Annotated in this window: 57 protein-coding genes, 6 tRNA genes and 1 rRNA gene; 53 read left to right on the forward strand and 11 right to left on the reverse strand. The window is 38.2% G+C overall.

Features of this window, described 5'->3' with window-relative positions; all coding sequences use genetic code 11:
- From NV377_RS16415 to pdaA, 8 genes are all read left to right on the forward strand, one after another.
- Positions 1 to 108 (forward strand): 23S ribosomal RNA (locus NV377_RS16415); the annotation flags it as partial.
- A gap of 192 nt (positions 109 to 300) precedes the next feature.
- Positions 301 to 376: transfer RNA gene (locus NV377_RS16420), tRNA-Asn, on the forward strand.
- A gap of 4 nt (positions 377 to 380) precedes the next feature.
- A tRNA-Ser gene (locus NV377_RS16425) sits at positions 381 to 471 on the forward strand.
- Between the two features lie 125 nt (positions 472 to 596).
- Positions 597 to 671: transfer RNA gene (locus tag NV377_RS16430), tRNA-Glu, on the forward strand.
- Between the two features lie 3 nt (positions 672 to 674).
- Positions 675 to 750: transfer RNA gene (locus tag NV377_RS16435), tRNA-Thr, on the forward strand.
- Positions 751 to 757: 7 nt separating this feature from the next.
- Positions 758 to 832: transfer RNA gene (locus tag NV377_RS16440), tRNA-Gly, on the forward strand.
- Positions 833 to 838: 6 nt separating this feature from the next.
- Positions 839 to 915, forward strand: a tRNA-Pro gene (locus NV377_RS16445).
- Between the two features lie 217 nt (positions 916 to 1,132).
- On the forward strand, positions 1,133 to 1,915 hold the full coding sequence (gene pdaA, locus NV377_RS16450; protein WP_373425831.1) for a delta-lactam-biosynthetic de-N-acetylase: 783 nt from the start codon (positions 1,133 to 1,135) through the stop codon (positions 1,913 to 1,915).
- A 148-nt stretch (positions 1,916 to 2,063) separates the two neighbouring features.
- Here the strand turns inward: pdaA and yhbH are convergent, their stop codons facing one another.
- Positions 2,064 to 3,215: a sporulation protein YhbH gene (gene yhbH, locus NV377_RS16455; protein WP_258201887.1), complete on the reverse strand. Its 1,152-nt coding sequence runs from the start codon at positions 3,213 to 3,215 to the stop codon at positions 2,064 to 2,066.
- A 211-nt stretch (positions 3,216 to 3,426) separates the two neighbouring features.
- Here yhbH and NV377_RS16460 point away from each other — a divergent pair, with 211 nt between their 5' ends.
- From NV377_RS16460 to NV377_RS16485, 6 genes are all read left to right on the forward strand, one after another.
- Positions 3,427 to 4,539, forward strand: coding sequence for an amidohydrolase/deacetylase family metallohydrolase (locus NV377_RS16460; protein WP_258201888.1), 1,113 nt, complete (start codon positions 3,427 to 3,429; stop codon positions 4,537 to 4,539).
- Entirely contained in the window at positions 4,505 to 5,608 is a 1,104-nt protein-coding gene (locus NV377_RS16465; RefSeq protein WP_258201889.1) for a DgaE family pyridoxal phosphate-dependent ammonia lyase, read from the forward strand. The genes NV377_RS16460 and NV377_RS16465 overlap by 35 nt, the downstream gene beginning before the upstream one ends.
- A 1-nt stretch (position 5,609) precedes the next feature.
- The gene (dagF, locus tag NV377_RS16470) at positions 5,610 to 6,365 is read left to right on the forward strand and encodes a 2-dehydro-3-deoxy-phosphogluconate aldolase (protein ID WP_258201890.1); all 756 of its coding nucleotides are present in this window, start codon (positions 5,610 to 5,612) and stop codon (positions 6,363 to 6,365) included.
- Positions 6,358 to 7,374, forward strand: coding sequence for a sugar kinase (locus NV377_RS16475; RefSeq protein WP_258201891.1), 1,017 nt, complete (start codon positions 6,358 to 6,360; stop codon positions 7,372 to 7,374). Before dagF ends, NV377_RS16475 begins: the two co-directional genes overlap by 8 nt.
- Before the next feature lie 10 nt (positions 7,375 to 7,384).
- Positions 7,385 to 8,098: a GntR family transcriptional regulator gene (locus NV377_RS16480; protein WP_258201892.1), complete on the forward strand. Its 714-nt coding sequence runs from the start codon at positions 7,385 to 7,387 to the stop codon at positions 8,096 to 8,098.
- Between the two features lie 146 nt (positions 8,099 to 8,244).
- Positions 8,245 to 9,030, forward strand: coding sequence for a CPBP family intramembrane glutamic endopeptidase (locus NV377_RS16485; protein ID WP_258201893.1), 786 nt, complete (start codon positions 8,245 to 8,247; stop codon positions 9,028 to 9,030).
- Between the two features lie 118 nt (positions 9,031 to 9,148).
- Here NV377_RS16485 and NV377_RS16490 read toward each other — a convergent pair whose 3' ends face one another.
- A complete protein-coding gene (locus NV377_RS16490; RefSeq protein ID WP_258201894.1) occupies positions 9,149 to 12,616 on the reverse strand; it encodes a glycoside hydrolase family 2 TIM barrel-domain containing protein in 3,468 nt (1,155 codons plus the stop codon).
- A 387-nt stretch (positions 12,617 to 13,003) separates the two neighbouring features.
- Here NV377_RS16490 and NV377_RS16495 point away from each other — a divergent pair, with 387 nt between their 5' ends.
- A complete protein-coding gene (locus NV377_RS16495) occupies positions 13,004 to 14,161 on the forward strand; it encodes an exonuclease SbcCD subunit D (protein WP_258201895.1) in 1,158 nt (385 codons plus the stop codon).
- Positions 14,162 to 14,164: 3 nt separating this feature from the next.
- A complete protein-coding gene (locus NV377_RS16500) occupies positions 14,165 to 17,305 on the forward strand; it encodes an AAA family ATPase (RefSeq protein ID WP_258201896.1) in 3,141 nt (1,046 codons plus the stop codon).
- Positions 17,306 to 17,572: 267 nt separating this feature from the next.
- Here the strand turns inward: NV377_RS16500 and NV377_RS16505 are convergent, their stop codons facing one another.
- A complete protein-coding gene (locus NV377_RS16505) occupies positions 17,573 to 18,259 on the reverse strand; it encodes a tetraspanin family protein (RefSeq protein WP_258201897.1) in 687 nt (228 codons plus the stop codon).
- A 60-nt stretch (positions 18,260 to 18,319) separates the two neighbouring features.
- Between NV377_RS16505 and NV377_RS16510 the strand changes: the two genes are divergently transcribed.
- Both NV377_RS16510 and NV377_RS16515 read left to right on the forward strand, forming a co-directional pair.
- Positions 18,320 to 18,700: a DUF423 domain-containing protein gene (locus NV377_RS16510; RefSeq protein ID WP_258201898.1), complete on the forward strand. Its 381-nt coding sequence runs from the start codon at positions 18,320 to 18,322 to the stop codon at positions 18,698 to 18,700.
- A 98-nt stretch (positions 18,701 to 18,798) separates the two neighbouring features.
- Positions 18,799 to 20,664, forward strand: a complete 1,866-nt coding sequence (locus NV377_RS16515; protein WP_258201899.1) for a putative bifunctional diguanylate cyclase/phosphodiesterase — start codon at positions 18,799 to 18,801, stop codon at positions 20,662 to 20,664.
- Positions 20,665 to 20,730: 66 nt separating this feature from the next.
- On the opposite strand, the gene NV377_RS16520 is transcribed toward NV377_RS16515, so the two are convergent.
- On the reverse strand, positions 20,731 to 21,213 hold the full coding sequence (locus NV377_RS16520) for a hypothetical protein (protein WP_258201900.1): 483 nt from the start codon (positions 21,211 to 21,213) through the stop codon (positions 20,731 to 20,733).
- A gap of 450 nt (positions 21,214 to 21,663) precedes the next feature.
- Here NV377_RS16520 and NV377_RS16525 point away from each other — a divergent pair, with 450 nt between their 5' ends.
- Positions 21,664 to 21,969 carry a YunC family protein gene (locus tag NV377_RS16525; RefSeq protein ID WP_258201901.1) on the forward strand — a complete coding sequence of 102 codons (306 nt, stop codon included), beginning with the start codon at positions 21,664 to 21,666 and terminating at the stop codon, positions 21,967 to 21,969.
- A gap of 67 nt (positions 21,970 to 22,036) precedes the next feature.
- Here the strand turns inward: NV377_RS16525 and mtnA are convergent, their stop codons facing one another.
- Both mtnA and mtnK read right to left on the reverse strand, forming a co-directional pair.
- Entirely contained in the window at positions 22,037 to 23,092 is a 1,056-nt protein-coding gene (gene mtnA, locus NV377_RS16530) for an S-methyl-5-thioribose-1-phosphate isomerase (RefSeq protein ID WP_258201902.1), read from the reverse strand.
- Positions 23,093 to 23,193: 101 nt separating this feature from the next.
- Positions 23,194 to 24,414, reverse strand: a complete 1,221-nt coding sequence (gene mtnK, locus NV377_RS16535) for an S-methyl-5-thioribose kinase (RefSeq protein ID WP_258201903.1) — start codon at positions 24,412 to 24,414, stop codon at positions 23,194 to 23,196.
- Between the two features lie 157 nt (positions 24,415 to 24,571).
- Here mtnK and NV377_RS16540 point away from each other — a divergent pair, with 157 nt between their 5' ends.
- The 7 genes from NV377_RS16540 to NV377_RS16570 all read left to right on the forward strand — a co-directional run bounded on the left by NV377_RS16540 (position 24,572) and on the right by NV377_RS16570 (position 32,165).
- Entirely contained in the window at positions 24,572 to 25,171 is a 600-nt protein-coding gene (locus NV377_RS16540; protein ID WP_258201904.1) for a DUF1802 family protein, read from the forward strand.
- A gap of 284 nt (positions 25,172 to 25,455) precedes the next feature.
- Positions 25,456 to 26,235, forward strand: coding sequence for a Fe-S cluster assembly ATPase SufC (gene sufC, locus NV377_RS16545; RefSeq protein WP_258201905.1), 780 nt, complete (start codon positions 25,456 to 25,458; stop codon positions 26,233 to 26,235).
- Positions 26,236 to 26,256: 21 nt separating this feature from the next.
- Positions 26,257 to 27,564 (forward strand): Fe-S cluster assembly protein SufD, encoded by a 1,308-nt coding sequence (sufD, locus tag NV377_RS16550; RefSeq protein ID WP_258201906.1) that lies wholly within the window; start codon positions 26,257 to 26,259, stop codon positions 27,562 to 27,564.
- Positions 27,561 to 28,787 carry a cysteine desulfurase gene (locus NV377_RS16555; RefSeq protein WP_258201907.1) on the forward strand — a complete coding sequence of 409 codons (1,227 nt, stop codon included), beginning with the start codon at positions 27,561 to 27,563 and terminating at the stop codon, positions 28,785 to 28,787. The genes sufD and NV377_RS16555 overlap by 4 nt, the downstream gene beginning before the upstream one ends.
- Entirely contained in the window at positions 28,774 to 29,196 is a 423-nt protein-coding gene (gene sufU / locus NV377_RS16560; protein WP_258201908.1) for a Fe-S cluster assembly sulfur transfer protein SufU, read from the forward strand. Before NV377_RS16555 ends, sufU begins: the two co-directional genes overlap by 14 nt.
- A gap of 128 nt (positions 29,197 to 29,324) precedes the next feature.
- The gene (gene sufB, locus NV377_RS16565; protein ID WP_258201909.1) at positions 29,325 to 30,722 is read left to right on the forward strand and encodes a Fe-S cluster assembly protein SufB; all 1,398 of its coding nucleotides are present in this window, start codon (positions 29,325 to 29,327) and stop codon (positions 30,720 to 30,722) included.
- Between the two features lie 210 nt (positions 30,723 to 30,932).
- Positions 30,933 to 32,165: a stalk domain-containing protein gene (locus tag NV377_RS16570; protein ID WP_258201910.1), complete on the forward strand. Its 1,233-nt coding sequence runs from the start codon at positions 30,933 to 30,935 to the stop codon at positions 32,163 to 32,165.
- Between the two features lie 204 nt (positions 32,166 to 32,369).
- Here the strand turns inward: NV377_RS16570 and NV377_RS16575 are convergent, their stop codons facing one another.
- Both NV377_RS16575 and NV377_RS16580 read right to left on the reverse strand, forming a co-directional pair.
- Positions 32,370 to 32,825, reverse strand: coding sequence for an ImmA/IrrE family metallo-endopeptidase (locus NV377_RS16575; protein ID WP_258201911.1), 456 nt, complete (start codon positions 32,823 to 32,825; stop codon positions 32,370 to 32,372).
- Positions 32,826 to 32,847: 22 nt separating this feature from the next.
- A complete protein-coding gene (locus NV377_RS16580) occupies positions 32,848 to 33,171 on the reverse strand; it encodes a helix-turn-helix domain-containing protein (protein ID WP_258201912.1) in 324 nt (107 codons plus the stop codon).
- A 178-nt stretch (positions 33,172 to 33,349) separates the two neighbouring features.
- Here NV377_RS16580 and NV377_RS16585 point away from each other — a divergent pair, with 178 nt between their 5' ends.
- The 3 genes from NV377_RS16585 to NV377_RS16595 all read left to right on the forward strand — a co-directional run bounded on the left by NV377_RS16585 (position 33,350) and on the right by NV377_RS16595 (position 34,211).
- Positions 33,350 to 33,583, forward strand: a complete 234-nt coding sequence (locus NV377_RS16585; protein ID WP_258201913.1) for an XRE family transcriptional regulator — start codon at positions 33,350 to 33,352, stop codon at positions 33,581 to 33,583.
- A gap of 88 nt (positions 33,584 to 33,671) precedes the next feature.
- Positions 33,672 to 33,923: an AbrB/MazE/SpoVT family DNA-binding domain-containing protein gene (locus tag NV377_RS16590; protein ID WP_258201914.1), complete on the forward strand. Its 252-nt coding sequence runs from the start codon at positions 33,672 to 33,674 to the stop codon at positions 33,921 to 33,923.
- Positions 33,924 to 34,010: 87 nt separating this feature from the next.
- A complete protein-coding gene (locus NV377_RS16595) occupies positions 34,011 to 34,211 on the forward strand; it encodes a hypothetical protein (protein WP_258201915.1) in 201 nt (66 codons plus the stop codon).
- Positions 34,212 to 34,220: 9 nt separating this feature from the next.
- On the opposite strand, the gene NV377_RS16600 is transcribed toward NV377_RS16595, so the two are convergent.
- Positions 34,221 to 35,015, reverse strand: coding sequence for a hypothetical protein (locus NV377_RS16600; RefSeq protein WP_258201916.1), 795 nt, complete (start codon positions 35,013 to 35,015; stop codon positions 34,221 to 34,223).
- Between the two features lie 240 nt (positions 35,016 to 35,255).
- On the opposite strand from NV377_RS16600, the gene NV377_RS16605 reads away from it, so the two are divergent.
- From NV377_RS16605 to NV377_RS16715, 23 genes are all read left to right on the forward strand, one after another.
- Positions 35,256 to 35,861 carry a DUF1492 domain-containing protein gene (locus NV377_RS16605; protein ID WP_258201917.1) on the forward strand — a complete coding sequence of 202 codons (606 nt, stop codon included), beginning with the start codon at positions 35,256 to 35,258 and terminating at the stop codon, positions 35,859 to 35,861.
- A 399-nt stretch (positions 35,862 to 36,260) separates the two neighbouring features.
- Positions 36,261 to 36,443, forward strand: coding sequence for a hypothetical protein (locus tag NV377_RS16610; protein WP_258201918.1), 183 nt, complete (start codon positions 36,261 to 36,263; stop codon positions 36,441 to 36,443).
- A gap of 28 nt (positions 36,444 to 36,471) precedes the next feature.
- Complete coding sequence (locus NV377_RS16615) at positions 36,472 to 36,873, forward strand: HK97 gp10 family phage protein (RefSeq protein ID WP_258201919.1); 402 nt, start codon at positions 36,472 to 36,474, stop codon at positions 36,871 to 36,873.
- Between the two features lie 4 nt (positions 36,874 to 36,877).
- Positions 36,878 to 37,303, forward strand: a complete 426-nt coding sequence (locus tag NV377_RS16620) for a phage tail terminator family protein (protein ID WP_258201920.1) — start codon at positions 36,878 to 36,880, stop codon at positions 37,301 to 37,303.
- Positions 37,300 to 37,473, forward strand: a complete 174-nt coding sequence (locus NV377_RS16625; protein ID WP_258201921.1) for a hypothetical protein — start codon at positions 37,300 to 37,302, stop codon at positions 37,471 to 37,473. Before NV377_RS16620 ends, NV377_RS16625 begins: the two co-directional genes overlap by 4 nt.
- Positions 37,474 to 38,805 carry a phage tail sheath family protein gene (locus NV377_RS16630; RefSeq protein WP_258201922.1) on the forward strand — a complete coding sequence of 444 codons (1,332 nt, stop codon included), beginning with the start codon at positions 37,474 to 37,476 and terminating at the stop codon, positions 38,803 to 38,805.
- A gap of 1 nt (position 38,806) precedes the next feature.
- A complete protein-coding gene (locus tag NV377_RS16635) occupies positions 38,807 to 39,274 on the forward strand; it encodes a phage tail tube protein (protein ID WP_258201923.1) in 468 nt (155 codons plus the stop codon).
- A gap of 48 nt (positions 39,275 to 39,322) precedes the next feature.
- Positions 39,323 to 39,742, forward strand: a complete 420-nt coding sequence (locus tag NV377_RS16640; protein WP_258201924.1) for a phage tail assembly chaperone — start codon at positions 39,323 to 39,325, stop codon at positions 39,740 to 39,742.
- A 328-nt stretch (positions 39,743 to 40,070) separates the two neighbouring features.
- Positions 40,071 to 42,653 (forward strand): phage tail protein, encoded by a 2,583-nt coding sequence (locus NV377_RS16645; RefSeq protein ID WP_258201925.1) that lies wholly within the window; start codon positions 40,071 to 40,073, stop codon positions 42,651 to 42,653.
- A gap of 7 nt (positions 42,654 to 42,660) precedes the next feature.
- Positions 42,661 to 43,482: a LysM peptidoglycan-binding domain-containing protein gene (locus tag NV377_RS16650; protein WP_308860156.1), complete on the forward strand. Its 822-nt coding sequence runs from the start codon at positions 42,661 to 42,663 to the stop codon at positions 43,480 to 43,482.
- Positions 43,479 to 44,450: an XkdQ/YqbQ family protein gene (locus NV377_RS16655; RefSeq protein WP_258201926.1), complete on the forward strand. Its 972-nt coding sequence runs from the start codon at positions 43,479 to 43,481 to the stop codon at positions 44,448 to 44,450. Before NV377_RS16650 ends, NV377_RS16655 begins: the two co-directional genes overlap by 4 nt.
- Positions 44,451 to 44,753 (forward strand): DUF2577 domain-containing protein, encoded by a 303-nt coding sequence (locus NV377_RS16660; RefSeq protein WP_258201927.1) that lies wholly within the window; start codon positions 44,451 to 44,453, stop codon positions 44,751 to 44,753.
- Positions 44,750 to 45,154, forward strand: coding sequence for a DUF2634 domain-containing protein (locus NV377_RS16665; RefSeq protein ID WP_258201928.1), 405 nt, complete (start codon positions 44,750 to 44,752; stop codon positions 45,152 to 45,154). Before NV377_RS16660 ends, NV377_RS16665 begins: the two co-directional genes overlap by 4 nt.
- Positions 45,147 to 46,184, forward strand: coding sequence for a baseplate J/gp47 family protein (locus NV377_RS16670; protein WP_258201929.1), 1,038 nt, complete (start codon positions 45,147 to 45,149; stop codon positions 46,182 to 46,184). Before NV377_RS16665 ends, NV377_RS16670 begins: the two co-directional genes overlap by 8 nt.
- A 3-nt stretch (positions 46,185 to 46,187) precedes the next feature.
- On the forward strand, positions 46,188 to 47,810 hold the full coding sequence (locus NV377_RS16675) for a hypothetical protein (protein ID WP_258201930.1): 1,623 nt from the start codon (positions 46,188 to 46,190) through the stop codon (positions 47,808 to 47,810).
- Positions 47,810 to 48,427, forward strand: coding sequence for a putative phage tail protein (locus tag NV377_RS16680; protein ID WP_258201931.1), 618 nt, complete (start codon positions 47,810 to 47,812; stop codon positions 48,425 to 48,427). The genes NV377_RS16675 and NV377_RS16680 overlap by 1 nt, the downstream gene beginning before the upstream one ends.
- Positions 48,428 to 48,430: 3 nt before the next feature.
- On the forward strand, positions 48,431 to 50,920 hold the full coding sequence (locus NV377_RS16685; RefSeq protein ID WP_258201932.1) for a pyocin knob domain-containing protein: 2,490 nt from the start codon (positions 48,431 to 48,433) through the stop codon (positions 50,918 to 50,920).
- 13 nt (positions 50,921 to 50,933) lie between these two features.
- Complete coding sequence (locus NV377_RS16690) at positions 50,934 to 51,200, forward strand: hypothetical protein (protein ID WP_258201933.1); 267 nt, start codon at positions 50,934 to 50,936, stop codon at positions 51,198 to 51,200.
- On the forward strand, positions 51,200 to 51,325 hold the full coding sequence (locus NV377_RS16695; protein WP_258201934.1) for a hypothetical protein: 126 nt from the start codon (positions 51,200 to 51,202) through the stop codon (positions 51,323 to 51,325). Before NV377_RS16690 ends, NV377_RS16695 begins: the two co-directional genes overlap by 1 nt.
- A 62-nt stretch (positions 51,326 to 51,387) precedes the next feature.
- Positions 51,388 to 51,879: a phage holin family protein gene (locus NV377_RS16700; protein ID WP_258201935.1), complete on the forward strand. Its 492-nt coding sequence runs from the start codon at positions 51,388 to 51,390 to the stop codon at positions 51,877 to 51,879.
- Positions 51,866 to 52,570, forward strand: coding sequence for a peptidoglycan recognition protein family protein (locus tag NV377_RS16705; RefSeq protein WP_258201936.1), 705 nt, complete (start codon positions 51,866 to 51,868; stop codon positions 52,568 to 52,570). Before NV377_RS16700 ends, NV377_RS16705 begins: the two co-directional genes overlap by 14 nt.
- Positions 52,571 to 52,870: 300 nt before the next feature.
- Positions 52,871 to 53,917, forward strand: a complete 1,047-nt coding sequence (locus NV377_RS16710; RefSeq protein WP_258201937.1) for a matrixin family metalloprotease — start codon at positions 52,871 to 52,873, stop codon at positions 53,915 to 53,917.
- Between the two features lie 157 nt (positions 53,918 to 54,074).
- Positions 54,075 to 54,539 (forward strand): hypothetical protein, encoded by a 465-nt coding sequence (locus NV377_RS16715; RefSeq protein WP_258201938.1) that lies wholly within the window; start codon positions 54,075 to 54,077, stop codon positions 54,537 to 54,539.
- A 55-nt stretch (positions 54,540 to 54,594) separates the two neighbouring features.
- Here the strand turns inward: NV377_RS16715 and NV377_RS16720 are convergent, their stop codons facing one another.
- Both NV377_RS16720 and NV377_RS16725 read right to left on the reverse strand, forming a co-directional pair.
- A complete protein-coding gene (locus tag NV377_RS16720; protein ID WP_258201939.1) occupies positions 54,595 to 54,933 on the reverse strand; it encodes a L,D-transpeptidase in 339 nt (112 codons plus the stop codon).
- A gap of 132 nt (positions 54,934 to 55,065) precedes the next feature.
- Positions 55,066 to 56,445: a stalk domain-containing protein gene (locus tag NV377_RS16725; protein ID WP_258201940.1), complete on the reverse strand. Its 1,380-nt coding sequence runs from the start codon at positions 56,443 to 56,445 to the stop codon at positions 55,066 to 55,068.
- 591 nt (positions 56,446 to 57,036) lie between these two features.
- Between NV377_RS16725 and NV377_RS16730 the strand changes: the two genes are divergently transcribed.
- Entirely contained in the window at positions 57,037 to 57,561 is a 525-nt protein-coding gene (locus NV377_RS16730; protein ID WP_258201941.1) for a hypothetical protein, read from the forward strand.
- The last annotated feature ends 110 nt before the right edge of the window (positions 57,562 to 57,671 follow it).

Below are 57,671 nucleotides of genomic sequence, written 5' to 3' on the forward strand. Positions count from 1 at the left end.
TTTCCCAATTAGTAAGACCCCTTGAAGACGACGAGGTTGATAGGTTCGGGGTGTAAGTGTAGCAATACATGTAGCTGACGAATACTAATCGGTCGAGGGCTTATCCTAAAAATCTTTTCTTTGCGCAAGCAAGAAGAGTACATCGCAAGAGATTCACTTTGGAGTTTTACCTTTCACATCCAGTTTTCAAGGTGCAAGCCTTGAAGATTGAAGTTTGGTTCTTATCGACAGTCATGAAGAGAAGAATCATCTCATATCTAACACATGTTCTGTATACATAAGTATTAGAACCTTTAATGTTCCCTGATAGCTCAGTTGGTAGAGCACTCGACTGTTAATCGAGTTGTCACAGGTTCGAGTCCTGTTCGGGGAGCCATTATGGAGAAGTACCCAAGTGGTTCAAGGGGACCCTCTGCTAAGGGGTTAGGCTGCGAAAGTGGTGCGTGGGTTCGAATCCCACCTTCTCCGCCATTTTTATTCTTCGGAATGTATTGAAAAATATTAAATAATGATATTGCAGTTGCTATAATATTGTGATAATATGATTCTTGTTTCCGAAAAGATAGCAGAAATGCTAGATTAGCATCACATAGTGAGGCCCGTTGGTCAAGTGGTTAAGACACCTCCCTTTCACGGAGGTAACAGGGGTTCGAGTCCCCTACGGGTCACCATTAGCCGTTGTAGCTCAACTGGTAGAGCAACTGACTTGTAATCAGTAGGTTGGGGGTTCAAGTCCTCTCGACGGCACCATTTTTTTGCGGAAGTGGCTCAGCGGTAGAGCATCGCCTTGCCAAGGCGAGGGTCGCGGGTTCGATTCCCGTCTTCCGCTCCATATTTACGGGATGTAGCTCAGCTTGGTAGAGCACCTGGTTTGGGTCCAGGGGGTCGCATGTTCAAATCGTGTCATCCCGACCAGTTTATTACATTTAACTCTTTAGCCTTTGGCTAGAGAGTTTTTTTGCGTTATTTTTATGATGCTTGTATGAATGGCGCACTAAATGGGCAACTTAACTCAACATAGATAAATACACCTGAGGTGACTTTTTATAGGAAAGAAAGCATATCAAGTAATCATAAAAAGCTTTAGGAGGAATGGTTTGTGAAATCGAGTATGAAGGTACTAATTATTCTTATGGTACTCTTATTATGCACAACGACTCAGTTTTCGTATGAAAAGGTGTCTGCAGCTGGGCAAGATAAAACACAGCATTTTGGATTTAAGAGAAGTATAAATGAGAAGTTACCTTCGATTCAAGAGGAAGGTTTCGCGGACATTATTGAGAAGAATGAAGCTTTATTTCTTGGTAATACATCGAAAAAGGCACTCTATCTTACCTTTGATAACGGATATGAGAATGGCTTTACAGCACCGATACTCGATGTATTGAGGGAAAAGCAAGTACCTGCCGCGTTTTTTGTTACAGGTCATTATATTCAAGATCAACCAGAACTAATTAAACGTATGGCTAAAGAAGGTCATATTATAGGAAATCACTCTTGGAGTCATCCGGATATGACAACAATGAGTAATGATCAGATTAGACAAGAACTTGCGAAAGTCAAAGAAGGAGTAGCACAGTTAACTGGCCAATCGATTATGAATTACTTACGACCACCGAGAGGTATTTTTAACGATCGAGTACTAGCAATTAGTCATGAGGAAGGATATATAAGTGCCTTTTGGTCCCTTGCCTATAAAGACTGGGAAGTGAATAAGCAAAGAGGTGCTGATTATGCCTATCAACAGGTGATGAAACAGTTACATCCAGGTAGCATTATGCTTATCCATTCCGTATCAAGCGATAATGCTGGAGCGCTAGCACGTATTATTGATGATGCGAGAGCAAAGGGATATACGTTTGAAAGTTTAGATCAGCTTATGGCTGAACGATTGTTAGGTAATACATTGCCATAGTCACAATATAATATGGCGATTAACTCAGAAATTAATAGGTAAGACAAAGAGACCCTCTATTCCATAATTAACTTGGTTTAGAGGGTCTTCCTCTGTCTGCCAGCAGTCTATCTTATCCTAAAGTTACTGCAATACAATGAAAGGGAGCTCATGTCGTTGGTTGCTTAGCAAAGAAATGGGTAAGCGCCTTATAGACTTCTCCCTTATCCTTTATGATGGAAAACTTGAACTTTTTATTCGTAATATGCTTATAGGCACTCATAAGTGTACTATTTCGATTGTACTGATTAATCTCCCCATAACCAAACATATTACTGACTTCCATTAGCTTCTCAATTAAGCGCACACAGCGTTCGTTATCAGAGGTAAGGTTATCACCGTCTGAGAAGTGAAAAGGGTAGATGTTCCATAGTGCGGGGGGATATCGTTGCTCAATGATATCAAGGACACGTTGGTAGGCTGATGAGCATATAGTACCTCCGCTTTCCCCGCGAGTGAAAAATTCCTCTTCTGTTACTTCTTTCGCTTCAGTATGATGAGCGATGTAGACAATCTCAACATGCTCATACTTACGTCTTAGAAATCGGCTCATCCAAAAGAAATAGGATCGCGAACAAAATTTCTCAAAAGCTCCCATACTGCCTGATACATCGAGAATAGCAAAAATAACTGCATTGGACTGAGGTTTTACAATCTCGGTCCATGTCTTATACCGAAGATCATCAGGTGAGATGCCACCAATACCTGCTTTTCCCTCATTAGCATTACGACGTAAATTTTCTAATAAAGTACGTTTTTTATCGATGTTCGACATGATCCCTTTTTTGCGGATATCATGGAATACAATTTCTGTAGTCTGCATCTGATCTTTCTGTTTTTGTTCCAAATTAGGAAGTTCCATTTCATCGAAAAGCATATCTTCTAATTCATCGATACTGATCTCAGTATCAAATACATCCTCGCCCGGTTGATCGCCCGCATCTTGGCCTTTACCTGGTTTTTTACTAAGTTGAGGATCTACCCCAAGTACATCTCCAACTTGTGAGTCCCCGTCTCCCTGACCTACATGTTGCTTTTTGTTGTAATTATAGATGAAATGAGCTTCATCTAGACTCTTAATCGGTACTTTAACCGTTCGTCGACCATCAGACATAATGATACTTTCATCAGAAACTAGATCAGGCAAATTATTTTTAATAGCTTCTCTTACACGTTGTTGATGCCTAGCTTGATCATTATATCCTTTACGATGTAGGGACCAATCCTCACGAGATACGATAAATAGGGGCTGCTGTTGCATCGCTACACACCTCATTTCTGAATCCACAATTGCTATGTATACATTGTATGCAGAGCTGAAGCATGTATGATGAAAAATAAGAAATGCATAAACATTATAACGTTATATTGTATTTTTCTGTTTTTATGATATTGTTAACGTATATGGAAAGCAATACTAATTTAAGCACGAAATATTTGAATTAATAGGGCTGTGGAAGTAGGTGATCCTCATGCATGAACGATTTGTTATAAGTAACGTTAAGCTTATCACCGGAGAAGCTATCGATATAATTATCGCGAACGGAATTATAGTCGAGGTAGTAGAAGCTGGCTACGGATTAGGAAGTCATATTGTGGATTATTCTGGTAGTTATGTATCTAGCGGATGGATTGACATGCATGTGCATGCGTTTCCGGATTTTGATCCTTACGGTGATGAAATCGATGAAATCGGTGTGAAGCAAGGCGTAACGACTATTGTGGATGCAGGAAGTTGCGGGGCGGACAGAATTGGGGAATTGGTTACTAGAAGTGAAAAATCTGATACCCGTGTATTTGCCTTTCTTAATATTTCAACGATTGGTTTAGCAAGAACTGACGAATTATCTGACCTTGAATGGATTGATAATGCTAAGACTATTCAGGCCGTGCAAGATTTCGGTCATTTCATCGTCGGCTTGAAAGCGCGAATCAGTAGTAGCGTAGTAGGAGAACACGGTCTAGTGCCATTGCATATCGCTCGTGAATTAGCTAAGCAGACCTCGCTGCCGCTAATGGTTCATATTGGTTCAGGACCACCGAACATTAAGGACGTTATCCCGCTACTTGAGCAGAAGGATATTGTTACACATTACTTAAACGGGAAAAGTAATAACCTTTTTGATGAAGAAGGTAAGCCGCTTAGGGTGCTAGTGAATGCAATTGAACGTGGAGTTCATCTCGATGTTGGGCATGGTTCAGCTAGCTTCTCCTTCAAAGTTGCTGAATTCGCGAAGCAGCATCATATCGATCCGCACACGATTAGTACTGATATATACCGTAGGAATCGACTAAATGGTCCTGTCTATAGTATGTCTCAAACACTTACTAAGTTTCTGTACTTAGGTTATTCGCTCCAAGAGGTCATTGCAACAGTGACAACTCGCGCAGCAGAGTGGCTGGATAAACCGGAACTAGGACGTATTCAAGTCGGTGATGTTGCTAATTTAACCATATTTACTGTTAATGATGAACAGACTGTACTCGTGGATTCAGATGGTATTCAGCGTACATCAGATAAGAGAATAGAAGCAAAAGGAGTAGTTGTAAATGGACAATTCATTGAATGCGAGATATGGGCTTAAGCGAGTAATAAATGCAAGCGGACGAATGAGTATTTTGGGTGTATCTGCTCCTACCGATTCCGTGATGGAAGCTATGAAGCAAGGCGGACAACAGTATGTAGAGATTGCGGATTTAGTAGATAAATCAGGAGATTATATCGCGAGTATTCTGGGTTCAGAAGCAGCAGTAGTCGTCAATTCAGCTTCCAGTGGTATTGCTCTATCGGTTGCAGCAATTGTAACACAAGGGAATCCGCGTAAGAGTTTGCGACTGCATCAAGAGGTCATCTCCCGAAATGAAATAATTATTCTCAAAGGGCATAACGTACAATATGGGGCTCCAATCGAAACGATGGTATATTTAGGAGGAGGAAAGCCACTCGAAGTGGGCTATGCCAACGAGGGTAAGTCAGAACATATTGAAGAAGCGATCTCGGAACATACAGCCGCTATTTTATACGTCAAATCACATCATTGTGTTCAGAAGAATATGATTTCAGTCGAGGAAGCATGGGAAGTTGCCCAGCGTAACGGCGTACCGCTCATTGTAGACGCAGCTGCTGAAGAAGATATACAGAAATATGTGAAGTGTTCTGACCTTGCGATTTACAGCGGTTCGAAAGCTATAGAAGGTCCGACTTCTGGTATTGTCGGCGGAAAGCGCACGTATATCGAATGGGTTAAAGTACAATTGTATGGCATTGGACGAAGTATGAAAGTTGGCAAGGAAACAACCTTTGGGTTGCTACAGGCGCTCGATGAATATATGAACAAAACTGACAATAGCGAAGCAGAAAGAGATGCGTTACAAATGCTAATGTCGTTAAACAAAATAGAAGGACTGCAAGTAAGTATTGTTCAAGATGAAGCAGGACGAGCTATTTACAGGGCACGAATTCAAATTGACCCAATGAAGACACTTACGACAGCTAAACAAGTGGTAAATGAACTACTAGGCGGCGAAATTGCCATTTACACTCGTGATTATGGCATAAAACAAGGATATTTTGATATTGATCCACGTCCTTTGCATGGTGATGATATGCAGGTTATAGCAACAGCAATTCGTAAATTAGTAGGAGGAAAATAAGTTGTCGAACCTATCAAATCGTTTTTACAAAAATCGTGTTGCGCTAAATGTATTAGTTAATAGTATCGAGAATGCTAAAGAGGTATTTGAAGCGGCTGAAGGTTATGTTCTTGCAGGTGTTTTGTCAAAAGATTATGCTACGTTAGAAGAAGCGGTTACTGCTATGAAAGCATACGGAGAAGAAATAGACAATGCGATATCTATTGGACTGGGAGCAGGGGATAATCGACAAGCGGCAATCGTCGCTGAAATTGCTAAGTACTACCCCGGTAGCCATATTAATCAGGTGTTTCCATATGTGGGGGCAACTCGCGCTAACCTGAATGGACAACAGAGCTGGGTTAACAGTCTAGTGTCCCCAACTGGTCGTATAGGTTATGTCAACGTTTCTACCGGGCCCGTAAGTGCGGCACAGAGCGATCAGGCAATTATCCCAGTTAAAGCAGCAATCGCTCTTGTTCGTGATATGGGAGGGCAAGCATTGAAGTTTTTCCCGATGAACGGATTAGCTTGTGAAGATGAACTTCGCGCCGTTGCTCAGGCATGTGGTGAGGAGGAATTTGCACTAGAGCCTACAGGTGGAATTGACAAGGGAAATTTCGAGACTATTCTGCGTATCGCACTTGAGGCTAATGTGCCGCAAGTCATACCTCATGTCTATTCCTCAATTATTGACAAAGGAACAGGGAAAACGAATGTTGCAGACATCCGTTATTTACTGGAAGTCGTGAAGAGACTGGTTGATCAAAATGATTAAACAAATTGCTGCATTTGGCGAGGTTATGATGCGTTTACAAGTACCAGGATACGAGCTACTTACTCAAGCTAATAGCTTGAACTATTCATTTTCAGGTACGGGAGTCAATGTGGCTTCATCATTGTCTAGATTTGGGCATAATGGTCTTCTTATAACGACGTTGCCCGCCAATGCAGTGGGTGATGCTGCAGAAGTTTATCTTCGTAAATTAGGGCTATCGACTACAGCAATCATGAGAAGCGGTCATTATATCGGTATGTATTTCTTGGAAAATGGTTTCGGCGCAAGGCCAAGCAGAGTTACATATTCGAATCGTCTAGAAAGCAGCTTCAATACTGCACCTAAAGGTACATATAATTATGAAGAAATTGCCAAGCAAGCGGATATGGTACATTTTTGCGGCATTACGCTGGCGATGAATGATTCAGTTCGGCAGCATATGAAGGATTTAGCACGAACAGTTAAAGCTAATGGAGGAATCGTTGTATTTGATTGCAATTATCGTCCTTCGCTTTGGGGACAGGATGGCTATGAGAAAGCAAAGCCACATTATGAAGAGATGCTACATTATGCTGATATCGTCATGATGAATGAGAAGGATGCGATATTCCTACTTGGTATGCATACAGCGCATGAAAGTCGTATGGAGCAGCTAACCGAGCTGATACCAGTTGTCGCTGCCTCGTATGGAATTACGATAGTAGCAGGGACACATCGAACGATTAATGGGGACAATACAAACTCCCTCATAGGCTATATGTATAAGGATCAAACATTCACTTTCTCCAAAAAACGTACCTTCTCTGTTTATGATAGAATAGGTGCTGGGGATGCGTACACAAGTGGGATTCTACATGGCGAGATCAGCAGTTTTACCTCAGAGAAGACCGTTGAGTTTGCTGCGACAGCTGCCATGCTGGCACATACAATTGTTGGCGATACACCAATGTCACTTGAGGACGATATTCTCCGTGCTATGACAGAATCAATGAGTGATGTGGAAAGGTAGTGAATGCTACATGAGCTTATCTCGTAAAAAAAGACCTCTATATTTGCAAATAAAAAATATAATTAAAGATAGGATATTACACGGGGCTTATCCAATGGATGCCAATATTCCTTCAGAGCCTCAATTAGAAACTGAATTCGAAGTCAGCAAAATTACCGTTCGCAATGCGGTCAAGGAGCTTGTTCAAGAAGGTTATTTGGAAACTAGTAGTGGTAAAGGAACGAAGGTAATTCGTAATACATCCACATCTAAGTTGTCTACTTGGAAGCGATTTACCGAAATCTTAGTAGAGGAAGGGCATCGCATTCAAAAGCAGGTGCTACGTACTGACATGGTGTCCAATGAAATAGGTACAGAACTTTATCAATTATTTGGTGAAAAATGTATCCGAATAGATCGTCTCTATTTGCTCGATGACTCGCCATATATTCATTACTCACATTATTTGACGATGAAGCGGGGCGATCTTGAACTCGTTGATATGAGTGCTCAGTCATTGTACGGCATGCTCGAAGAGAAGGATATTTCATTAGCCAAGTTTCGTGATCAATTTTCAGTTGCTATTGCCACGCCTGAAGTGACTACTTTATTAAGCGTCAATAATAAGACACCACTTCTTAAGCGATCACGTTACTCGTATGATGAAGCAGGCAATATCATCGAATACAGCGAGGGCTATTACAATACGGAAATACAAGAATATATCGTAAACTATGATGTGTAGTTTGCAAGATTGAATTTACAGAAAATTATAAAATTTTAATTACTTACCATAATATGTTACGATGTTTTCTGTCGGCATTCAGTCATAGTTCTTTTCTCATAAGCTGATATTTATTATTAATGAAATAATTATGAGGAGATAATCTAATGACAGAAAAAGTAGTTCAAGCAAAAGTGAAAAAGGAACGGCCCGTATTATTTTCTATTTTGCTCGGTATATTACTTACCTTTCTAGTTACAATTGCTTCAGCAATTTCAGAAATCTTGGAATTTGAAGAAGATGGAGTTATTATTGCGCAAGGGATAGCTTTTCTTGTAATGGGTATTGCGATGACTATCTATATGAAGAGAAGGGCTTCTTCATTTGCTGCATTTGGATTTAGGAAACTTAATCTCAAGTCACAGAAAGCTACTCTTTTCTACATACCTTTATTAATCATTGCTATCGTTCAACCGATTATGGGTGGGTTTAATGTAGAGCTATCCATATCGAAAATTGTGTTACTTATTGTGTTTTCTTTATTTGTAGGATATACGGAAGAAGTAGTATTTAGAGGTATCATTCGTGAGAAGTTAATATCTAAAAGTCCACTTTTTTATATTGTATTTTCATCGATCCTTTTTGGTATTCTTCATATGGCTAATGCTTTTAGTGGAACGGATGTTGTTGAAGTTTTATTACAAGTTGTTAATGCATTTCTAATAGGACTTATTCTTGCATTATTAATTGAAACTAGCAATAATATTTGGCCATTAATTGCTTTTCATTTTTTGTTTGATGCTCTGGCACAACTTACGAATCCTGAAATTGCTGAGCGATCGCTAGAAGTTGTTTCTATCCTTAATATTTTCTATATGGCATATGGTATCTTCCTAATTACTGTATTGGTGAAGAGGAGAAAGCTCAACAACAACAGTGGAGTCACTCTATAAGAGGTAGTTCAAACAGCGGGCTTTGATAACGACACCAATAGAACGCCAATAGATCACATTAAGAAGGGCTGTACCCTGTCATTGAGAAAAAGACAGGGTACAGCCCTTTTAGTTTCTTTTATTGGAATTTGAACCAGTTTAAGTTGAACTGACTGCCTGGTAAAAAGACAAAGGTTACAGTTTGTTTCCCATTAATTTCATCTAAATTAAATTCTCTTACCGTATAGTCATCGGAGTGACTGAATTCAACAAGTTGCTTACTGTCTCCACTATCACCGCTGAATAAAATATTGATCGTGTTTTTATCAATTGGTGAATGTCCACAAATCGTTAGTTTGTTAGTACCCGCTTCTCCAAAGTCCATATCTTCAAAAATAATAGATACATTGTTACCGATATTTTCTATTGCTTCTTCTGTAATAGTAAAGGAGTCACCGTAAAGATGATTATGATCAAGAGCACGTAATTGTTCAAAAGCTTTATTAATTTTAGTAAACTGGAAACCCTTCAAATGAATTTTACGATTCAATACGATGGCTAATGAAGATACACCTTGTAGTCGTTTTGAAAGACTATATGTTTCTGGTTGATAGACGTTCCAAATGGTAGTCTTATGATAAGGTACCGTTGCAATCAAGGTAGATTGCGGCTCATACGGATACCCTTCCCATAAATCCATCGTAAAGTATTCACTATCTAGAGAGAAGATTGGTAATGTAATCTCGTCAGAACCATAACTACCAAAGTCAATTTTATCGAAGTAGATAATACTTTCGCCCTCTCGTGCAGTAGCTACCCCACGTTCATTACCATTCGTAAGATTGCGACTTTCCTCACTATGATATCCGGCAGAGACAAATTCATATGGATTAATAAATGCTTGCCCTAACCCTGATATGTTAATCTCCATGAGCGAATAATGTTTAATCGAATCTGAACCATTTGTCGTTCCACAGCGAATATAAAGGTCACCATCTCCGAGTGCAGTAATAACCGCATTATGTCCATTTGTTTCGATTGTCGCCAAATTAGCATCTACACCCGCTACGTTCGTAATTCTCCATTGCACATCTTGATAAGTAGCGTTGCTAGGATACAATTTTACTTGAACAGGAATAGATTGCTGCTCTGCATTAAGCTTATTACCTTGTGGACATAAAATTTCTATTTTACGAACAGGTATTTCGTCTGAAGCAATTTCCTGAAGCTCTTTACCCTGTTTGTGTGAAGCATCAAATGAATAAAGTGAATATTGTTCACTATCGCTATTCATTTGTTCAGGTGCTACCGCTGTTAATGTTAACTCACTGGTAGGTAAACCATTGGAATTAGCACGTACCGTAATTGTACCTTCTTCTAATGTACTTGCCACGATAGCAAGTAACTTCCCACTAAATAATTTACGATTAGTGCCTTTATAAGAATCATAATCGGTACTATCACCATTATCTAATCCTACAAGTCGACCAGGACCATCTATAGTGATATGAACACGGTTATTTGCATTTTCTACACGGTGACCCTCTACATCAGCAGTAGAAATTTCAATGAAGATAAGGTCAGATCCATCGGCAGAAATCGTTGTCTTATCCGGAGTTTGAACAATTGAAGTCGCATCTCCAAATGAAGATATAATATCTATAGCGATTACTATATCGTTCTCATCATAAGCAACAGCACGAAGTACGCCCTTCGTATATGGGATTTGCCATTCACCTAACAGCTTCTGTCCATGTGCATGATCAATTAGGTAAGTACCTTGTGAAACTTCATTGAAAAACAGTTCGATTTTCGGCGCATTAGAACAAACACGAATATCAATTAATTGTCCTTCAGAGAAATCCCAGTAAGGGAAAATATGAACCATCGGTTTAACTTTATAATTAGTCCATTCCGCTTGATAAATGTAAAATGAATCTTTCTTAAAGCCAGCAGTATCTAGCTGTCCAAAGTAAGAGTTTTTCGTATGATAAGGTGTTGGTTCACCGATATAGTCAAATCCTGTCCATATAAATTGACCTAAAGAAAATGTAGCATCACGATCTGCTGTTATACAATATTCCGTGTTTTTAGCTCCCCAGCTAGTGGAACTATTTCCAAGTGCAGAACATTGTTCATCATCATCAGCTAACACAGATTGTGCTAGAGGGAAATGATAAATTCCTCTACTTTGAACAGTAGATGCAGTTTCACTACCGTAAATGACCCAATCAGGGTGCTCTTCATGGTGACGATCATAATATTTTTCTGCATAGTTATAGCCAGCGAATGTAACGATGTCAGCACATTTCTGAGCATTTTCCCAAGGCATATAGTTAGAACCAATTGTTACGACAGCATTTTTGTTAGGATCATGAAGTAGTACCTCATCAAGTAGTTCTTGACTAAGCTCCTGTCCGCGTTCATCTGCATGTGTATCATAAATCTCATTACCAATACTCCACATTAACATGCTAGGATGATTACGATCTCTACGCACCCAGCTGGCAACGTCCTTCTGCCACCACTCTGGATAGAATCGCGCAAAATCGTATGGATTTTTAGGTCGCTCCCACATATCAAATAATTCAGATACGATTAGAATGCCCATTTCATCAGCTAAGTCCATTAATTCAACTGCTGGCACATTATGAGCAGTACGAATAGCGTTAACGCCCATTTCTTGTAATAATGAAATTTGACGTCGTAGTGCAACTTTATTTACAGCAGCACCTAGACTACCTAGATCATGATGCTGGCATACTCCATATATTTTTACGTGGCGGCCATTGAGGAAGAAGCCTTGCTCATTATCAAATTCCGTTGTACGGAATCCAAAGTTTTGAGTTTCTGTGTCAATGGTAGCGTCATTAACAAGTAGTTCAGTTCTAAGGCGATACAGATTAGGGGAGATAATATCCCACAGCAGCGGATCGCTTACAGACATGTTGCCATAAACAGTTACTGTGTTGCTAGCTTCAGCAGTAATGTTAACTTCTTGCTCTGCAAAAACCGTCCCATATTGATTGATAATTTGATGGCGAACTTTATATGTATCATCAGAATTGAGTTGATCCGAGAAAACAACCTCTGAAGCAACATCTACTGTCCATTCATTCCCGTTTTTCTCAGTAGTAATATAGGTTCCTTCAGATACAATGTGATTTTTCGGATAGGATTTCATCCAAACAGAGCGGTAAATACCGGCGCCGGAGTACCAACGAGAATTGGGAGATTGATGAATAACTTGTACGTAAATTTCATTGTTACCTACGATTAAGTAAGGTGTGATTTCTAGTTCAAAACTAGAATATCCGTTTTTCCATGTCCCAACTTCCTGTCCATTGATAAATAAAGTCGAATCCATGTATACGCCTTCAAAGTAAAGCGACGTTAGAGAATGATGGTCTAGTTCAGTTAACTGTAGCGTTTTACGATACCAGCCGACACTATTTTCATATAAATTATTTGAATCATAAATTAACCAGTCATGAGGGATCGTTACAGGCATCCATTCGAACCCACTAGTAGCTACTGCTTCAAAATTAGTATGTAGTGGTTGTTTGGAAAAATACCAGTCATTGTTGAATGTACTTTTTAAACTCATTTTTGCATAGCTCCTTTAACGTGAAAAGTAATTTTATAATAATTAGTTAACAATAGGGAAGCATGATACGAAAAACGTCATACGTAAAATTAAAACTTACTATGAAATCATAGCATGTAACTTCTTTTTTCTCTATCATTAGAACTTACTTTATACTAGAAAAATTATAGTTAAACTGTTCTGAATATCGCCACGAAATCGAGAATTTGAACGTAACTATCCACTGGTAGGAGATAAGCGCAAAATGGTACACTAGTAATAGACGAATTTACATATCTCAACAGTGGATATAAATATAAAAGTAATGGATTTTCTAAGTTGAAATTCTAACTTTAACAACTGCTATTAGTAGTTAATAGTGAATTTATGTATGAAAGGATGAACGTATTGAAAATATTTCATACAGCGGACTGGCATCTAGGAAAAATAGTACAAGGTATATACATGACGGAAGATCAAGCGTATGTGCTTGAACAATTTGTTAGAGACGTTGAGCAAGAGAAACCAGATGTCGTAATTATCGCAGGCGATCTATATGATCGAGCTGTACCACCAACGGAGGCAGTAGATTTACTGAATAATATACTAGAACAACTTGTCCTAAAGTTGAAAATTCCGGTACTTGCGATTGCAGGTAATCACGATAGTCCCGATCGGATTGATTTTGCTGTGAAATTAATGGAGCGAAACGGTTTATATATGAGTGGACAACTTCGTTATCCGATAGAGCCTATTATTATGCATGATCAATATGGAGAAGTACATTTCTATCTCATACCATATGCTGATCCTGCTATCATACGTCATCTAATGGGTGATGATTCTATTCGTTCGCATAATGATGCGATGACTGCAATCGTTACTCATATTAAGAGCAATTGGGATTCATCTGCTAGACATGTACTGATTGGACATGCATTCGTTACGCCTTATGGGGAACAAGAACAGAATACAAGTGATTCGGAACGCCCTTTGTCCATTGGTGGTGCAGAATATGTTAGTGCTCAGCTATTACAAGATTTTCACTATGTAGCTCTTGGTCATCTACATCAAGCCCATCATGTTGGAATTGAACATATTCGTTATTCTGGATCACCATTGAAATATTCGATCTCGGAGGCGAATCATCATAAAGGTTATCTTGTCGTTAATCTGGGACAGCAATTCGTTACGATAGAGAAAATTGCGCTTGAACCTAGAAGAGATATGCGCCGTGTCATTGGAGCTATAGCGGACATCGAACGTCACTCGATTAATGAAGATTATGTATACGTTACGTTAACTGATGATAATCCAGTATTATTCCCGATGGAAAAAATTCGCGCCGTATATCCGAATGCAATGCATGTTGATCGTAGTGCATCCCAGCGAAATAATATGGAGGATAAGCAAGATGAGTCTACCACAATGATGAAGCACGAGTTGAAGCCGCTTGAACTTTTTGCAGCCTTCTATGAAGAAGTAAGAGGAACAGAGTTGACTCAAGATAAGCGGGAACGTTTTGCAGAGGCATTTGAAAAGATGATACAGGGGAGTGAACAATAACGAATGAGACCATTAGAATTAATATTAACGGCATTCGGCCCCTACCGTGAGCGCGAAGTTATCGATTTCCGTGAACTACAGGATCATCGTCTCTTTGTTATATCTGGTAACACAGGAGCAGGGAAAACAACGATTTTTGATGCGATATGTTTTGCACTATACGGATCCGCTAGTGGCGAAGATCGTGCGGAAGCGAGAATGCTTCGAAGTCAATTTGCCGATGAAAGTGTTCATACTGCAGTAGAGTTGAGTTTTATGGTTAAGGAAAAGAAATATCGCGTACTACGTCAGATGAAACATCGCAAAGGTAATAACAAAAGTGAGACAGGTGAAAAGATAGAGTTATATGAAGTAACAGCTAATGGTGAAGTACCTGCTGTTGATCGTTTTGTTATTGGCGATGTTAATATGAAGCTTGCTGATGTTATCGGACTAACAAAGGATCAATTCAGTCAAATTGTCATGTTACCGCAAGGGGAATTCCGTAAGCTGTTAACGTCCAGTACCGATAATAAAGAAGATATTTTACGGAAAATATTCCGAACTGAAAAATTCGATGAGCTTGAGCGGATTGTAGGTAATCAATATAAAGCGATGCAAGAGCAATATAGAGAACAGCAAGGATCACAGTTAAGTACAATCGGCCATATCGTTGAACATCTGCCACTACGTGAAGGGTCTACACTAATGGCTACGTTCGCCCAAGAGCAACGAAATGTATTCCAAGTGCTAGAAGGATTAGCAGATGAGGAAGGTTATTACGAGCTTGAACAGCAGCGTATAGAGCAACAGAAAATTGTACATGCTGAACATCTTTCTCAATCCAGAAGAGCACTGCAAGAAGCAGAGCAGACGAACAATAAGCTTGTAGAATATTCTCAGAAACAGACAGAGCAACACAATTTACTAGAGCAACAGTCATATTTCGAATCGATTCAAATCCAAATTCAGCGTGCTGAACAGGCGCTATTTGTATCTGCATACGAAGCACGCTATGAGAGAGCAATGAATCAACGTCAAGCACGTCAACAGCAACACGAGCTGCAAAAGTTAAAACTAGTTGAAGTAAAGCAGCATGTGAGCCAGACACAACTAAGATATGTTGAACAGGAACAACAACAAATAGTGAGTAAGCAAGTGGAATTAGAATTACATGAACTCCAGCAGTTACTTCCTATTGTTCAGCAATACGGACAATTTCAGCAAGAGTATATACTAGCAGAGCAACGAGAAAAAAGTAGTCTAAAAAAACTAGAAGAGCTCGAAGGAGATGTACTTCAAGGTAAGGACAAACGGCTTCAATTACAACAATTTTTGCAAAATGTTGAGCAATACGGACAACAAGCGATGCAACTACAATCCGCAATGAGTGAGGTTGAGAGACAAGGGAAATTAGTAAGTAGGATGGTTGACTACGCTAAGGAATTGCAACAGATGGAAGAGCACAAAGTAAGATTACATCAATCTGCAGTTTCAGCGAAGCAAGCTTTACTTCAAATGGAGCAATTATGGATTGAAGGACAGGCTAGCGAATTGGCAAGCCACCTACACGATGGTATGCCTTGCCCAGTCTGTGGAAGTGAGGCACATCCACATAAAGCAGAACTGTTAGCTGAGATTCCAACTAAAGTTCAATTGGATGAAAGTAAAGCAAATCACATGAAGCGGGAACAAGAACTATTATCATGGCAGGCACAACGCTTAGCAAAATTCGAGCTACTTGAACAACAAATTGTAGGACTTGAAGAGTCATTGCAACAGCAATTAACTACACTTTTAAAGACTGAAAATTATGTTGCAGACAAACTTCAGCTCGTATTAGAACAACAACAACAGCAGTTACGTGGCAACTGGAAACAATTCAAAGAACAACATGATCAATTACGAACTCAGTTAGAACTTGCTGAGTTACAGAAGCAACAATTACAGCGATTAGAGCAGCGACTAGAACAAAGTGAATTGCATAGAAGTCAATATCAGGCAGATTTACAGCAAGCTGCAATTCAAAAGGCAACACTTGGATCACGGTTGGAGCAATTAGAACTTCGCGTTCCCCTAGAACTTCGAGATGTGAGTATGCTGGAACAGCAAATGGTGCAAAAGCAGCAACAACTTGCTAAGTCAGAACAGCAGTGGAAACTGATTGTAGATGTAATGGCTGAAGCAGAACGAGTTTTAGCTGCTACCATCGCTCAAGTTGAACATACAACACAAAGTCTACTAAGTGATGAGCAAGAGTTACTGCAAAGCGAAGCAGAATTTAAGCAGCAACTAGTTGAATCGGGTTTTGAAACAACGGCGCAATACACAGCTGCAAAGCTATCCAAAATAGATATTGAACAAAAGATCGCATCCTATACTGCATATCGTGATCAACTAGCTAAACTAGCTACACAATTAGATTGGTTACAACAAGCTATTGCTGGTAAACAAATCGTAGATTGTGTTCCATTACAAGAGCAATTAGAACAGTTACAAGGACAATTTGAACATATTATTACGCTTGAGAGTCAAGTTTTTCATTATATCAAAGAGATCAAGCAGTATACCATTAAGTTACAAAGTAATAGAGGACAATTGCAGGAACTTGAAAAGAATTTAGCGATTGTAGCTGATCTATACACGACAATGAAGGGTGATAACCCACTGAAGTTATCTTTCGAGCGATATATTCTTATCGATTATTTGGAGCAGATTATCGTGATGGCGAATATACGATTAGCTAATCTATCGAATGGACAGTTCGAACTAAGACGTAGTGATCGTCTGGAAACACATGGTAAGCAAAGTGGACTCGGACTGGATGTTTATGACGCTTACACTGGACAGAATCGGGATGTTAAGACATTATCAGGTGGAGAAAAGTTCAATGCAGCTTTATGTCTAGCATTAGGAATGACCGATGTTATTCAATCACATCAAGGTGGCGTATCTATTGAAATGATGTTTATCGATGAAGGATTTGGCTCGTTAGATGAGGAATCTCTGCAAAAAGCAATCGGCACACTGATTGATCTGCAGCGAGCAGGTCGTATGATCGGAGTTATCTCTCATGTGCAAGAGTTGAAGGACGCATTACCTGCATGTTTGGAAGTATCGAAAAATCGAGACGGACATTCTCAGACAAGGTTTATGGTGAAATAAATAAAGACTCATCTGTTTCTCATTAGGAGAGTCGATGAGTCTACATCTACACATACTATTTTTAGAGGTAGTTCAAAAAACGGACTTTGATTACGAAGTGATACAGGATGCTTTATCGCCATCGAAGATGAAGCGAACGTGGGAAGTCTGGGACTTGTGTACTTACTACGTACACCGGAGATCACTCCTTCCTCAAGTAGCGCTCCATCTTCTCGGTTTTGAAACCCTGCTTTTTGAACCTCTATGAAAAGCTGTAGTTCTTACTAATTAAAGTCCTGATGCGATTAGTGAGAAGACAAAGAAAATAAATCCACCAACTAGTATTAAACTATTGAAAATTGTACCTAGAATACCGAAGATTTTACGGCGGTTTTTCAAGCACACGCTAATAATACCGAAGATAAGTCCAATGAAACCGAAAAATCCGGAACTGAACATAAGCACTACACCAACAATGATTCCAACTAGTCCTGAAGGGATTCCGCTATCACTATTTAGTATAACATCTTCTATATAAGTTGGATCTTGCATTAATTCAAGTTCACTTAAACTTAATGAAGTCATACTAGAAAACATGACTACCAGTCCGATAATGATTGTGAGAATTGAAACTAAAGAGAAAATGAAACTCGTAATACCAAGACCGGAATGTTTTAATGGTTGAACTGGTCCAGGCGGCGGTGGATAATTATGATGTTGTTGTGGATTGCTGTTGGATGAACCATATGTTTGTGTATACTGTGTTTGATCGCCAGTAGCATATGCTGTTGGAGCGATGTTCTGTACACCAGCATGCTGAACCTCTTGCGCTAGGTTGGGATTGTAAGTTCCAAATGCTTTAAACGACTTAGGCTGAGAAGGTGCTAATTGCTCCGAAGAACTCTCAGTTGATGGTGTAGCTTGATTGTCGTTGGATGGAGATGGGCTAGATTTTGATTGATTATTATCTTCCATAACAAACTCCTTTAAACTAGTTTTTACTATTATACAATAAAAATGAAGAGGATGATGATAATGTTTAGAAAGTACTTTTCAATTGGAGCAATTTGTGCAGCGCTCGCGATAGCGTTAGGTGCCTTTGGCGCACATGGATTAAAAGAAATTGTATCTGAACGGATGCTTCAAAATTTTGAAACAGGTGTCCGCTATCAGATGTATAATGCTTTAGGTCTCATGCTAATTGCACTTGCTTCAACAATGGTGAAAGATTATAAAAAATTAGCTACTGGAGCAATATTAATTATTATTGGAATAATTATTTTCAGTGGTAGCTTGTATGTGATGGCATTAACTGGTAAGACAATACTTGGTGCAATTACACCTATCGGGGGCGTATCCCTTATAGCTGGTTGGATTTTTGTTGTGTGGGGAATTGCGGCGAATAAAGCAGATTAACATTTTTTTCTATGATATTTGACAAATTTCGATTATAATATTGTATGTAGTGTGTTCTTTATTATAAATCCATAGCAAGATGAATTGAGGGATTACAGTTGTTGAAGCGAAAACAATTTAATTGGTTGGAACCTTCGCTAGTTTCAGGCTATCTCATTGTCCTTTCCTTTGCTTGGATATTAATCGCAATGTTTGGAATAAACTCTCTGAAATATCAAGTTGTTCTTGGCACAGTTGGAGCAGTTCTTATTGCCACAGCGATCATACTCATGCTTCGTACAAGAAGAATATCATCAACTACAAACTTTCATGAATCTATTGTCAGTACTTTGTTCCAATCTAATGCAGTTGCATTAACATTAATTAATCATGAGGGAAATATTATTGAGTTAAATGATACTTCCGCTCACATGCTCGGTTATGATCAAATCGAAGAATTAATTGGGAAACCAATTATGACAGTAATTGAACAATCAAGTCAAGAATCATTGATCGCAGCATTACAAAAGGTTAAAGAAGGACAAATAGAAAAGCTTAATATTCATGTCTTACATCGATCTGCATTCCCATTAGAGCTGCAAATTAGCTGTGAACCTGTTATTCAAGATAGTAAAGTTATAGGATCTTTAATCGTAAGTCATGATTTGAGTGATCATAAGCGTAATTTGGAACGTATCCGTTACATGGCTTATTACGATGATATGACAGGGCTTCCCAATCGAACTTTATTTCAACTTAGATTAGATGAATCACTGCTACGTGCTAAAGAAGATCAGAAGATGCTAAGTGTATGTTACATAGATCTTGATAATTTTAAACTTGTAAATGCCTCATTTGGAAGAGAATATGCTGATTTAATGTTACTTCAAATGGCAGATCGTTTAAATCGATTATTATCTACCCAAGATTTTGTTGCTAGATTAGAAGGCGATGCTTTTGCACTTCTTCTGAATGAGATTGATAATATTGATCAATTATTAGTACGTTCACAACATATTCTAGATATAATAAGTGAACCGTATGATTTGAAAGGTGTTCCTGTACATATGGGAGCCAGTATGGGAATTGCATTGAATCTTGACCCTACTGATGATGGTTTCTCACTGTTCAAAAAAGCTGATATGGCATTAGTGAAAGTTAAGGAATCTTCTGGTGGTCATATTCTTATTTACTCAGAAGAGTGGAATAATTCCTCGTATGAGCGATTAAAATTACAACATGAAATTCATCGCGCCATACAGCGCAAAGAATTCGAATTATATTATCAGCCTCAATATGATCTTATACATGGTCGTATTGTTGGAGTTGAAGCTCTAATTCGTTGGAATCATCCGACGAAAGGATTACTATCGCCAATTCACTTCATTCCGCTAGCTGAAGAAAGTGGGTTGATTGTACCGATTGGTGAATGGGTCATTAGAGAAGCATGTCGTCAAAATAAAGAATGGCTTGATGCTGGATTACCGATCGTTCCGGTCGCTGTCAATTTATCAATTCGCCAATTTGTAAGAAACGAAATGGATCAGCAAATTAAGCAAATTCTTGAAGAGACACAATTGCCTTCTCAGTATTTAGATATTGAAATTACTGAATCGATGAGTATTGATATGAATGAGATGAATCGTAAATTAATTGCGATTAGCGAACTAGGAGTTGGCATTAGCGTCGATGATTTTGGTACTGGCTATAGCTCATTCCACTATTTGAAATCATTTCCGATTACTCGTTTGAAAATTGATCGTTCATTTGTTACAGATATTTTGAACGAACAAAGTCATGCTGAAATAGTATCTGCAATTATTGCTATGGCACATAAATTGAATTTGCAAGTGATCGCCGAAGGAGTAGAAACGACGGAGCAGTTAGAGTTTCTTCGTACATTACATTGTGATGAGATGCAAGGATATTTGAAAAGCCCACCAATTCCAGGACATTTCTTTCAGAAATTACTTTTTGCAGGGTGAAAAGTAATCCTCTACATAATAAAAATAGCCTATCTAGTAGTGAAGTCACTAGATAGGCTATTTTTATTATGCTTCAATATAATCTTCGATTTCGATTAAGCGGAAAGTATATACTTGTTTTTCATCGACATGATAAACCGTAATTATTTGATCCTGCTCATCAATATTAATGACTCGACATGGGATACTTAACTTAATTCCCAGACCACGATTAACGATAAGGCGGATTAGCTTATTCTTTTCTTTACATTGTCTAAAAACTTCTAAGCCTAATTCATATTCACTATTGGAAGTGGTGGTTGTATTAGTATTTGAAGTAGTTGTTTGAACCGGAGATTCAACAACGACAGGAATAGATTTCGTGGATTTAGCTTTTGCTTTTCGTTCTGCTATAACTTTACCAAGATCAATACCTGAAGTTATTTTGTAATCTATGAAATTAGCGTTGTTCAATTGTTCAATCAACTGTTGTAACGCGATTGCGTGATGTTCATTTTCAATTAAAATTTCAACATTAAAAAGAAACGAACTTTGTTGTGTACTTGCCATCTTAAATTCCTCCGCGTCACTTGATTAATATACTATATCATGAATTATTATATTTCTGTAGTCCTACTTAAAGAACTTCGTTTGATAAAAGGTCAGGGTATAAAGTCATGACTCATTATTATGTCAAGCTACTAATTGAGTCTTTATTGATAGTTTATGAGGAGTTTACAAAAAAAAAATATTTATAATGGAAAATCTTAAAATAATTGTATCTAAAGTTTACGCATTCATTGAAGTAAAGGATACTCTATATGTTGGAATAAACTTGATCAATTGAAATAACACTCTCTATAACTCTTTGGTTACCGGTTTTGGTAACGAAGTTATGAAATAGATTCATCTCAATAATTGTGCTAGGCATATGCTACATAGGTTGTTAACTTACAAGCTTATTGTGCATATAGTAACTTACGTTAACAATACCAATGAACTACGAGAGGTGCATACAGTATGATTAAGATGATGCCGTTTCAATTAAGTAGTGGTGCTACAGTTATTGGTACGGAAGTAAAGTTACCGAAAACAACGTTGTTATCCATTTCTACAGATAATGGCTATATAATGTGTGGAGCACTTGATGTGAGTTTGCTGAATGATAGGCTTAAAGATCGGGCAATTGTAGCAGGGCGGGCTGTAGGTGTACGCACACTAGAAGATCTTATGGATGCTCCATTAGAATCGATTACACATGCAGCTGAGGCACTAGGTATAACTGTTGGGATGAGAGGAAAAGATGCGCTCGAGAAGATGTTATAGTAGCTGTAATATGTAAAAACCCATTAGCCAATGAGTTGGCTAATGGGTTTTAATAATAATTATTTGATTAGTTACTGAACAACTTACGAAGATTTTCTTCGAATGGAGCTGTAACAATACCTTTTTCAGTGATAATACCTGTTACATATTCATTAGGAGTAATATCGAATGCTGGATTGAACACTTTCACACCTTTAGGTGCAGTACGTTTGCCAAATCCTTCCGTTACTTCTTCTGCTGGACGTTCTTCAATCGGAATCTCACTACCTGTTGGTGTATTCAAGTCAATTGTTGAAAGTGGACAAGCAACATAGAATGGAATGCCATGTGCTTTAGCAAGAACTGCTACACTGTACGTACCAATTTTGTTTGCTACGTCACCATTTGCAGCTACGCGGTCAGTACCGACAATTACAGCATCTACCCAACCTTTAGACATAACCATACCAGCCATATTATCGCAAATTAGCGTTACATCAATACCGGCTTCATGCAATTCGAAAGCTGTTAGGCGAGCACCTTGAAGTACCGGACGAGTCTCGTCAGCGAATACGCGAAGGTTCATACCGCGCTCTTTGGCAAGATAGAAAGGAGCAAGAGCTGTACCGTATTTTGCAGTAGCAAGACCACCTGCATTACAGTGAGTAAGTACACCCATATCTTCTTTGAAAAGAGATAGAGCATATTCACCGATTTGACGGTTAGTTTCTTCGTCTTGCGTTTGAATAGCAATCGCTTCTGTTTCAAGTGCAGTTTTGCAATCTGCAAGTGAGAATCCTTGAGCCATATATTGATCAGCAGCTGCTGTCATGCGGTCTAATGCCCAGAATAAGTTAACAGCAGTTGGACGCGAAGTTGCCAAATATTTAGAAGATTCATGTACAGCTGAAATCCATTGTTCAGTAGAATCTGCATGTTGACTTGCAATGACAACACCATATGCTGCAGCAATACCGATCGCAGGTGCACCACGAACTTGCATCGATTGAATGGATTCCCAAACACTCTCTTTTGTCGTTAATAATAGATAAACAATTTCTTCAGGAAGTAGACGTTGATCAAGTAGATCAATCGCTCCATCTTTCCAAATTACAGATTGTAGTCCAACATATTTTTCAGTCATAATAATAATTCCTCTCTACTCATGTTCTATATCTCTAGTTGCCTTTTGTACATGTTCAAAAAGTAGGCTATCGAAAGCCGAGAAGATGCATGACTTCGTTATTAAAGTCCGCTTTTTGAACTACCTTTTTTAACTATTTGAATGAGCTCATCAATCGATTGAATAGAACGATTACGAATAATCAATTCAGTACCAATCGTTAAAGCTTTACGTTGTGCAATGTTACGTGCAGCGTTATCTGGAATTCGATCAATATCAGCGACATGAGCGAGTCCAACGATGCGACGTACCATCTTCGCTCCCGCGAAACCGACAGTATCTTGAAGTAAACGTTGCATATAGTATGCCTTATATCCATTAGCTTCATTAGCGATACGGTCAACACCACGTTCATTCCAAAGTGTTAAAAATTTATCTTGGAATTGATTCCAAATGGAAACAATTGTATCAAGTAAGTTGTTGCGGAAAGCTTCACGTTTATTTTCATCAGCAATCCAATGTTCTTGACCAGCATAATTTAATATTAAGTTAGCGAATACTGCTCCGATATCAAAGCCCATTGGACCATAATAGGCGAATTCAGGGTCGATAACTTTAGTAGAATCTTGTTTAATGAAGATACTACCTGTATGAAGATCACCGTGAAGTAATGCTTCAGCCTTCGTAAGAAATTTCTCTCTTAGAATAGCTACTTCAAGATGAAGCTGATCATTGCTCCGTAGTGCAGCTGCTGCGTCTTCAATCGCTTCTTCGTAACTATTGTTAGCAGATACTGTATACGGGTCGTCAAAGATTAAATCCTCAGTGATTTTGCATAGATCAGGGTTAATGAAGCTTTTCACAAGAAGCTTTTTATCTTGTTGATTCATTCCTAGATCAGATGTTAGAAATAGCGTATTTGCCATAAAAGTGGATATATGATCTGCGAACAGTGGATATTGATTACCTTCTATTATTCCTTGGCGCATAATGATATGATCGCTCAAATCCTCCATAATCGTAAGCGATAGTTCTTGATCGTATTTGTATACTTGAGGAACTAATCCAGGAGCAAGCTTACCTTCAAGTATTAGTTTTTCACTTTCGATGCGAGCACGGTCAAGTGAAAGCGGCCAGGATTCGCCAACGACTTTAGCATATGGAAGTGCTTGTTTCATAATTAAACTCTTGCCACTCACGCCATCTGTAATATGAAAAACGAGGTTCAAGTTTCCATCGCCGATTTCTTTACAATGCAATGAAGCATCCGCAGGGAAAAACTGTTCAATACCGCGAGCAATTTCTATAGCTTCTTGCTCTGTTAAAGGATGATATGATGACATACCCTCCACCTCCATTATCAATATCGTTCATACACCATAACTTATAGTATAATAGATATTACTACTGCGTGGAATATGTAATTTATTATTCCTAGTAAATTTATATGAATTTTCAATGATTTTACAACATGTGAAGTAGAAAGGAGTAATATTGACGATGCCAACAGAAAATACACCTGTTGCTTTGAAGGAATGGGCAGTTACAGTAGGAGCGTTATTGCAGGGAGATTTAATATTTGTTATGCGTAAAGGTGGAATTGTCGAAGAAACAAGAGATTTTGAACTAATATCTCCGCAATTTTACTTAATGCCTGCATATGAGCATCAAAAGGAACATCTTCTGAAGGAAGCTTTTCAAGGTAGAATAGCAGCAACGATGGCTGCGTGGACCCCAACGCAATCACATATGAAGCTTGAGGGATATGCAAAAGTTATTGAAGATATTGAAATAACGAGTGAAGACCAGCTTCAATCTTTGCGCGATTTACATATATGGACAGATGAATTTGCAACAGAACGACTGAAATGGAAGAAGAAAAATCCACTTCATCTACTAATTATGCGTGTATATCGATTAGAGAATCCGGCAATGCCGCCTATGCGTGCTCCATACATGGGTTGCAAATCATGGGTGAAAATTGAGGACGAGCTTACTGAGAGTAACTTAGTTCCTGTACTGACGGATGAGCTATTTGAGAAAAAATATAATGAAATTAAAATAGCACTTGAAGAGGTAGTTCAAAACAGTCACTTGTGATCACGGTGATTCGCTGGCACAGTCCACGTCGAAGCTGCCATTCATCGGAAGTCCGGTATGAGTGTACCTAACACGTACACTTGCGTTTCCTCCTTCTACAAGTAGCGCTCCATCTTCTCGGTTCTTAAAGAGTACTTTTTGAACTTGTATTAAAGAGGTATAAATTTGGATAAACACGCTGACTCATTGATTTATACTTAAAACTAAATTATAATGATTATTGAGAATCAATGAGAATCAATAAACTTTTATGTTGTTAATAACCTTTGGAGGGATAAAATATTATGTCGACGCATTTTGTCATCGATGGTCTTAAAGCAGAGATCGAAGGAAAAGAAATACTTAAAGGAATTAACCTTGAAATTAAAGGCGGAGAAATCCATGCGATTATGGGACCTAACGGTACTGGTAAATCAACATTGGCTTCTGCTTTAATGGGACATCCTAAATATGAAGTAACTAGTGGCGGCGTTTCACTTGATGGTGAAGATGTACTTGAAATGGCAGTTGACGAGCGTGCTCGTGCAGGGCTGTTTCTTGCAATGCAATATCCATCTGAAATTTCTGGAGTAACTAACTCTGACTTCCTACGTAGCGCAATTAATGCTCGTCGTGAAGAGGGTAGCGAAATTTCACTTATCAAATTCATTCGTCAAATGGAAGCAAAAATGAAAGAACTTGAGATGAACCCTGAGTTCGCTCACCGTTACTTGAATGAAGGCTTCTCTGGTGGTGAGAAAAAACGTAACGAAATTCTTCAAATGATGTTGCTTGATCCAAAATTAGTTATTCTTGATGAGATTGACTCTGGTCTTGATATCGATGCACTTCGTATCGTAGCTAATGGCGTGAATGCAATGCGTTCTGAAGAACGTGGATTCTTAATTATTACGCATTACCAACGTCTACTTGACTATATTACTCCTGACTTCGTCCACGTAATGATGCAAGGTCGTATCGTGAAATCCGGTGGTCCTGAACTTGCACAGCGTCTTGAGAAAGAAGGATATGACTGGGTTAAAGAAGAACTTGGCATTACTGATGAAACGGTTGGCCAGGCCTAATCGGAGAAGGAGGCATTTGCAATGAGTACACAATTAACTTCTCCAACCGATCGTCAATCTGCGGAGACATTAGCTCGCACTAAGGGTGAACCTAGCTGGCTAGTTGAACTTCGTGGTAAAGGTGCTGAACTTTCAACAACTTTACCATGGCCTAAACCTGAAAAGGTGAAAATCGAACGCTGGAATCTTTCGGCGGTTGGACAATATGAAACAACAACAGCAGTTAACTCCATTAGTGAGCTACCTGCATCTGTACAAGAATTGATTGCAGAAGGAACTGAAAACTTACTTGTTCAAAAAAATAGTGGCGTTGTATGGTCACAATTATCTGCTGAATTAGCAAGTAAAGGTGTTATCTTCACTGATCTTGAAACAGCATGTAAAGAACATGGTGAGCTAGTTCAACAATATCTTTTCCAAGCGGTGAAGGTAGATGAAGATAAACTTACAGCTTTGAATGCGGCAATATGGAATGGTGGCGTATTTGTATACGTGCCAAAAAATGTTGAAGTTGAACTTCCACTTCAAGCAGTTCTTTTCAATGACAATGCAGAAGCAACTTTTGCTCCACATATCGTAATCGTTGCTGATGAGAATAGCCGAGTAACTTATGTTGACTCTGCAGTTTCTATTAAAGAATCTGTAACAGCTAACTTTACTCATCCAGCTATTGTAGAAGTTTTCGTTAAAGCAGGCGCACAAGTTCGTTTTGGAACTGTACATGCTTTATCTGATAACGGTGTTGATCTTTCTCTACGTCGTGCAATTATTGAGAATGATGGTCGTATTGAGTGGATTATCGGAGACTTGAATGACGGTAATACTGTTTCTGATACGAAATCTGTTCTTATGGGCAGAGGATCATCTTCCGATGCGAAAATTATTAGTGTTGGACAAAATAAACAACAATTGAGCTTAACAACGGGGGCTGTTCACTTCGGTAAAAGTTCTGATAGTAACATGGTTACTCGTGCCGTTATGCGTGATTCTTCAACGGCAATCATTAATGGTATTACTAAAATCGAACATGGCGCTACAAAAGCTAACGGTGTTCAAGCTGAGAAAGTTCTTATGCTTAGCCCGAAAGCTCGTGGTGATGCCAATCCGATTCTACTAATTGATGAGGATGATGTAACTGCAGGTCATGCGGCGAGTGTCGGTCAGGTTAACCCTGAACAAGTATACTACCTAATGTCCCGTGGTATTACGAAGGAAGACGCTGAGCGTTTGATTATACATGGATTCTTAGCTCCAGTCGTGTCAGAAGTTCCAGTTGAAGCCGTTCGTGATCAATTGCAACGTCTACTTGAAAGGAAGCTTCAAGGATGAATATAAATGCGATACGGGAACAATTTCCGATATTGCATCAAGAGATTAACGGGCATCCACTCGTTTATCTAGACAGCGCGGCATCTTCTCAGAAGCCGCGTTCAGTCATTGATGCGGTGAGTAGATATTATGAACTTGATCATGCGAATGTGCACCGTGGTGTACATTCATTGGGATCTCGTGCAACAGATGCTTATGAAGGTGCTCGCGAGAAGGTCGCGAAGTTTATTAATGCTCCTTCACCAGAACAGATCGTATTTACAAGAGGTACGACAACTGCTCTTAATCTAGTAGCTTCTAGCTATGCTCGCTCTGTATGTCGTGAAGGTGATGAGATTGTGATAACTCAAATGGAGCATCACAGTAATCTTATTCCTTGGCAACAAGTAGCAAAAGCAACAGGCGCAACGTTGAAATATATTCCTCTTCAAGCTGATGGAACCTTTTCTATTGCTGATGCCGAAGCTACGATCACAAGTAACACGAAAATTGTTTCTGTTACTTATGTATCTAATGTGCTTGGATGTGTAAATCCTATTAAAGAGCTTGCTGCAATTGCTCATCGTAATGGTGCAATTATGGTTGTCGACGGAGCACAAAGTACACCTCATATGCGTGTAGATGTGCAAGATCTTGATGTTGACTTCTATGCATTCTCTGGTCATAAGATGTGTGGTCCAACGGGAATCGGTGCATTGTATGGTCGCCGTAACTTGCTTGAGAATATGGAGCCAATTGAATTTGGCGGTGAAATGATTGATTTCGTAGAGTTGTATGACTCTACTTGGAAGGAAGTCCCTTATCGTTTTGAAGGGGGCACACCTATTATTGCTGGTGCTGTCGGCTTAGGTGCTGCAATTGACTTCTTAGAGGAAATCGGAATGGAAGCCATTGATGAGCATGCAAAGCAATTGACCAAATATGCTTATGATGTATTGTCTAACGTAGATGGCCTAACGATATATGGTCCTAAGCAGGATCGTGTTGGATTAGTAACCTTCAATCTAGATGAAGTGCATCCTCATGATGTAGCAACAGTGTTAGATACGAAGGGTATTGCTGTACGTGCAGGACATCATTGTTGTCAGCCGCTTATGCGTTGGCTTAATGTTTCTGCAACGGCAAGAGCAAGCTTCTATGTATACAATACAACAGATGAAATTGATCAATTAGTCGAAGCATTAATTCAGACAAAGGAGTTCTTCGGCTATGGAATTGAATGATTTGTATCGTCGTGTCATTATGGATCACTATAAAAACCCACGTAATCGTGGAGAAATGCAAGACGAGTCAGTAGCGATTCAACTTAACAATCCTACTTGCGGTGATCGTATTTCCCTGCAATTACAGCTTGAAAATGGTGTTGTAACTGATGCCAGATATACTGGCGAAGGTTGTTCGATTAGTATGAGTTCAGCATCAATGATGACTGAAGCCGTAAAAGGCTTAAAATATGAAGAAGCACTTGCTCTTGCAGAACGTTTCTCTTCATTAATGAAGGGTGCCGACGAAGAGTTCGAGGAGCTTGAAGATATTGAAGCTCTTTCTGGTGTGAATAAGTTCCCTGCTCGTATCAAATGCGCTACGTTAGCTTGGAATGCACTTCGTAAAGGTATTGAATCTCAGAAATAATTCGATATTGAAACATTTAGAAGCAATATCGAACTTATGATATAGATCGTAGAATAAACCTCACTTTTTATTATAGAGTCGAGGGCAACAAGATTTAAAAGAAGTACATTAAAGGAGTGTGACGGAACATGGCTAAGTCAATGCCAGAAATGGAAGATTATAAATATGGTTTCCGCGATGAGCATAAATCAATCTTTCAATCAGGTAAAGGTCTAACAGAAGAAATCGTTCGCACCATTTCTTCTATGAAAGACGAACCTGAATGGATGCTTGAATTCCGCTTGAAATCGTTAGAGACTTTCAACAAAATGCCAATGCCTACTTGGGGCGGCGATATGTCTGATCTTGATTTTAATGAAATTCAATACTATGTAAAACCTTCTGAAAAGCAAGGTAAAACATGGGAAGAGGTTCCTCAAGAAATTAAGGAAACTTTCGACAAACTAGGTATTCCAGAAGCCGAACAAAAGTATCTAGCTGGTGTATCCGCTCAGTATGAATCTGAGGTTGTATATCACAGCATGCAAGAAGATCTGGAGAAACAAGGTGTAATTTTCACAGATACGGATACTGCACTTCGTGAATATCCAGAAATTATGAAGGAGTACTTCGGTACAATTATTCCTCCAAATGATAATAAATTCGCTGCATTGAACAGTGCTGTATGGTCTGGTGGTAGCTTCATCTATATTCCAAAAGGTGTACAGTGTGATGTACCACTTCAAGCGTACTTCCGTATTAACTCTGAGAATATGGGACAATTCGAGCGTACATTAATTATTGCTGACGAGGGTTCATCTGTTCACTATGTTGAAGGATGTACAGCTCCAGTATATAGCACGAATTCTCTACACTCCGCAGTAGTAGAAATTATCTGTTTGAAAGATTCTCGTGTACGTTATACTACGATTCAAAACTGGGCTCCAAACATTTATAACCTAGTTACGAAGCGTGCTGTAGCTGATGAAAATGCTTCTATGGAATGGGTCGATGGTAACATTGGGTCTAAGCTAACGATGAAATATCCTGCGGTTATTCTTCGTGGTCGTGGCGCTAGAGGTACTGTTCTTTCTATCGCTGTTGCAGGTAAAGGTCAACTTCAAGATGCTGGTGCGAAAATGACTCACTTAGCACCTGATACAAGTTCTACGATTATTTCCAAATCCATCTCTAAACATGGTGGTAAAGTATCTTATCGTGGTCTTGCTCACTTTGGACGTAATTCTGATGGAGCAAAATCTAATATTAAATGTGATACATTAATCTTAGATAATCTTTCAACTTCTGATACTATTCCTTATAATGAAATCTTGAATGATAACATCATTCTTGAGCATGAAGCAACAGTATCGAAAGTATCTGAAGAGCAATTGTTCTATCTGATGAGCCGTGGTCTAAGTGAAGACGAAGCGACTCAAATGATCGTAATGGGCTTTATCGAGCCATTTACGAAAGAACTTCCAATGGAATATGCGGTTGAGATGAACCGTTTGATCAAGTTCGAAATGGAAGGTTCAATTGGTTAAGAGTCTACAAGCGTTGTTATATCAGCGTTTCTAGGTTGAATATATAGTGGTGGAAATAGGTTATGCCGATTTCGTGCCAACTCATATTTTTCTAGTAGTGAAGAAGGTGAACTTTAATGTTCGCCTTCTTTTTTTTATGAGAAAATGAAATTAAAAAACACCCAATACTAGTGATTAGTGGTAATATGTAGTAAATGAGGAGGGGAATGCATGTTGAAAAAAAGTCTAATAGCTCTAATATTAATTACTATGGTATTTGGTGCTACTTCTGTATTTGCTCAAGACAACATCAGAGTATTTATTAATGGAAAGTTATTAAATCTACCGATTGATCCAGTCATTGAAAAAGGAACTACGCTTGTTCCGATGAGAAGCATCTTTGAATCTCTTGGTGTTACGGTGAATTGGGATAAGACAACTCAGACAGTATCAGGTAAATACAAGGGTGGAGAAATTAAACTAACGATAGGTAAATCGGTAGCATATGTGAATGGAAAAACAGTGTCGCTTGCTGTTCCTGCAAAAGTTATCAAGGGAAACACTGTGGTTCCACTAAGATTTGTAGCAGAATCGTTAGGGAGTAAAGTGGAATGGAGAGCTTCTGTTAATAGTGTACTTATTTCAACAGGGGATTATGTGTATCCAAAAGACTTTGGAATTGTTGAATCGAAAGAGCTTTATACGGTCAACGGAACTGGGAAATACTCTGGTTATAAATTGTTGAAAGGTTATCCTGATGCAGATAAGTACTTGATATACTTTAAAGGGGACAAAAATTCATATTCAGTCACCACTGAAGATATAAGAAATATTGATTTGAATAAAATGATCACATGGACTTATAATGGAAAAACTTACAAAACCTCAAAGAAAGATTTACATAGCTTTTTTGTAGATTCTTCGAAGTTCAAAAATTATTTAGGGTCAACTAATTATACCTTTACTGTTGACTGGTATATTAGCACCTTTGGGGATACTTATAGTGAGTGGTTAACTGGATTTGGATTCGAAAATGATGCAGCTAGGTGGGTTGGAGATTATTTCGACCAATTCGAGCCAAAATCCGGAAATAATGTGGGTCCAGAATCCTATGTTGGAAATCATGAAGAATATGTTCATGAAGAAACGATAATTATTAAAGAACCTACGCCAATTTATGAAGAAGAAACCAAACCAATTATTAAAGAAGAATATGATGATACGTGGGTAAGCGAGCAAGAACTCGAAAGTATGATGTTAGTTGCTTATAGATATCCTGACAGTATTCTAATTTATGATGTTCTTGACAATAAAAAGGTATTAGTTCACGAAATTAATAACGTGCCCCGTGATTCGAAGATCGGAGTAGTTTATGAGGGCGATGGTGTTAGGTACAAAATAGGCGAGCACAATGAAATATATTTCAATCGAGATGATTTAGTGAAGATTGGATTATTTGGATAAAAGCAAACAATTTTTCAGGCGCTCGAAAGTGAGCGTCTTTTATTTTTTCAGAAAGCTAAAGTATAGGTGTCTACTATAGTATTTATCTCAAAAAGATGGTCAAGTATCTTGACGTGATTTGAAAATCATTCCTTTACACCAAAAACAGAACAAATGTTCTGTTTTTGGTGTAAAAAAAACACCTTGCTAAAGTAAAACGCAAGATTACAGCTTACATATACTTAGTGGTTCTAAATACAGAAGGTAATTTTGATAGGTGATATATAAACCGTTTTTTCGTTGATAATGATCGATTGTTTGTTGTAGAAACTCTTCAGTTACCTCAAGCCACTCAGCAATGCTGTGTCGCCCCTCAATGCCAGCTTGTCCAGCTTCTACTATTCTAGATAAAGGAATGAGATATTCGTAACCCCAAGAACGAGCGCGATACTCTTGCTTACAATTTCGAATATCTTTCTGATTAAGTATATTTCCAGTAGATGTATGATAATGTCCAAGTTCTTCAGACAAGATACAAGCTTTTTCTATTGAAGTGTGAATTTGTTTATTAATACAGATTACACTATCTTTATAAAGTCCTTTTAATTTTTGAGGCATGAGTTTCTCATAGGTGTAAATTCCTTGCTGCTCTGCCTCAAGTAGCAGATTATCATAAGTCAAATCGACTTCACCTCGGATGCGATTAGTTCTCAGTTCTTTTGGATCTTACAAATTTCTTGAAAGCCTCTATTTCATCAAGTTCCTCTTCTGACCATTCTTCTCCATCATGATGAGCTGCGATTGTTTCATGCTCGTATGATTCACCATTAGCAATAGCTTCTAATTCTTCTACAGTTATACCAAGTGCTTTACATACTTTGATAACATTTTCTACAGCGGATCTGCCAAAGCCGCGATCCAACATAGAGCGTAAAGTTGTATAAGGTAATCCTGCTTTCTCAGCAAATACCTTAGTGTTTAATCCGCTTTGTTCAATGAGTTGCTTTGCTGCAGCAGCTAACTTCACTTTAAACCCTCCTTGAAAATCATACGGAATTCCGTACATTCAACTTTAGTATATACTCTTTATATTCAATTGTAAATATTCAATATCGCACTTTTTTCCTAAATATCAGTTGACTACATACGAAATTGAGTATATAGTGAAGGTGTAATACGAAATTGAGTGTTTCGGAGGTGTTTGGATGTTTCGGAATTTGGAAGCCGAGATGGCGAGAAATGGCGTTAATAAGGGGGACTTCGCCAAATTCCTAGGTGTTAGGTATGCGACAGTTATAGATAAGACAAAAGGAAGAAATAGATTTTACCTTGATGAAGCGAGCAAGATTCAACGCCATTTTTTCCCGAATTGTACAATTGAATATCTATTCGAGCAAGACAATCACAATACACCTATCTCTATGAAATCGCGGAATTGAAAAAGGCTATCGAGGGTTAGGAGCCTCAATAGCCAACGAACATAAATAACTTACAAATAGTGTATCACTAGCAAAAGGAGAATTCAATATGAAGGCTACAGGAATTGTTCGTCATATAGACGATCTAGGTCGTATCGTTCTACCGAAAGAGCTTCGCCAGACCTATGATATTAAAGAGGGAGATCCACTTGAAGTCTTTGTTACTGATAAAGGAATTATGCTTCGCAAATATGCACCTGGCTGCAAGCTTTGTGGTAGTAAGGTAAAACTGTACTTACTTGAAGGTAAGAAAATTTGTTTGGAGTGTCGAATAAAAATTGGTCGTACTTTTGGGAGATAGCACCACTTATGTCTATTTCAATTAATATAAGTGGTGAAGTCGCTACAGGATCTTAAAAAATGATAAGGGTGAAATGAGGGAGTTCAAATGGATGTAGTTCAGAAAGCTTTAGCAAACATGAAGCGGTTTGAAAAACTCAATCCGAGTATTGTTAATGCAATAGAAGAAGGAGTTCTGGTAGCTTTTTATGATGCTGAAACTAGTAGGGTAATTACTAAAGAAGTGGTAGAAGGTACGTTAAAAGTACAGATCATTAAGGGATCCTATTTTATTCCAAAGCATAATTAATTTTGTACCTTATATTAGCCTGAGTGTAAGCTCTTTAATGTCTGATTCAGATAAATTGTTATTAGACTTGTCCTTTATATATTGCAATGCATCTTCAAAATTAATAACTTCAGGTGAATTCTCATGAACATATTGATTAAACAAATTTTTAATTTCTATTTGATCGTTATATCTAATTTTGGAGAGAGTAAAAGAAGAGTTTTTCGAATTGATCTGAGACTTTAAATCTATGATATCGGTCTGAATATCATCAAGCATTTCTAGTATTAAGCTTGAAGCTGACACTTCTGTAGCTTCAATTGTAACGGATTTAAAGTCACCAAAGCTTTTCAGAAACGGTGAATGATCAGCGTCTTTTACTGAATCTAAGTAAGTTCCTATTACTTTAGTTAATAGTGTGTTCTTAAAATCAACTATTTTGCTAAATCTCAAATCTCTAGGGTAATCAATATGCTCAATAACACCGGTATCAAATGAGTAATTGGTCTTGTCATCTTTAACAATTATGGTTGGCTTATCAAAGGCAAGCCTCATTCCGAGTTCGAACATTACGTTTGGGTTTTTGCAGCTTACATCACAAATAACTATATCTGAATTGTACAGACCTTGGACAATTCGTTTATGTATTAAACCAACACTGTTTGATTCGCTAACTATTTTAGTTTCAAATTGATAACCATCTACATCATTTAGAGCTGAGATAATTATATTTTTAACTTCAGCCCAGTGTTCTGGCTTACAATTATCAATTTCTGCAATAGGCATTACTAAACCAACGTTTATTTTAATCATGTCTTTAGCCATATGAACCTCCGCATAAATTTAGTTAATAACAATATTTTACCATTTATTGATGTTTGTAGTCTATGAATAGTTGATAAGGCGGACAGGAAGTGCAAGAACTACAAATTAGCTTTAGTCAACATAGAGCAGATATTAACTGGATGCCGAAGTGAAGCATCGCAATATCAATAGTTAGATGTTATTTGTTACAGATGTTGTACAACAATTCTATAAAATAAAAAAATAAGGAGAGTGGTCAATATGACTGAACAACAAGTGGTTGAACAATTGAGCAACTATAAGAGGTTGGTTGCACGAAAGCGAGTGCTTGAAACATATTCTGTTGGTGCAGGTATAACGATCAGTAGGCTTAACCAAGATGATCAATTGCAGGAACTACATCATAAGCTTAGAGGAATGCCAAGTCATATGTATTTGTCTAAGAGAGAGCAAAAGCTAGAGTCAGTAGCTCACAGCTATCTTGAACATTATCCTGCTGGCGTACGAAGCCAAGAAAAAGCGATTCCCACGATAGGCAATGATGCTGCGGATACAAAGTTACTTAAGGAGCTTAAGCAAAAGATTGAAAAAGTTGTTGCTGCTAGAGGTTATGAGATAAGAGATGATATTGATGCAGTACTTGACAGAGTAGCAGAGTTACAGAACTTACAAGAGGATATCCAGAAAATAGATAATATAATTGAGGCACTTGAAAATTACAAGCCCGAGTATGCCGAGTTACTTCGCCATCACTATTTGGAACGAAGAACTTGGAGTGACGTAGCATTTGAGATGAACATCTCCAAAGATGTATTTTATCGACGTAGAAAAAAAGCGATTTTGGAATACGCAAAACTAGCGAATTAATAGAGAATGATATACGAACAATCATATGAAATTCCATGTTAAGATGATATTGTCAAGCGAATTAGAAATGAGGAAAAGTCGTCCATCAATTGGGGCGGCTTTTTCTGTTACCTCTTATTTCATAGTTTGATAATATGGAGTATACATCTTGGAGTACGAAAAACTAGCGAATGAATAGAGAATGATATACGAACAATGATGTGAAATTCCGTGTTAAGATGATATTGTCAAACGAATTAGAAATGAGGAAAAGTCGTCCATCAATTGAGGCGGCTTTTTCTGTTACCTCTTATTTCATAGTTTGATAATATGGAGTATACATCTTGGAGTACGAAAAACTAGCGAATGAATAGAGAATGATATACGAACAATGATGTGAAATTCCGTGTTAAGATGATATTGTCAAACGAACTAGAAAATAATAAAAAGTCGTCCATCAATTGGGGCGGCTTTTTATTATGTCGTCTTTTCAGTACTGAAGACGTTAAAGAACAGGATGCCCTAGATGTAATCGGGATAAATGAGAAGATGAACGGAGGGATGGTCATGAAAGAAGACAAAGTGACAGCATTTATCAATTGATTATTTTGACTGAAAAGGATTGGGCGTAATGACGAAATTGGGAAACTTCGATTTTCGTGAATTCGAAAAGTATCGTGACAATCTTAAAGCAATGGAAACAGCGGTACCAGGTTTTGTAGAAGAATGTGTGCAGGAACTAGCAGAAAGATTATTGGCTAAATCAATCGCTCGAACTCCAACGGATCAGAAAGAAGTTCGTAGAGGCTGGACGATTGGCAAAGTGAGTATGACATCTAATGGTGCTAACATTGAATTGTTTAACGCTAATGAAAATTCGTCCTTTGTGGAATATGGGCAACGATTAGCTAATGGTCGAGGTTGGATAGAAGGCAAGTTTATGATGACTATCTCATTAGAGGAGTTGGAGCAACAAATACCAACTATTTTAGAGAAGAAAATGAAACAATTTGTAAAAAGGTTTTTGGGGTGAGGTCATGCAAGTCACTATTAATGATGTACGGTACGCAGTCAATGATGCACTTGAATTAGCATTTCCTGATATACCAGTATCTAATGAGGAGATCGGTGAGGTTATCGATTCACCTTATTTTTATGTGCGATTGTTGGAACCTACATTAACTCAAGAGCTTGGAAGAAGATACAAAAGAAATCTTCCATTTGTTATTCGTTATTTTGGGTCTGATCATACTAGCGATGAATGGTATGAAATGGGCGAGAAATTAACAACAGCACTGAAATGGATTACAGTAGCTGAAGCTCAGTATTTGGGACAAGGAATGAGTTTTCAAATTGTAGATGAAGTCCTGCAATTTTTTGTAACGTTCAGTATGCTCGTTTATGCTCAACAACCAAATGACGCTAAAATGCAAAGACTTGAGCAGGAGGAATATGTTATATGAGTAATAAAGACAAGGATGCGTTATTTACTAAAACGCAATTTTTGAGTTCCAGACAACGTCCTGGGCAAGAGAAGGACATACTTGCAAGTGTTTTGGAAGATGGTAAGCATTACACGATTGCAGAAGCGGAAAAGGCTATCCAATCGTATCTAATAAGGAGTGTGAAGTAAGTGGCTGGTGGAAAATGGGAAGTTCAAAATAAAGTAAGACCGGGTGTTTATATTAAATTCAAAGCAAAACCTCAACCTCTTGGTAATCTAGGAGATCGAGGAATTGCAGCATATCCAGTAGCATTACCTTGGGGAGATCCGACAAAGGTCATCGTATTAGAGTCATCTGAATTTGTAGAGAAGGCAGTTGAACTTATCGGATTCAAAGCAACAGATGCACGTATTCGTCATATTGCTTCTGCTGTTAGTCATGCAAGTAAAGTGTTGCTCTATCGTTTGGGCGGTACAGGTGCTGGGAAAGCAACTGCTACTGAGGGGAATCTGACTGCTACTGCTAAGTGGGGTGGAGTACGAGGTAATGATCTAAAAGTTGTCGTTCAAGCTAACATTGATGAACCAACTCATTACGATATTATTACGCTTCTTGAAAGTGATGAACTGGATAGACAAACTGTTGCTACAGTTGAGGAGTTAGCGGACAATAATTATATTGTATGGTCAGGAACTGGTGAAATTACTGCTACAGCAGGAATTTCTTTAACTGGGGGTACAGATGGTACTTCTAGTGGAGCTGATTTCTCCGCGGCGCTTACCGCATTTGAAGCATACCAATTTAATGTATTAGGAGTATCGCTAGATGATACTTCAAGTAAACAAATCGCAATTGCATACGTAAAACGTCAACGCGAAGAAGAAGGTAAAAAAATTCAGGCCGTATTGATTAATCAGCCTTCTGCTAACTATGAAGGAATTATTAGTTTGCATAACGGCATCATTACTGCTGATGGACTACAAGTGTCACCTTCTGATCTAGTATGGGAGATTGCTGCAATGCAGGCTTCGGCTAATATTAATGAATCTCTTACGTATAGCGCAATTCCAAATGCAGTTGATGCATTCCCACGTTTAACGAATAGCGAAACCATTGCTGCGCTGAAAAATGGTCAGTTAGTTGTAACGGCGCTTAATGGTACAGCAGTTATTGAGCAGGATATTAATACGCTTAGTAGCTTTACAGCAGATCGTAGTAAAGCATTCAGTAAAAACCGCGTAATGCGAATTTTAGATTCTATTGGTAATGATGTGAAACGAATTTTCGAACAGTTTTACATTGGAAAAGTGAGTAATAATGCAGATGGTCGAGCACTATTAAAAGGTGAGATTGTTTCGTACCTTGTTACACTTCAAGGTTTGGGAGCTATTCAAAACTTTGATAGTCAGACAGATGTATCTGTATCTGCAGGAACAGACGTAGATGCTGTTGTTGTTGAACTGAGTATTCAGCCAGTAGATAGCATCGAAAAAATCTATATGACAGTGGAGGTGGTCTAGTATGACGTTTTTTAAGGAAACAGATGCATTAAGTGGTAAGCAGGCCAAAGCTTATGCGATTATCGATGGTAGAGTAGAAGAATTGTTCTATGCAAAGGCACTTGAAGCAACGATTGAAAAGAACAAAGTGGATGTGCCAGTGCTAGGAAAGACAAATACCGCTCAACGCGCTGCAGGTTGGAGTGGCTCAGGTACGTTAACTGTGTACTATGTAACGTCAGTGTTCCGTCAGTTGATGCGTACTTATATTCAAACAGGTCGTGATTTCTGGTTTGAGTTGATGATTGTCAATGAACAACCCGGTAGTGACACTGGCAAGCAAGTAACCTTCTTGAAAAAATGCAACCTGGATAGTGTTATTGCTGCACGTTTTGACGCATCTAGCGATGATATGCTAGAAGAGGAACTTCCGTTCACATTTAACGATTATGATATTCAAGATCAATTTTCAGAAATTTCGGGTGCCTAATTAGGCGCCCTTTTCTTTTAATCAAATAACCTTTGGAGGTAATAAATTATGAGTTTACAAGATTTTTTTGCACAAAATGTGCAAGCTGAAATTACTGAGGATTGCATTATTTCGGAGCGTTTCAAGAGTGATGCTAACGAACCTATTAAATGGAAGCTGAAAACAGTAACGGAGAAAGAGAATGAAGCTATTCGTAAATCTGCTACTCGTATCTCTAAAGGTAAAAATGGAGCCCGTATTCAAGAGATTAATCAAGAAGAATATGTTGGGAAACTAGCTGTAGCAAGTGTAGTTTATCCTGATCTACAAAATGCCGATCTACAAGCTTCATATAGTGTATTAGGTGCAGATACATTACTTAAAACGATGTTGTTATCAGGCGAATATGCTACATTACTGGAAAAAGTTCAGAAAATGAACGGATTTGACCAAGACATTAACAATTTAGCAGATGAAGTAAAAAACTAATTAGTGAGGGTGATGCAGAAGCGAATTATGCATATTACGCCCTCAATGAGTATCATGTAATGCCATGGGACTTTGAAGCTCTCGATCCTTTTCGAAAAGCTGCATTAATTGGCTTTATAAGAGTGAGAATTGAATCGGAACGTAAGGAACGGGCGAAAATGAAAAAACGATAGATTTTTCACCTTATGCTTTTGGTACTGTACTCTTGATGATAACTATAAATGAGCTCTAGAAGTTAATCTAGAGGCTCGTTTATAGTTTTTCTTATCAAAAATACTAGACTAATAAAAGTAACATTTTATTGATCTTTTTTATGAGAAAGGAGGACATGATGGCTACAATTAGCACTTATATTAAAATGATGGATCAATTTTCTAAACCAATAAAAAGTGTAAGAGACAAAGTTAACAAAACTGTTGTCGTGATGGGAAAATTGAGAACTGCGGTGGAGCGACCTGCAAAACTCAATATCAATACGACAAATGCACATAATAAATTATCTGTAATACAGGATATGATCCAAGGTACAAAAATCAACATTAACTTTAATGCTACAGAAGCTGTTCATAAAGCAAGACTTTTGAAAGACCTATTGCAAAAACAATTAATCGATATCAAGGCATATATACGCGTAGAGCTTCCGGCATCACTCACTGTTTTGTTTACTAATTTACAACGATTAGTGCTGAAGCTAATTGCCTCAACAAGACGTATGCAAGGATCGGTTGGCGACAACTCGCAAAAAGCATGTTGTGATACAGATCAAGATAAAAATCCAGTATCAAAGTTTAAAGATCTATTTGATGGATTGAATCAGATGTTTCAACCGATTAAAAGTATATTTGGTGGAATGAACAAAATGTTACAACCGGTTAGAAGTATATTCGGTGGAATGAATAAAATGTTGCAGCCTGTTAGAAATTTATTCAGTGGAATGAGCAAAATGCTACAGCCGGTTAGAAATGTATTCGGTGGAATGAACAAAATGTTACAGCCAGTTAGAAGTATATTTGGTAGCTTAAATAGAATGTTACAACCGGTCAGAACTACATTCGGTGGATTGATTAAAACGCTACAGGCGGCTAAAAGTATACTTAGCAGTGGATTTAAGACAATGTTTCAGGGGGTAAAAAGTAAACTCAGCGGCGCATTGCCAAAACTACTTCCGGGAAAATCGGGTTCGTTTTTAATGGAGCAAGTAGCAAAACCACTAGTTAGTACGTCCATTGGCGGGGCAATGAAACAGCAGCAGACAGAGGATATGTTTATTGCAAAAACTGGTAGTGCCGAAATGGGAAAAGGAATGTTCGAGAAGTTTAAGTCTGAGGCTCTTGCTGCTGGTCAAGATGTAAATCAAACATTGCAAAGTTCACTGTCTTTTTTACCAGAAGTACAGAATGTAGATCAAATTTCTCAACTTAACGAATTGTCTCAACGTATGGCAGCTTTCGATATTTCAGGTAACGGCATCGAAGGAGCAGCTTCTGCTTTGAAAGAAGCGTTGAATGGTGATGCCTCTTCATTAGCTAATAGTCTCAAGATGTCTCCTGCGGATATGAGTAGTTTTAAGATAGAAGATCTAGCTCAATCAGGCAATGTGGATGGTTTAATTAGCGCATTTGATCAAATGCTCGAAAAACAAAACATGGGTAAAGATGCTTTCGCAACTATGATGGCTAGCCCAATAAAACAAGTGGAAACTCTTAAAGGCAACTTAAATTCTGCATTAGCAGATTCAGGACAGCAAGCAGTAACTGCTTTTATGCCATTAATTACAATGCTTAATACTGCTTTTCAAGAAGGTAAGTTTCAACCATTCTTCGATTTGATTAGTGGTGGATTGGCTTTAGTAGCTAGTGTTGCAGCATGGGCCGGTCAATTAATAGTAGATAATATTGATACAGTTATTAATATTCTAATTGCGCTTGGAATAATAGCGCTCGTTGTTGGAGCATCTATGTTGATTTCATGGATTATGGCAGTATGGCCTATTCTTTTGTTAATAGGTGTAATTGTTGGGCTTATCTCACTATTGAATTACTTTGGTGTTTCTACGGAGCAAATTGTCGGTTTTGTCGGTGGTCTCTTTATGGCTCTTGTAGCTTTTATATGGAATCCGATAGCGTTACTATGGAATATGATTGTTAGTTTTGCTGAATTTCTAATTAATGTATTTATTGATCCTATCTATTCGATCAAAAAACTAATTTACGATCTTGCAATGGAGTTTGGCGGATTTATGTATAACATGATCCTCTCAGCAGAAGACTTCGCTGGAAGCTTTATGTCAACAATATTGTCAGCAATAAATGGAGTGCTGGGTGGCTTTAACAAGTTGAGTGCAGGAATACTTAAACTTACAGGAATTGATCTAGGACAAGTTGCGTTATTTGATGAGACTAATGTTAATGCAATTAGTGACGGATTTAAAAACATTATGGATCAGATGCAAGAGCCTGTAAAAACTAAGGGAACTGTAGATTTCTCGGGAGGAAAAGCAAGTCAATTAAATATGAGTGATCAGTTTGACAAAGGTTTTGATGTAACATCTAATGCTTTTAGCGGAGTGGGGGATGCATTAGGAAAAAGTACTGATTTTAGTTCATTTGGTAATGACCCCTCGAAAAGTTCTATGTCTAATATCGGAGGTATGGGTGACATTAATAGTGTCGGTGAAGTCGGTGAAGTTGGAAAAATCAATGACACGGTTGACATTAGTAGTGAGGATTTGAAAATGATGCGTGAATTGGCAGAAATGAAGAACATTCAAAACTATGTTTCTTTGACACCATCAGTGAGCTTCGGCGATACGCATGTTCGTAATGAAAGTGATATTAATACGATTGTATCAAAAATAACTCAAAAGCTAGAGCAAGACATTGCATCTTCTGCAAATGCTGTATATGGATAAGAGGTGATTGGAATTGAGAGTATATGGCGTACAATTAAGTTTTAATAATATGGAAGAAGTACTGCAATTTCCTATTAATCCTGCTTCTATCGAAATATCTGAGTCTGGACAAGGTAAAACTTACGATATATCTGGGCTTGGAGAAATTAATGTCATTAAAGACCGCAAGCTAACGGAGTATAGCTTTAGCGGTCTTTTTCCTGCTCAATGGTATCCTTTTGTCAGAGAAGATGAGTTTCTTAAAACAGAGGAAGCAACCTATAAGCGTCATCGGTTAGATGTTGAGAAAAATAAACAACTTCGCATTGATATGGAATCAAACAGTAGTCTAATGATTAATTTGGAACAATTCAAAATGCTTAACAATGTTGCTGAGCGTTATGACCCTCTTCATCCTAAACAGTATATTAACCTAATTGAAAAATGGATGGCTTCAAAACGACCTGTACGCTTTATCTTCAGCAGTAGTACGTATGATATTAATACAGCCGTAAGCATCGAATCTTTTCAATGGGAAGAATCTGCTGGCGGTGGTGGAGATATTGAGTATACGATCAAGCTTATGAAATACATTTTTTATAGTGCAAAGAAGATCATTACTGAAAAGACTAACGACGGTGGAACAGTTGAAATAAGCTCAAACGACAGTAGACCGAATGATAAACAGCAAGTTAAAACATATTCAATGATCGCTGGTGATTCTCTTTGGTCAGTAGCTAAAAAGCAATTAGGGAATGGTACACGATGGAAGGAAATACAGCAGCTAAATAATATTAAAGATTCAGACTTGAAAAGGCTACCTATAGGAAAGGTGCTGAAGTTGCCATGAATTTAAAAGTAGAGATTCATAATCGAGAGGGTAACAAGTGGGACGTAAGTAACATTGTTGAAGGTCTCTCATGGAAAACTACTCGTATTGGCACAGCTGGGACAATCAGCTTCACATTAGTAAAAGGGGCTATTTATCAATCGAAAGATTTTATGTATAGAAACGGTGATGGGGTTGCCATAGCCGTGGGCAATAATAAAGTTTTTTTTGGTTATATTTTTAGTATTGATGAGGGTAGAGACGAAGGTGTGAAGATAACAGCGTATGACCAAATTCGATATCTCATGAATACTGACACCTATGTATTTAAGGGTATAACCGCAACAGATGTCTTGAAACGAATTGCTAAGGATTTCAACCTTAAGCTCGGAGCAGTAGCAGATACTGAGTACAAAATTCCTGTAATGAGTGAAGACGGTCAGAAACTATTAGATATTATTTGTAAAGCAATCACCCTTACATTTTCCAATACAGGTCGAGATTATTGTCTATATGATGACTTTGGTTCCCTATGTTTACGAAATGTAGATGATGACCAACTTGATCTAATAATTGGTGATCGAAGCTTGATGTACGATTACAGTGTGCAAACTTCGATAGATAGCCAAACATACAACCAAATCAAGTTATATAAAGACAATAAAGATACTGGTAAACGTGAAATTTACATGTATAAGGACAGCGTGAATATTAAACGATGGGGATTGTTACAGCTGTATCAAAGTATTGAGGAAGAAGCCAATACCGCACAAATTACTGAATTGCTGGACTCACTGTCTACCATTCATAATCGAGAAACAAAATCATTAAAGGTAAATGCAATCGGAGATATTAGAATTCGAGCGGGTATGCGAGTTAGAATTCTAATAGCTGAGTATGGGGTAGATCAGGCTTTGCTCGTTGACGAATGTTCACATAATTTTGATGGGGCAGATCATACAATGTCGCTAGATTTGAGGGTGGTATAAATGACCGATTTATTAAGTACAGTGAAACAGGCTGCCATGGCCGCTATAGCAGCGAGTAATCCAGTTACCATGATGTATGGAGTTGTAACGAATACAAATCCACTAGAAGTAAACGTAGATCAACGGTTTACACTTCCAGTGGATTTTTTAGTAGTTCCAGAATCATTAACTGAGAATAAATTAGTTATCGGCGGGACGTCTTATATCGTTCGTGAGGGATTAAAGGTAGGAGATAAACTACTATTATTACGTGTTCAAGGTGGTCAACAGTTCATTATTCTGGATCGAGTGGTGAGTCCATGATACCTGAAATTGGAGCGAGTCAAGTAGATAACGGACTAGTACAACGACAGCAGCCCTCTTTAACTTGGAAGCTTGATTTGGAAAAAGGAAAGATTACAGGTAAAACGGATGGACTTGATGCCGTAAAACAAGCAGTATTGAAGTCGTTACAAACTGATCGATTTTGGTACGATATTTATAGCTTTGATTATGGTCATGAGTTAAAGCTAATCATAGGTAGTCAGCCACAATTTGTTACGTCAGAAGTAACGCGAATGATTAATGAAGCACTGTTGATCGATGATCGCATTACAGCAGTTAAAAATGTAGAAACAAGTATTTCAGGTGATGGGATAATCATTCGATTTACGGTTACTTCGATATATGGCAGTTTTGAAGGAGTGGTTACAAGCAATGTATGAACATATGACCTTTGATAATATTTTGAATCGTATGCTTGCTAGAGTAGCTGGAACAATTGATAAACGTGAGGGGAGCGTTATCTATGATGCTTGTGCTCCAGCAGCAGCTGAACTTGCCCAGATGTATATTGATTTGGATGTACATCTAAATCTTGTGTTTGCTAGTACTTCGAGCGGAGAGTATTTAGAATTGCGAACACGCGATTTTGGAATCTCGAGACAGCCCGCAACTACTGCTCAACGTAAGGGGGTATTCCATTCTTCTAATAATGTATTGATGGATGTTCTAATTGGCAGTAGATATAGTGATGGTGAATTAACTTATGTTGTTCGAGAAAAACTGGCAACTGGTGAATTTATTTTAGAGTGTGAAGTACATGGTGTGGTCGGTAATCAATATTTCGGTTCTATTATCCCTATCGATTATATAGTTGGCTTGGTAAAGGCGGAACTAGTAGACATTCTTGTACTAGGTGAAAACGTAGAGAGCGATGAAGTACTTCGAGAGCGTTATTTGCATCGAGTGCGTAACCCTTCAAGTGGAGGGAATGCTGCTGATTACCAAGAGTGGGCATTAAAAGTAGCAGGGGTTGGCGGTGTGAAAATACATCCGCTCTGGAATGGAAATGGAACGGTAAAAGTAGTGATTGTAGATAGTAATAAAGAACCTGCAAGTTCTGTACTAGTGACAGAGACTGCAACTTACATTGAGAGTGTTCGTCCTATCGGTGCGGATGTAACAGTAGTATCAGCTACAGCTAAGCTTATTACGGTAAGCTCAGAAATTACACTGGCAACAGGGTATACACTTCAGGCAGTTACAGATGCAGTAACCAAATCATTGAATAACTTCTTTCGCGGCATATCCTTTACGACGAGTTACGTCAGTGTTGCCCAGATCGGTTTGTTATTATTAAGTGTTCCTGGAGTAATTGATTACTCGAACTTAATGCTAAACGGAAAAAGTATGAACGTGGCATTGAACGAAGAGGAAATACCGAAGCTTAATAGCGTACTCTTGGAGGTGTAGCAAATGGGTGCTCGAAGTTTCAAAGATAAGTTAAACAAACGTCCTGATGGGAGTAATTACACAATTGAAGAGCCAATAATTCTGGTGGATGGGAAATTTGAAGGTCTATTGACGCATGACAATATTGGTAATAGCTCTGTCAAAGTTTACACAGATTCAAATTTTACAGGGGACGAAATCACAAACTTCGTCGTATCAATCCCATCAAATTCACCTTGGCGGCGGAGTATTAGAGTTTATGCTGATGTACCAAAGGTTTACGTAACTTATCAGACCCCTGGAGATCAAGTAGATGCGGACGATATTAACTTTATTCAGAATGTAATCGTAGAGGCAGAAACTAGTTTATCGAATGCACTTCTTTTAAAGGCAGACAAAGATACGACTTATACGAAAACTGAAACAGACAAACGGATTGAAAATATTATTGGTTCCGCGCCTGAGGCACTGGATACATTAGTAGAAATAGCAGAGGCATTAAATAATGACCCTAATTTTGCTGCGACGATTACATTGCAACTATCTAGTAAAGTAGAAAAGATTGCAGGAAAATCGTTATCTACGGAGGATTATAGCACAGTGGAAAAAGCTAAGTTGGCCGGTATTACATCAGGTGCTAACAACTATGTACATCCTTCAACACACCCGCCGACAATGATAGTACAAGACGAGGGTAACCGTTTTGTGACAGACGCAGATAAAGCAGCATGGAATGCAAAAGAGACTATAGAAGGATCACAGGCAAAAGCAACAGCAGTGCAAACGAGTCTAACAACACATTCCAATGATGCGGTGAAACACATTACAGCAACTGAGCGCACTGCATGGAATGCGAAGGAGACGCCAGAAGGATCACAGGCAAAAGCAACAGCAGTGCAAACGAGTCTAACAACACATGCGAATGATGCAGTGAAACACATTACAGATGCTGAGCGCACTGCATGGAATGCGAAAGAAACTATTACAGGATCACAGGCAAAAGTAGATGCTCTAGCCAATCGCACAGATAATCCGCATGCTGTGACCAAAGCGCAAGTCGGATTATCAAATGTTAATAACTATGATATTTCATCACAAGTAGAAGCCGAAGCTGGAACCTCAAACGTCAAATATATGACTCCGTTAAGAACGGTGCAAGCTATTCAAAAGCAAATTAGTGGAATAGGCGGCGGAGACATGCTTAAAAGTGTCTACGATTCGAACAATAACGGCAAGGTTGACCAGTCTGAATCTGCTGATTCTGTCCCATGGACGGGGGTTAGTGGTAAACCAACTACGTTTACGTCTGCACCACATGAACATTCACTTCTACAAAGGACTGATGATCGAGATCGTAAACCAATAGATACTACAAAAGGATCTGTTGAATTTGTTTTTACTTCATTAAATGGTATGACAGGGGCTAGCGGTGGTGCTTACCAAGACATGCTAGTATTGAATGCCTATACGGATGCTAGTGGTGGAAAGGTCAACGCGCTAGTACTTGATAAGTCTGCTATGACCATTAGACATTATCAGGAAGAACAAAATGCTACATCATGGGGAAATGCTAGAGTGCTTGCCTATACAGATGAAGTAATGTCAAAGGGACCGGTAACTTGGGGCCAATTGAGAGGTGATTCATAATGTCTTACGGAGAGTCTATGTACGGTGCAATCACGTTTGGGGATAATGATGATCCTAATTCTCAAAAAGAAACTCTGTCCATAGATTTGATGGACTATTTACCATATTATTGGAGAGATATTCGAGATATGGTAGAGTTACAAGCTACACTAGGAGAAGAATTGAAATTGTCGCAGTCTGCATTAGCGGAGTTGAATACTCAAGCATTTTTAACTACTGCTACATGGGGACTCGAACATTGGGAGCGGGAATTTGGCTTAATAACCGATCCGTCTATGTCCGATCCTTGGCGTCGTGAAATACTCATGGCAAAAATTCGTGGACACGGTACGGTAACCAAACAAATGATTATATCTGCAGCCATCGCCTTTTCAGGAGGTGATGTAGAGATTGAAGAGTATCAGAGTGAATCTCGCTTTGTAGTGAGATTTATTGGTATGCTTGGCATCCCTGCGAATATGGCAGGTTTTATTGCGATGCTAGAACAAATGAAACCAGCACATCTATCATATAGTTTTGATTATTCTTATACGACTTGGGATAAATTGAAAGAGATGACGTGGGCTAATGCAGGTCTGATGAATTGGGGCCAATTAAGAACATATGAAGGGGGTTAATCAATGCAACTAACAACTAATCTTAAATTAAAAAAGCCTGAAATTGCAGATGCGGTGAACATTGACGATTTGAATAGTAATGCTGATACGATCGACACAGAAGTCGCTAAGATAGCTTCAACTAGTCAAGCGGGTCGTATGTCTACTACGGATAAAACAAAACTAGATGGGATTCAAGCAGGTGCTCAGGTTAATGCGGTAACTTCCGTTGCGAGTAGGACTGGGGCAGTGACTCTTTCAAAAACTGATGTGGGGCTTAGTAGTGTTGATAATGCTAAGCAAGCGACTAAAACCGAGTTTGATGGTCACGTAGCTGATGAAGTCAAGCATATCACTGCAGCAGAGAGAACTAGTTGGAATGCAAAGGCATCTACAGCGGCGGCAACGTCTAGCGCAGCGGGGTTGATGGCCGCTGTAGATAAGAGCAAGCTAGATGGCATTGCTGCAGGGGCGAATAACTATGTACATCCAGCAAATCATCCAGCATCAATCATTACACAAGATGCAAGTAATAGATTTGTAACTGATGCTGAAAAGGCTGCTTGGAACGCTAAAGCCTCTACAGGAGTGGTAACGACAAGTGTAGCTGGTTTGATGGCAGCAGCAGATAAGAGCAAGCTAGATGGTATTGCTACAGGAGCTAATAACTATATACATCCAGCTACTCATTCACCTTCAATAATTTCTCAAGACGCAAACAATAGGTTTGTAACTGATGCCGAGAGAATAGTTTGGAACAATAAAGCTTCTACTGATTTTGTTCAATCGGAAATAGACAATAAGTCCGTTAAGAAAGAAATTGTATTGCCTCTTAACACTGATTTAGATAATGTGGTTAGTACTGGATTTTATCGATTGCAAAGTGGGAACCTAAACGCACCGGTCGGCTCTGACTGGAGTCAAATGATTGTTTCCCATGCAGGCGGCGATACTGTAGGGCAAATGATTCTTGGTCATGGCTCAGGAAGTATGTATGTAAGAACAGGCAATCCACCAGCTGCAGGAGGAACAGGAGTTTGGACTATTTGGAGACGAGTCGAGTTCAAGAATGATGTTTTCCAAGCCTACCCTCATATAGATCAAAGTACTGTTTGGTTGAATTCTCCAGACTTTCCTAGCGCTGGTTTGGCAGGGTTTACTGCTAACTTCATAAGTAGCATAGATACGGTTATAACTCACATAGCTATCAATAACGTTAAGTACCCAGTGTCTAATGAGGGAGAAGGTACCGTAAGCCTAGTAAACAACGGAACATATGCATTTGTTTGGTCTCACGGTTATTTTTTTCTACGTAGCGGTGGAGGAGGTGGAAAGTTAAATGTGTATACGGGTGCTACTGAGCCTATCAAGAAGGAAGGAGTCTGGATACGAAGTGCAATTACTAAGGGTGATGTAATATCGGACGATAGCTTATACGCTAATGGTAGTTGGTACAATGGTCCTCTAGTCGTCACTGTTCCTATTACTGGCGGCAGCGCAAGTTCTATAGGTGCTAATACGATGGTTGACGTGGACGGGAGTGTTTATCATCTGCTTTCGAGTAGTACCAGCAGCAGTGGTGGTGTTGGATTATTTTCAAGATACAATAAAGCTAATAACACATGGACTACTTTAACGCCTCCGAGCGGACTGGCACACATGGGTGCTAACCAAGCGCATATGGTCCATTATATGGGTGCTATCTTTGTGATAGGTTATTATCGACCTACAACAGTTCTTAAATATACAATAGCCACCAATATATGGACTACGTTGGCGAATGTGTCATATAGTCCGGAATTAGCGAGTAAAGTTGTTATCGATGACAAGATATATTTTATACAAGCCGGTTCCAGTACTAGTCAAGTTTTCAATATGAGTACAAACACCTTTTCAGTTATCAGATCTGTCTCAGGAAGTGGTACTAAACTGTTTATAGCTTTGATTGGCGGGTTTATTTACTCTGTCGCCTACGGATCAACCCAAGTTAATAAATACACCATTGCCACCAATCTGTGGGAGATAGCATCATTCACAAGTAGCGCTAACTATTTAACAGGTAGTAGTGGATTAGTTCAGATTGGTAACGACGTTTACTTTATATTAAACGTCGCTTCTACACGAGGATTATATAAGGCAACTGTTACAGGCTCTTCAATAACCGCCGTCAAAATAGTGGATATGCCTGAAGCCGAAAGTTATTTTAATATTTTTTTCACAGACAACAGTTTGTGGTGCTTCAAAGCTTCAACCACGACGAACAGTGTAGTTCATATAGCAAGCCGACTCATGTTAAACTCCAAACCATATAAGTTGAACTCCATCATATTTATGCGATCAAGCGAAAGTGGCGGTGTCTATAATGCGGAATTGGTTAGTTCTAAAGCGTTTACCGGAGTAAATTCTCGACTACTATCCTGGTTTGACGACGTTGGTTATTATAACGGTTCAAATGTTCTTTTAAGTTTACCTACTTATATTGGTAATGGTTCGGCTTGGGTTCAAATAAAATAGAGGAGTGAATGAAATGAATTTAACTTACAGATTAGAAGGTATCGGTTATGTAATTATGAACCATGGGGTTGACTGGTTTATTCAGGACACTTATGTTCCTTTCCCAAGAGAAACAATTGAAGAATCAGCACAGGCGCATATCGATGATATCATTGCAAAAGCACAAGAAGCGGTACAAGAAGCAATTACCATTGAGCAATTACAGCAACAGATATTATCTCAACAAGAACAAATTGACGCACTAGTGTTAGCTCAGTTGATGCAAGGAGGTAGTCTATAATGTACGATACACTTAAACGCTTGTATGGAAATCAACAATTAGATGAAACAGGGTTACGCAGATCCGTTAACTTGAATTGGACCAACTCACAGCAGTTTACTGAGATTAGCGAAATTGTATATTGATTATGTGAATAGACCCTATTAGGTCTTTTTTTATTGCCGAAAATTAGGAATGAGGGAAAGTGATGAACAAAGAAACAGCGTTTTGGGGAGCTGTTGGTGCGATAGCCATTCCAGTATTTGAATTTATGTATGGAGCAGGTGAGGCAGTGATGATTGCAGTGATTGCATTAGCATTTTTTGTCGGCATGGATTGGATCACTGGTTCGAGAGCTGCTAAGAAAGACAATAGTTATTTAAGTAAGTACGGGATAGATGGAGTATTCCGTACTTTTTTTATGCTTCTGCTACCTGCAGGTGGTCATTTGCTAGATTTACTATTTAACTTACCTGGCATATTATTCGGTGTATTAGTAGCGGGACTGCTATATCATGTGATTAACTCCATGGTTGCAAATGCGATTAGAGCAGGCTGGGGCGATTGGCTTCCTCTTGCAGCATTGGAAACATTACTTAAATGGGTAGGTAGTGAAATGGATAAGAAGATCCAACGTGCAGCCGATCGCGGTGGAAATACAACGCTAACAGATTCACGTGATACCGATGCAAATCGTTGATCTAAGAGGTAAACTACCTGTCCACAAAACAAAGAAATACAACATTCGTAAAGCCAGTGATATTCGCTCACTGGCTATTCATCATTCCTTGACGCTAAGTGGATCAGCTCAAGCATTTGCTACTTATCACGTTAATACAAATGGGTGGCCAGGTATCGCATACACATACGTGATTGATAAGAATGGCACCATCAATCAATGCCTAGATCATACAACTATTGGCTATCACGTAGGTAACAGTAACAAGCATGCCTTAGGTATTTGTATGGTCGGAGATTTTAGGACGCAAATTCCTACGGAATCTCAATACAAGTCGGTACTAGAACTTGTTAGATGGCTACAGTACCAATTGCCGAATGCAACAAACGTATTAGGTCATAGTCAATACCCAGGTTATTCATGGAAAGCTTGTCCAGTTATTAGCATGGATAAATTAAGATTGAATGTAGTGAAGGGAGATGACGTAGATATGACTGAGGCAGAACGTAAGGAAATAGACTCATTAAAGCAGCTAGTATCAGCACAAGCAAACACCATTCGATTATTTGAGAAGCAAGTAGCTCAGATAGATCCGCCGAAGTGGTTCGTTAGTGAGTTCGGATCTGAGTTTATCAAGAAAAAAATGAGCAATCCACAAATGACACTTGAAGGTTGGCGATCAGTGGCAATTGCGCTACGAGCAAGTAAATAGGGCGAACAATCCCCCTCTGCTAATTGGTAGAGGGGAATTTACTCAAATAAGTTATTCAAGAAAGCTATAATTACATAATTGAATTAAATCTTGATTTAAATATTTCTTTTTTAAATAGAAGAAACACATTGAAAATCGTAACAATCAAGTTTGAAATTTACAAATCAACGATATGCTGGCACAACAGCAGAGTGTAATTTGTATAGTGAAAAGTAAAATATTCGAAAAAGTAAAAGGTTATTGGATAAGTGTGGAGAATTATAGTTTGAGTAGTTAAATTATAATTCGAAGGGTGATGTAATGAGTAACATCAAAAGCAAAAAGAAGAAGTTATTGTCTGGTTCCTTTTCCGTGTTACTAGGACTTACGCTATTAGTTAGCAGTTCGTCAGTGTCAGCAACAGTTAATACATTTGGAAAATGGTCAAATAGAACACAGACTATGTATGCTGTAACTACTGCTTCACAAACTCATTGGAGTAATGGAGCAGCGAAATGGAAAAACAGCACAAATTATAATATATCGGTTGCTTCAGGTTTGAATTCAACTTACTATTCTCAAGATGTCAACAAATCTGATGTTGATTGGGATGGACTTTGCACTTTTACAGTAAATAATGGAATAATCAGTAAAGCGATTTTGAATCTTAATACTTATTATACTTCTCAAAGCAAATATACGAGTAGTATTATTGCAGGGGTTACTGGTCATGAAATAGGTCATTCATTAGGTTTAGAACATACATCTGTTGTTGAGACTTCTTCTATTATGCATCCGTACACATTTAATAGTAATGGTACTATTGAAAGAGCGCTAAATCCATCTGCTTCAGATAAGACAGTGGTGAATAACTTATATCCTTTATCAAAGTTAGCGGCCAATCGAGTGGATCTCGGGCTATCATCTGAGGATATATCAATTCATTTAGAGCCTTCATGGGCTGTTTATTATGAGGATGAAGCTGCTCTAATGAAAGCAGCAGATCTGGTCATTAGAGGCAGAGTAGCTGAAAAAATAGGTAATAAAGCAGCTAAAGGTAATTATAGTAATTACAATACGCTCGTTAACATTCAAGTTTCAGATGTTATTAAAGGTACTAAGATGGTTGGAGAAAATATTGCTATGTCTCAAATGGGCGGGACCGATGGAAAAGTTGAAGTCTATTCCGATTCGTCTACTCATTTGAAGGAAAAACAAGAGGTACTACTATTTTTACGTCAATCAAGTGATGGTACATTTAGACCTATTAATGAGGATGATAGTATTTTCTTACTTGAAGATGGCGGATATCATAATATAGCCGATCAACAATTGATAAATGAAAAGAAAATATTATCTAATTTATAATTTCACTCAACAGAAGCAGAAAATAATGATGGATATTATTTTAAGTATTATGAATATGAAGTTTCCCTTGTAGCAGTATCAAGGGATCTTCTTTTTTTTGGAAATATTTAAAACAAATTCAAGTCTATTAACGTTTATATAGACGAGGTGAATGTATATGAAACAATTATTAGTGATATTATCTATCATATTGCTTTGTGCTTGTTCGAGCGGTAATAATTCTATAAATGATTCGACATTTACAGCAGAATTAATGTCGACCCCGACTTTATTTGGAAAACAAATCCGGTCAATTGACTCAGAACCCAATCTAACACCAGAACAAACTAGCGGTGTAATAGAAGTGAAAAGGTTTGCAGATTTTCCGTTTCCACTAGTGAGATGGAACAATCAAATATATAGAGTAACTTCGGATGAAGTGTTAGAAATTGGTAGTGAGATTGGAGAAATTGTTACTCGATTAACTAGTGAAAACTACGAACAGTCGGATAATTCTTCTAATTCTTTTAATAAAGGAACTAAATTGTGGTCTATTAAAGGAATCGATACAACAGAGGCAATTGCAGTTCAGAGAACTGAAGATGTCTATATTAAACTTGTAGCATATACCCCTTCAAAGTAACTTAGACAACATAGAAAAAGCACGCTCACAATAATTTGAGCGTGCTTTTACATTCTTACTGTCTAATCGTAACATTTGTACCAATAGGCACAATTTGTGCTAATTGGATGACATCTGAATTGAACATTCTAATGCAACCATGAGAAACCTCGTGTCCAATTGATGAAGGGTCGTTTGTTCCATGGATGCCATAATGTGGTCTAGATAACCCCATCCAAAAAGCACCAAATGGCCCTCCTGGATTTGGTTGCTTATTGATAATTGTGTAAGTTCCTTCTGGAGTCTGAGTTAACATTTTTCCTATTCCTACTGGAAATCCATTAACTACTGTATTTTGGTCTAACAAGTACAGCATTCGATCAGAAAGATCAATAATAATTCGATAATTTGGCATCGTTATTCGCCTCCTTATACTTTCGCATGACATCATATCATTAGAGATAATAAGTCGCAGCGGAAGCATGATGTTTATAGTCATACAGTGTATGACTATAAGGGCGAAGTTGATTAGGCGGAGATAAGTTTGCTAATTAGAATTAGATGACTCAATAATTGCAGTCCAATTGTCGGCTTCCCATCTGACTTTAGCACCTAAAGCCTCGCTAACAAAACGGAGAGGTACAAATGTGGAACCATTTTCAAGGTAGGGAGCAACCGAAAGCGTAAATGCCTTACCGTCAATTGTTGCAAGTGTTGTACCTACATATAATACAATGTTGGTATTGTCTTTCTTAATAGTAACTGTTCCCGAATAATCTGGCTTTGCGCTAGCACCACTAGAGTTAGTAATAGAAGCTGGAGCTGTTTCCCACTTTAAATCCGCTCCCATATTTTCTAATACTCCACGTAGTGGGATGAATGTCGTTCCTTTAATTACTTTTGCCTTTGGGTTAACATCAATGTATCTACCATCAAGGCGAATGCCAATATCTGTGCTACTGAATTTTCTAGGTGCCGATTCAATGTCATTGGGAATAGTAGGTGTTGTTGGAATACCTGCCGTTGTGAAAGACCATGTTTGATCCTCTATAGTAGCTGTATATTGTTCTCCTGGAGACAGTGGCTTCATCGGTATAATTAACCAGAACTTTAAGTTGTAAGTGCTATCTAATGCCGTATGAGAATCTTTATTAATAACTAAGTCAACGTTATTTCCTTTGCTATCTTTTAATGTTGCGTCTATGTTATTAGATTCACTTAAAGCTCGATAGGTTAGTATGAAACCTGAGGTATCAATGTCTAATTCAGATAAAGGATTTGGGCTCTCGGATGGTCCATAAAACGAAACAGGTACGTTCGTTTGACCGTTGTAAGGATAAACTACGGTATCGATATTTTGCCCTTCTAAGTAATATTCCGCTACGAAAATATCATTATTAAGAAATGCACCTATATATAATAGATTAGGATCTAATAACGGATCTCTATGATAAGGTGCGGATATTAACCAGTTAATTGAATTTGTTGAAGATGTAAAACCATAAGTATATCCCTCGTTGTAAGAGTATCTAGCATTACCAGTTAAAGCTTCTATCGCTCCCGCACTGATCAACCTATCTCCTACACTTGAACCAGTAAACCCTTTATTCGCACTGTCTTCACTATGACCTCTAGTATTGTTGAGGACAAGGTAATTTGCATGATTTTCTGCTGCTTTAGTTAGATATGGGTCCAAGCTTACTTTCTGTAGACCCACCGATTCTCGGATAGAGTTGAGTCTATCTAGAGCTTCAACTGTAGATTTCTCGTAGAAATAATCGCCTACCTTAATAGTTGAATTTGTAATTGATGCTACCTGTACAGGTGAATTATGTACTGTTGCTGCTAAAATTGATTGCCCTCCTAAAATTAAAGACAATGACATTATTACGGCTGTAGTCTTAACAAGATGTTTTTTTCTCTTCACTTTTTCTATATACCTCCAGAATCTTAATTATGGTGCAAAATAATTACCTAATATGCACCATAATTATCTAATTTCGACAAAATTGATAGTACTTCCTGCTTTAAAGTAAACTAGAATTATCAGCGTTTCCGTATGCAAGAGGCGATATTTTATAATATTTGAATTTTATATTTTAATAAGATAATTGGAAACATCAGAACAGCCATCTGAAAAAAGTAATCATCAATCTTGGGATGTATACGAGTAATTCAAGAGTTATTTCTAACCAAAATGAATCACGAATGTCACGTTGCTTATCGCGTTTCATAACTAATCCCTCCTTTACATAAATCATACGAATTTACTAATATTAGGTTCCTATAATATTACACGAGAGAATAACAACTTGAAGGTAAGAATTCTAGGTGAATAAATCTCAATTAATAACTATTAAATGAAAGATAACCTTATAAATAGCCTCGATACCTTATATTGAAGCTTATTTTCTATGTAGTAATATATTGAATGACTTGTCATTATTTGAAATATTGCATAAGATAAGATGATATGCTTATACAACATTGAAAATGAGTCAAAAGGTGGTCAAGTAGAATGAGCTACAGATATAGAGATTCGGGCAGCGATAAGCATACGAATAATAGAGACGGCAACAAGATGAACGCATCTACTAATCCTAATATAAAAAAACAGCTGACTAATCCCTGGGAAAAGCAGATGCAGAATGGGATGGAGCTAGCCTTACTACAAAAGATACATGCTCAAACGATGATAGTAGGTTTATTGAGATATAAAGGTGAGACGAAAGGTATTAGATTTTTTGATCCGACAAAAGGAAAGTTCATTGATGTAGCTCCTTGGCACCTGAACTCATTTGCTATGAGTAAGTTACAGCTCATGGGTGTTAGGCACATTGAATTATTGCGTCATGAAGCGGGAGAGGCGCTAGGGACAGTCCTTATTGAATATTTAACGCATCATGAATTAGCAGGCTATTATCGAGCGAATCGAATGATTCCGAATGATCTAGCTCAGGCACTTAGTTCAATTACTAGATATATGGATGATCTAGCCTATCAGCAATTAATATCTCAAATAGTAGAAGAAAACAAAGGCTAATGAAAGTATTATGTTAGCTGAAGTCTATATTAGAGCCTCATGTAGGACTCAATAAGGCAAAATGATAGAATGTAGTGAAGGTGATGGTTTAAAAGTAGTAATATTCTACT

The organism is Paenibacillus endoradicis (genome assembly GCF_024721975.1).

Bases quoted from the DNA above. Each gene is read 5' to 3' on its own strand.
- NV377_RS16485 (WP_258201893.1), top strand. From the start codon at position 8,245: ATGACAGAAAAAGTAGTTCAAGCAAAAGTGAAAAAGGAACGGCCCGTA.
- NV377_RS16645 (WP_258201925.1), top strand. From the start codon at position 40,071: ATGATGGCTACAATTAGCACTTATATTAAAATGATGGATCAATTTTCT.
- NV377_RS16475 (WP_258201891.1), top strand. From the start codon at position 6,358: ATGATTAAACAAATTGCTGCATTTGGCGAGGTTATGATGCGTTTACAA.
- NV377_RS16570 (WP_258201910.1), top strand. From the start codon at position 30,933: ATGTTGAAAAAAAGTCTAATAGCTCTAATATTAATTACTATGGTATTT.
- NV377_RS16510 (WP_258201898.1), top strand. From the start codon at position 18,320: ATGTTTAGAAAGTACTTTTCAATTGGAGCAATTTGTGCAGCGCTCGCG.
- yhbH (WP_258201887.1), bottom strand. From the start codon at position 3,215: ATGCAACAGCAGCCCCTATTTATCGTATCTCGTGAGGATTGGTCCCTA.
- NV377_RS16695 (WP_258201934.1), top strand. From the start codon at position 51,200: ATGTACGATACACTTAAACGCTTGTATGGAAATCAACAATTAGATGAA.
- NV377_RS16700 (WP_258201935.1), top strand. From the start codon at position 51,388: ATGAACAAAGAAACAGCGTTTTGGGGAGCTGTTGGTGCGATAGCCATT.
- NV377_RS16620 (WP_258201920.1), top strand. From the start codon at position 36,878: ATGCAAGTCACTATTAATGATGTACGGTACGCAGTCAATGATGCACTT.
- NV377_RS16595 (WP_258201915.1), top strand. From the start codon at position 34,011: ATGGATGTAGTTCAGAAAGCTTTAGCAAACATGAAGCGGTTTGAAAAA.
- NV377_RS16600 (WP_258201916.1), bottom strand. From the start codon at position 35,015: ATGGCTAAAGACATGATTAAAATAAACGTTGGTTTAGTAATGCCTATT.
- NV377_RS16615 (WP_258201919.1), top strand. From the start codon at position 36,472: ATGACGAAATTGGGAAACTTCGATTTTCGTGAATTCGAAAAGTATCGT.
- NV377_RS16585 (WP_258201913.1), top strand. From the start codon at position 33,350: ATGTTTCGGAATTTGGAAGCCGAGATGGCGAGAAATGGCGTTAATAAG.
- NV377_RS16675 (WP_258201930.1), top strand. From the start codon at position 46,188: ATGGGTGCTCGAAGTTTCAAAGATAAGTTAAACAAACGTCCTGATGGG.
- NV377_RS16520 (WP_258201900.1), bottom strand. From the start codon at position 21,213: ATGGCAAGTACACAACAAAGTTCGTTTCTTTTTAATGTTGAAATTTTA.
- NV377_RS16460 (WP_258201888.1), top strand. From the start codon at position 3,427: ATGCATGAACGATTTGTTATAAGTAACGTTAAGCTTATCACCGGAGAA.
- NV377_RS16690 (WP_258201933.1), top strand. From the start codon at position 50,934: ATGAATTTAACTTACAGATTAGAAGGTATCGGTTATGTAATTATGAAC.
- NV377_RS16670 (WP_258201929.1), top strand. From the start codon at position 45,147: ATGTATGAACATATGACCTTTGATAATATTTTGAATCGTATGCTTGCT.
- NV377_RS16635 (WP_258201923.1), top strand. From the start codon at position 38,807: ATGACGTTTTTTAAGGAAACAGATGCATTAAGTGGTAAGCAGGCCAAA.
- mtnK (WP_258201903.1), bottom strand. From the start codon at position 24,414: ATGTCATCATATCATCCTTTAACAGAGCAAGAAGCTATAGAAATTGCT.
- NV377_RS16490 (WP_258201894.1), bottom strand. From the start codon at position 12,616: ATGAGTTTAAAAAGTACATTCAACAATGACTGGTATTTTTCCAAACAA.
- NV377_RS16480 (WP_258201892.1), top strand. From the start codon at position 7,385: ATGAGCTTATCTCGTAAAAAAAGACCTCTATATTTGCAAATAAAAAAT.
- NV377_RS16590 (WP_258201914.1), top strand. From the start codon at position 33,672: ATGAAGGCTACAGGAATTGTTCGTCATATAGACGATCTAGGTCGTATC.
- NV377_RS16625 (WP_258201921.1), top strand. From the start codon at position 37,300: ATGAGTAATAAAGACAAGGATGCGTTATTTACTAAAACGCAATTTTTG.
- NV377_RS16605 (WP_258201917.1), top strand. From the start codon at position 35,256: ATGACTGAACAACAAGTGGTTGAACAATTGAGCAACTATAAGAGGTTG.
- NV377_RS16720 (WP_258201939.1), bottom strand. From the start codon at position 54,933: ATGCCAAATTATCGAATTATTATTGATCTTTCTGATCGAATGCTGTAC.
- NV377_RS16665 (WP_258201928.1), top strand. From the start codon at position 44,750: ATGATACCTGAAATTGGAGCGAGTCAAGTAGATAACGGACTAGTACAA.
- sufD (WP_258201906.1), top strand. From the start codon at position 26,257: ATGAGTACACAATTAACTTCTCCAACCGATCGTCAATCTGCGGAGACA.
- NV377_RS16660 (WP_258201927.1), top strand. From the start codon at position 44,451: ATGACCGATTTATTAAGTACAGTGAAACAGGCTGCCATGGCCGCTATA.
- NV377_RS16730 (WP_258201941.1), top strand. From the start codon at position 57,037: ATGAGCTACAGATATAGAGATTCGGGCAGCGATAAGCATACGAATAAT.
- mtnA (WP_258201902.1), bottom strand. From the start codon at position 23,092: ATGACTGAAAAATATGTTGGACTACAATCTGTAATTTGGAAAGATGGA.
- NV377_RS16555 (WP_258201907.1), top strand. From the start codon at position 27,561: ATGAATATAAATGCGATACGGGAACAATTTCCGATATTGCATCAAGAG.
- NV377_RS16505 (WP_258201897.1), bottom strand. From the start codon at position 18,259: ATGGAAGATAATAATCAATCAAAATCTAGCCCATCTCCATCCAACGAC.
- NV377_RS16525 (WP_258201901.1), top strand. From the start codon at position 21,664: ATGATTAAGATGATGCCGTTTCAATTAAGTAGTGGTGCTACAGTTATT.
- NV377_RS16640 (WP_258201924.1), top strand. From the start codon at position 39,323: ATGAGTTTACAAGATTTTTTTGCACAAAATGTGCAAGCTGAAATTACT.
- sufU (WP_258201908.1), top strand. From the start codon at position 28,774: ATGGAATTGAATGATTTGTATCGTCGTGTCATTATGGATCACTATAAA.
- NV377_RS16680 (WP_258201931.1), top strand. From the start codon at position 47,810: ATGTCTTACGGAGAGTCTATGTACGGTGCAATCACGTTTGGGGATAAT.
- pdaA (WP_373425831.1), top strand. From the start codon at position 1,133: ATGGTACTCTTATTATGCACAACGACTCAGTTTTCGTATGAAAAGGTG.
- sufC (WP_258201905.1), top strand. From the start codon at position 25,456: ATGTCGACGCATTTTGTCATCGATGGTCTTAAAGCAGAGATCGAAGGA.
- NV377_RS16655 (WP_258201926.1), top strand. From the start codon at position 43,479: ATGAATTTAAAAGTAGAGATTCATAATCGAGAGGGTAACAAGTGGGAC.
- NV377_RS16705 (WP_258201936.1), top strand. From the start codon at position 51,866: ATGCAAATCGTTGATCTAAGAGGTAAACTACCTGTCCACAAAACAAAG.
- NV377_RS16715 (WP_258201938.1), top strand. From the start codon at position 54,075: ATGAAACAATTATTAGTGATATTATCTATCATATTGCTTTGTGCTTGT.
- NV377_RS16710 (WP_258201937.1), top strand. From the start codon at position 52,871: ATGAGTAACATCAAAAGCAAAAAGAAGAAGTTATTGTCTGGTTCCTTT.
- NV377_RS16465 (WP_258201889.1), top strand. From the start codon at position 4,505: ATGGACAATTCATTGAATGCGAGATATGGGCTTAAGCGAGTAATAAAT.
- NV377_RS16685 (WP_258201932.1), top strand. From the start codon at position 48,431: ATGCAACTAACAACTAATCTTAAATTAAAAAAGCCTGAAATTGCAGAT.
- NV377_RS16500 (WP_258201896.1), top strand. From the start codon at position 14,165: ATGAGACCATTAGAATTAATATTAACGGCATTCGGCCCCTACCGTGAG.
- sufB (WP_258201909.1), top strand. From the start codon at position 29,325: ATGGCTAAGTCAATGCCAGAAATGGAAGATTATAAATATGGTTTCCGC.
- NV377_RS16540 (WP_258201904.1), top strand. From the start codon at position 24,572: ATGCCAACAGAAAATACACCTGTTGCTTTGAAGGAATGGGCAGTTACA.